This window comes from Nocardia sp. NPDC051463 (assembly GCF_040681975.1).
In the GTDB taxonomy this organism is placed as follows: Bacteria; Actinomycetota; Actinomycetes; order Mycobacteriales; family Mycobacteriaceae; genus Nocardia.
On the sequence record NZ_JBFBAB010000007.1, the window covers coordinates 1 to 55355 of the forward strand.

Consider the following 55355-nt stretch of genomic DNA (forward strand, 5'->3'; position numbering starts at 1 on the left):
GCAAAACGCTCGACTGGGATACCCCAGCCGAGCGCCTGCGTGATCTACTCACCGCCTAACACCAGGCAGTGTTGCGACGACCCCTTGAAACCGCCTCTTGCTCGTAGGGCCGTTCGGCCGTCGATCCGAGATGAGTATTGGGTCATGCCCTCGCGACACCACGGAGCGCCGAAACATGACACGAATTCTTGTGACGTGCGCCACTGCGCTCTGGGAGTGGGGATCCCGCGCGATCGCACCTCTACCCCAATCGTCAGAACACGAGCATTGATCGGCCGGCCGCGCCACCATACCGGCGGCGCAACGGCCGCGGGCGTGCTTCTGGCGCAACCGGACGGCTCGAACCCTTTGTTCGGTGGCTGTCTCGCGACGGATCCGCTACGCCGGTTGTCGCCATGGTTACGGGAGTCGGAGCGAGGCCCCGTTACTGGCTCAATGCCGAGACCGCCAGCATGACCGCGGCGCCTCCCACGGTGCAGGCGAGGGTCAGTCGGGAGGGGTGTTGCGCATGGGCTTCGGGGAGGATGTCGGCGGTGGCGAGATAGAGCAGAAAGCCCGCGAAGTAGCCGAGGTAGAGCCCGACTGCGGCGGCGGGCACGTGGATGAGGGTGCCGATTATCGCGCCGAATACGGGGGCGACGGCGTCCAGCGCGAGCAGGGTAAGGGCTCGTTTGCGGGCACTGCCGTAGAGGGTGGTGATGGTGAACGTATTGAAGCCATCGGCGAAGTCGTGACTGATCACCGCGATGGCGATGGCGATGCCGACGGTCGCTCCGGCCTGGAAACCGAGTCCGATCCCGAGACCGTCGAGCATGCTGTGGAAGATCAACCCGGCCGCCGCAAGCAGCCCCACGGACTCGAACCCGTGCTTGTGCGCACCGAATTCGTGTTCATGACCGGTGTGAACGGCGACCGCTCGCTCGATGACATGGATGGTGAGAAATCCGAACACCGTGGCGATCAGCGCGTCGGGCACCCCGAGCACGATATGCGCGGACTCCGCTAACGCCTCCGGCAGCAGATCGAAGAAAACCACCCCGAGCATCACCCCCGCCGCCACCCCGAGCACCAAATGTCTCCGGTCCCCGATCCGCACCGCTACCAGCCCCCCGACCAGCGTCGAACACATAGACGCCAATGCCAGCAGGATCGCCATCGATCCAGCATGTGTCACCGCTGCTCGTCGCGCTGACATATCTGCCCGGCGAGTTGGCCGCTGTGCTCCCGCCCGAACAATGAGGTGCGCGCGGGCGCAGCGGCAGACGCATGCGGCAGCCACTCGGCCCGCGGTGAGCGGGAGACGCAGTGATGTCCCGCTCGCCGGTCAGGCCAGCGTGGCCAGGGTGCGCAGGCCGGTGGCGATGTCGGCGGCGGTGGGGGCGTGGTCGGGGTCGACCAGCCATTGGATCAGCAGGCCGCCGATCATGGTTTGCAGGACCGCGCCCAGCTGGGGGTTCTTGCCGGTGATGGCGAACAACTCGCCGAGCTCGGTGCGGGCAAGGGCTTGGGCGTTGCCGAGTTCGGCACGGAGTTCGGGGGCGTGCAGGGCCTGGGCCAGACTTTCGACATTCGCCGACCAGAGGGCACGGTTTTCGGTGAACGAGCCGATCAGCTGCTCGAGAAAGATGTGCAGGCGGGCGGTGGGTTCGTCGGCGTCGCCGTCGGGCAGTGACGCGAGGATTTGCTGGACGGCCGTGGCACTGGACTCCACCATCGCCTGATTCAGGAGCTTGTCGCGGGTACCGAAGTGGTAGTTGATGGCCGCCAGATTGGTGCCGGAGACAGCCACGATGTCGCGCACAGTGGTGCGGGCGTAGCCGCGTTCGGCCAGGCATTGTTTCGCTGCGGCCAGCAGGTCTTCTCTGGTTCCCACTTCCGAACCATAGCAGTGGGGCATACGTCCGTTTGTGACATGCGTTTGAGACAACTGTCGGTGATCCATGTTCGACGTCTGTATGGAGGAGCCTCCGGTGCCAGGACTTCCTGCCGTCGAGCAGAGCGCGCATCCCGTCGAGTTGGCGCACGTGGTGCAGCCACATGCGGCGCGGTCGGCGATCAAGCCTTCGGCGCTCGTCGGCTCCCGCTGAACCGAATGGCCAACTGCCTGGTCCACTTCGGGCGATCCTTCCTCGGTGGCACCGGCAGGTCATCGTGGATATCGGACTCGACCTCGTACCGGCGGACATACGCGCCGGCGAAGGCTTGGACAGTAGCTGTCACCGGAATGGCAAGCAGCGCACCGGTTGGCCCGAGTATCGCCGCTCCGGCAAGCACCGCGCCGAAGGCGACGGCGGGATGCATGTCCAGGGTGGTCGCGGTGATTCTCGGTTGCAGCACATAGTTTTCGAACTGTTGGTACACGATGATGAAGCCCAGAATCCACAGCGCCGTGCTCGGGCCGTGTACCAGCCCGACGACCACCGGCAGCGCACCGGCGAGGTAAGTGCCGACCGTCGGAATGAACTGCGAGACAACACCGACCCACAGCGCGAGCGCGAAGGCCGATGGCACGTCGAGCACGCGCAGTGCCACATAGTGCGCAATGGTCGAGCAGAGTGCGAGCAGCCCACGCGAAAAGATGTAGCCGCCGGTCTTCTCGACGGCGATGTCCCAGGCGCGCAACACATGTCGCTGGTGGCGCGGTGGCAGCAGCGAACACACGGCGTGGCGGAAGCGTGGACCGTCGGCGGCGAAGTAGTAGGTGAACAACAGCACGCCGAGTGCTTGGAAGAGCACACCGACCGCGGTGGTACCGATGCCCCAGACATTGCCGGCCAAGCCGTCGAGGTAGCCCTCGATGGTTGCGCTGCGATCTTTGGCGATCTTCCCGATGTCGGTACCGGACAAATCGGTTTTGAAGGTGTGGTTGATCCAATCGACCGCCTGGTCCGCGTATTGGGGCGCGTTCTTGACCAGCGTGGTGACCTGCTCGACGAGCAGCGCACCGAGCGTCCACACGAAGGCGACACTGAGCACGGTCAAGGCGAGGAACACCAACCCGGTCGCCGGTCCACGGCGCAAGCCACGGGCCGCGAGCCAGTTCACCGCGGGTTCGATCGCGAAGGCGAGAAATAGCGAAATCAACAGGACCGTCAGCAGCCCTTGCAGCCGGGTCAACAGCCAGAAGCCGCCGACCAGACCGGCTACCGTCGCCGCGGCGAGCAGGAACGCACGCAACAGCCAGGGCGGTGGACCCGCCCTCAGCTCGTCGGTGACCATCGCATCGTCGGCGTTCGCCGAAGCATCGCCGCCGGCCGCCTCGTCGATCGCCAGGCTGTCTTCATCCGCAGGCACAACGCTCCTCCGCCTCTTTCAGCAGGCAATCGGGGTGCGCCGAGGCCACCTTCGAGCCCGCTGGCGAGCGGCCTCGGCTGCTGGGTGCACCGATGCGTCACCCGTGTGCATCCTAGATCTGTTGTTGCGTCGGCAATCCGACGAACTGCCGAGGGCTCCCGACCAGATGGTCGGGCCTGGACCGCTAGATTGTCGCGGCGTCGATGACGAACCGGTAGCGGACATCGCTGGCGACGACCCGGTCGTAGGCGCCATCGATCTCGTCGGCCGAGATCAGCTCGATCTCCGCGCCGATGCCGTGTGCCGCGCAGAAGTTCAGCATTTCCTGGGTCTGTGCGATGCCGCCGATCATCGAGCCCGACAGCGAGCGCCGGTAGGCGGAGAGGCTGAAAGTCTTGACACTCATCGGATTCTCGGGCACGCCGAGCTGTACCAAGGTTCCGTCCAACGCGAGCATGCGCAGGTAGCTGTCGATCGATAGGTCGGCCGAGACCGTATTGAGGATGAGGTCGAAGCGGTTGCGCAGTTCGCGGAAGGTCTGCTTATCGCTGGTCGCGTAATAGTGGTGAGCACCGAACCGCTTGCCGTCGTCCTGTTTGCCGAGCGAGTGACTGAGCACTGTGACCTCCGCGCCCAGCGCCGCCGCGATCTTCACCCCGACATGTCCGAGGCCGCCCATGCCGACGATCGCGACGTGCTTGCCCGGCCCCGCCTGCCAATGCCGCAGCGGGGAGAACAATGTGATGCCCGCGCACAGCAGCGGCGCGGCCACATCGAGCCCGATGCCCTCGGGGATGGCGAGCACGAAATGTTCGGTCACCACGACCTGCGTCGAGTAGCCACCCATCGTGTAGCCGCCGGGCTGGACAGCCGGATCGACCGGCGTGTTGTAGGTCAGGGTGGCGCCGGCCTCGCAGTACTGCTCCTCATCGGCGAGGCAGGGGCCGCAGACCCCGCAGGAGTCCACCATGCATCCGACTCCGACCCGGTCCCCGACGTGATACTTGGTCACCGCCGAGCCGACCGCGGCGACGATGCCCGCGATCTCGTGCCCCGGCACGCAGGGGTAGTTGGCGCCGCCCCACTCGTCGCGTGCGGTGTGGATATCGGAGTGACAGATACCGGCGTATTTGACATCGATCAATACATCGCGCGGCCCCAGTTCACGGCGCTCGATGGTGACCTTCTCGAAGGCGCCATCGGGCGCGGGCATGGCGTAAGCGGCAGCGGTGCTCATGACTGTGCCTCGCCGACACTCGGCTCCAGTACGCCCACAGGCGCTGTGCACATCATCGGCTTGCTGCGCTCGCTCATGCGTACATGCCTACCGCTGCATGAGCATGTTTGACAAACGTCTGTGCGGATATAACCGCGACGCGGGGGTGTTCCTGGAAACCGCCCGGCGCGATGATGATCTCCAGCCACAATGGAATTCATCAAGGGTTAGCCGAGGCGGTAGACGATGGACGACGACCGGCATCGCGTGCCCGAGCGGAATCGGGCGGTAGGTGGTGGGCGTGCGCTCGCGTTATTGGTCGCCGCGATGCTCGCGATTGCCGCTTTCCTGGGGTTCGGTGGCGAAATGCCGGGCTGGCAGACCCGCGGACCGGCCAGCTCGACGCCCGCTGTATCGGCGCCGATATCGCCGCTGGACCCGGTGGCGGTCGCGCGCGTCGTCCAACCGGCTCTGGTGAATATCAGCACCTCCAGCCGGCCCTTCGGACTCGGTGCGGCCGGGTCGGGAATCGTGCTCACGCCCGACGGGCAGGTGCTGACCAGCCATCATGTGGTGAAGGGTGCGGAGACCGTCACGGTCACCGATGTCGGCAACGGGCTGGTGTACGACGCGACAGTGCTCGGTTACGACTCGGGCGCGGACATCGCGCTGCTGGAACTCGGTAATGCGGCCGACCTGACGATCGCGACTATCGGAACTTCGTCGGACCTGCGAATACGTGACGCGGTGCTCGCGATCGGTAATGCGGGCGGCACGGGGGGCACCCCGACCGCGATCGCGGGCAGTATCACCAATCTGAACAGCACGATCGTCGCGCTCAATTCCGCCGACCTATCACGCAAGCCGTTGTCCAACATGCTCGAGGTCGCCGGAGCGGTCAGTTCGGGGCAGTCCGGCGGCGCGCTGGCGGATCGGAACGGCGCCGTGGTCGGTGTGATCACCGCGGCGTCGGGCGAGCCTGCACAGGAAATCGGGCGCACCCCGAACGGCTATGCGGTGCCGATCGATACCGCGATGCGGGTGGTGGGGCAGGTCCGATCCGGCACACCGACCGACACCGTGCACATCGGTCCGACCGCCACCCTCGGCATTGTCATCTCGAATGCGGAGCCCGCAGGCACGGGCGCTCGCGTCGACGTCGCAATCTACGGAATGCCCGCCTATGCGGCAGGCATCGTCACGGGTGACGTGATCACCGCGATCGACGGGCAGACCGTCACCACAGCCCAGTCCCTGCGTGCGGTGCTGAACATGCGCAGGCCCAACGACACTGTGGGACTGGCCGTCACCGGTTCGGACCACCTCCAGCGCACGGTCTCGGTGGTGCTGACGGTCGGGCCACCGAACTGAGCAACGCCCGAGAACGCCGACTCCCCGACGGCGTCGGGCACCGTCGGGGAGTCGAATCGACTTGCCGGACTATCGAATTCAGGCCAGCGACAGCCAGTAGTCCTGGAAGCGCAGGAACACCAGCAGCAGCACCACCGCGTAGAACACCGCCACGAATGTCCACCGCCACTCCGCGATGACGCCGAGCGGTCCGCGCGAGCGACCCCACAGTTGGTCGGTGGTCACCGCGAGCAGCGGTGTGATGATCGCCCACACCACCATGCAATACGGGCACAGCGCATTGATCCGATACAGGCTCTGGAAGATCAGCCAGCCGATGAAGGCGACACCGAGCACAGTGCCCAGCCACAGCCCGCCCCAGATCCAGCGCGGAAACCGCACCCCGGCGACCGCGAGGACGCCGAGGGTCACTACCACGGAGAACCCGACGATGCCGATGATCGGGTTCGGGAAGCCGAACGCGGCGGCCTGATCGGTCGCCATCACCGAGCCACAGGACAGGATGGGATTGATGCTGCAGGATGGCTTGTACTCGGGATCGGTGAACAGCTTGAAGCGCTCGACGGTCAGCGTGACCGAGGCGAGCCAACCGGCGAGCCCGCCGATCAGCAGCACCCACGCGGACCGAACCGCTGCTGTGTCGTTCACTGACCCGCGGCGGCGGCAATCGCGGGTGCGAGTCCGCCCGGTCCGAAGATCTCCTGGCTGGAGTCGATCTGCTTACCGTTGACGAACACCGACGGGGTGGACTTGATCCCGCTACTGAGCACGTCCTTGGTCTTGTCCTGGATGTACTTGTCGTACTTGCGATCGGTGATGCACTGGGCAACGGCCGGATCGGTGTAGCCGGCGTCCTTGGCGATCTGGATCAACTTGTCGTCGGGCAGGCCGGTGCCGCCCTCGGCGGGCTGCTGGGCGAACATAGCGGCCAGCCAGGGCAGGTACTTCGACGGATCGGACTCGGCGACGCAGTAGGACGCGTTCGCCGCACGCGAGGAGTACTGGGTGGTGGACGCCTTGTCCAAGAAGGCGATCACGTTGTATTCGACCACGGCCGTGCCATTGCCGACGGCCTCCTCGAGCACCTTGGAATTGGCGGCCTCGAAGCCCTTGCACGCCGGGCACTGCAGGTCGGCGACCACGCGGACGGTGACCTTGGCGTCCGGCTTGCCGATGCGAATCGCGCCGTTGTCGGTGATGGAGGCCTGGACCGCGCCGGAACTCTGCCCGGAGTTCGCGATGGCAGGGGTGGCGCCGGGCGCGTTCTTACGATTGTTCTTCACCGCGATGCCGATGCCGATGGCCGCGACGAGACCGATCAGCACGACTGCAACGCCGACCTGAATGAAGATCTTGCGGTTGCGGTCGGCGCGCTCCGCCGCCGCCAACGGATTCTTCTTGCCACCAGGGTTGTTGCTCACCGTGCGTTCACCACGCCTTTCGCTAGCCTGCCGGTTTCCTGCCGCCACGATGGTAGTTCCGAAGCTCTGCCCGGCGTGGTCCGGCACGGCCCACATCATCCTGGGTGAACCTGAGAGATTCCGAAATTTCGGGCAGGCGGGCCCGTTTCGAGCGGTTTGTCGGCAGCCGCCTGCCGTGCGGTGGTCAGGCCTGTTCGAGGCGGCGCTTCTGCTCCTCGACTTCGAACTTGGCGGTCGGCCAGTCCAGTTTCAGTCGGTCGAGCGCATTGATGAGCAGCTCGGTGACGGCGAGGCGGGAGAACCATTTGCGGTCGGCGGGAATCACGTGCCACGGTGCGAACTCGGTCGAGGTCCGATCCAGCATGACCTGGTAAGCCTCTTGGTAGGCGGGCCAGTAGGCGCGCTCGTCGATATCGGCGGGGTTGAACTTCCAGTATTTGTCCGGTCGCTCGAGACGTTCCATGAGCCGTTGCTTCTGTTCGTCCAGCGACACGAACATGGCCACTTTCACCAGTATGGTGCCCTGGTCGACCAACTCCTGTTCGAAGGCGTTGATCTCCTCGTAGCGCGGCTCCCATACCTCCGATGGCACCAGGTTGTGCACCCGAACCACGAGCACGTCCTCGTAATGCGAACGGTCGAACACGCCGAGTTGGCCGCCGCGCGGCAGCGCCTTGCGGATGCGCCACAGGTAGTGGTGCTGCTTCTCCTCCTCGGTCGGGACACCGAACGAGGCGTGATCGACACCCTGCGGGTCCACCGAGCCGATGACATGCCGGACGATGCCGCCCTTGCCCGCGGTATCCATCCCCTGCAGAACCAGCAAGACATTGCGGGAGTCGCCGGAACGGCCGTTGGCATACAGCTTTTCCTGCAGACCCGACAGGACTTCGGCGCGTTCGGCCTGCAATGCGGCGGCCGCTTTCTTGTCACCCTTGAATCCGGGCGTGCCGGAGGTGTCCAGATCGGCGATCCGCAGGCCATCGGCCCGCAGGGCGTCGGTGGGCGGAAGAGACCAGTGCTTCGCCATCGGTCCAGCTAACCACGGTGAGCGCCCGATGACGGGTCGTCGGCTCAGTTCGTGTCGGATCGGGACGCTGTGATCCAGCGACCTGCGAGCAGTAGCCACTGCGGTGTTGTTGCGAGCAATCTGTACGCGGTCGCTACGACTGTCAGCGGATCTGCGCGAGACGCAGGATCTGGTCGGCGAAATCCTCGTCGGAGACCGGGGTGAGCACCAGGTCATCGGAGGAAGCGAGCAGGTAGCGGCCATCGCCGGTGAAATCGAGCCAGCTGCGGTGGCGGGTCGGCGGGGACATGGGCCGGTCGGGCTCCACGGTCACGGTGATGAAGCCGCGGCCATCGACCGGTTTTCGGAGCGTTCGACGCAACCGTGCGGCGCCGCGATGGCCGTTGCTGACGTAGGGCTCGGTGTGATCCGGACTCAGCACCGCGCCCTGTGGCTCCCGCATCAGGCCGAGCCTGCCCGCTTGCGCCGGGCCGATGATCTGGACCAGGCGCTGGCCGAGAGTGCGGGCGTGGCACATCTGCACGATCACCTTGTCGGTTGTGGCGACCAGAATTCCTGCGTGATTGTGCACCACGGCGGCAAAAGCGAGGATCGGGCCGGCGTCGCAGGCGCCGCCGTTGCGCGGCGCCGCGGTGCGCTCGCCGGAGACGGTGATGGTTGTCGCGTCGGTGCGGGCGCACATCATGAGCGCGGCGGCGAGGTCCGGGTCGGCTTGGCGGGCGAAGCGCTGCGGCAATCGCAGTGCGGCGTATTCGCTTTCGGTGCGTGTGGTCGCCGCGGGCATCATATTGACGGGGTAGGGTCGCCGGTCCAGACTCGTTTCATTTTCCCAGACGTGGGTGAATTCGTCCGGCGTGAGAATCCATTTCACTGCGCGCCGCCCCCGCCGACTGGGGTGGGTCGGGCAGGGGGGCCGTCGGTCGAGCCCGTCGGCACCTCTGGCGGGAGTGTGAAGCGGGGGACACGGTCGCCGGATGCGGGCATGGTCGGGGTGTAGACGTAAGTCATCGTGTCCTGGACGTCGGCCTGGGTCGTGGCAGCCGCAATGTCGTGTTCCATTCTGCGCTGACCCCCGTGCACGGCCTCCGCGGCCGGGTCCTCCAGCGGACGGTACTCCTTCGGCGGTGGTATGGCAGCCCGAATGGTCTGCGCAGCTTCGCAATTCAGCTCCATCAGGCGCGCAACCGTCCGGCACACCTCGTGTGCTTCGGTGCCGACCTGTACGAACGCGCGGGTGGCCTGCACTGCGGCGTCGGCCGATCGGCCGGACCAGCGCGCGAATTCGCGGTTGGCGGCGTCGGAGAAGATCTGAAATGCCTCGGCGAGCGCGACGGCGTTGGACTCCCATCCGGCTGCGGCCTCGCCGAGTGCGGCCGGATTCAGGGTCTCGTGCACGAGATCCCAGATCTCGTGGTGGGTATAGGCGCCGAACCGCTCTCGCTCGGGAGCAAATGCGGGATCTGTTCCAGCACTTGCTGTTGCGGAGTCGCTCGTCAGCAGCTGCTGACGGGTGCGGATGTCGGCGGCGGCTGCTTTCGCCGCATCTCGCGGCGCGGTCACCGTGGCTCCAGATACTCGGTGACCAGGGCGAGGGCCGCTTTGTTCGCGGCGTCGGCGTCCTCGAACTTCTTGCCCGCTGCCAGGTATGCGGCCTTGTACAGCAGCGCTGTTTCCTGGAGGGCGGTCACCGTATCCAGGTATTGCCTACCCTTGTCGCCGAACCCACGCGTAAGGCCATGTCCTGTCGGTAGATTCGGGAAGCCGATGACCTCGGTGACGAGATACCCTGTGCCCATAGCCTTTTGCAGATCATCGACGAGTTTGTCGCAGGCCGCGGCGAGGTTCTCGGCGACATGTTCGGCCAGCACGAACGGCTCGCCGTCGCCACCGGTGGCCGCCGCATAGAGTTGCCTGGCCATCCGCTGTCCGGTATCCGGTACCGCCATCTGGGTCGCCCCCTTCTGTTCGGTCCACACCCACCGCACGTGTCGGTCCACACCCACCGCACGTACTGGTTTCGCACTCTACCGGTCGGTAAGTCGCGGGGTGACCTCCTTTCTGCGGTCGGCCGCGCAGCGCAGTGTGATGTGTGGCACGCCTGCCCGGCTACACTGGCCGATGGTCTAGGGAGGTTTCGAAGGGGAAGGCGTCCGGTGCCCGAAATCGAAGAAGTACTCCCGAAATATCTCCAGATCTCGGGGTACATCCGCAATCAGATCGAGCGCGGCGAACTGGCTCCCGGCGCCGAAGTGCCGTCGGAGCGGGAGCTCGCGGCGAGTTGGCGTGTCGCCCGTCCCACGGCGGCGCGGGCGCTGAATGAGTTGCGGCAGCAGCGGATTGTCGAGTCGCGGCGCGGATCCGGCACGTACGTGGTCGATCGCAGTGCGCGGCCCGCGGCGCGGGAGCGGGGAGATCGGGCGTGGCAATACGGTTCGGCGTACTCGGAGAACGCGTCGGTGACCGTGTTGGAAGCGGGGATGGTCGATGGGCCGGTGTGGGTGCGTGAAGGGCTTGCGGCGGCCGTCGGCGGCTCGGTACTCGTCCGGAAGCGGTTGGTGTCCAACGATTCCGGTGTGGCCGAGCTCGCGACCTCCTGGTTCTCGGCCGCACTCGCCGAGATCGCACCGGGGCTGCTCGACGCCGAGCGACTGGCAGGTGGCACCGTTGGGTACCTGGAGTCCGTCACCGACCATCGCGTGTCGTACGCCCGTGATCGGGTGAGCGCGCGTCTTGCCACGGCCGAGGAACGTCGCCACTTCGACCTGCCCCGTCCGGCCGCGGTACTCGTCTACCGGTTGGCGCTACACGAGGCCGATGGCACCGTCCTGCAGTTCGACGAAGTGGTCTACCCGCCCGATCGCTGGGAGTTCCAGCAGGAATATTCGACCCGCTCGTAGCCTGTTTTCTGCGTTGACAGCCAACCTGGGCGACTGGCATAGTCCACTTGTCGGGAGTGGCATGGGCCAATGGGTGGGAGCGTGCGATGTTCGATCATCTGACGATCGGTAGCTGGGTAGTCGTGGGGGAGCACTGCTCCGTCCGCCGTGCGCCCTTGCGTCGAGACGATTACCTCGGCTTCGTCTTCGAAAGCGGCGGAAGCGAATTCGAGCTCGCCCTGACGCCGGAGGTGCTCCGCCGCATGGTCGACCTCGGCGCCGCGCCGCTACCCGAGCCGAACGAGTCCGACTGAACTGCTGCTCCTTCTGAATGCCTTTGCGGTGATGATGAAATCGTGTCCCACAAATACTCGGCAATCTGCATTTTTCTGCCATGATCGGAGCGCCCGGAACTGCCTCGGCAAAACCGTTGGAGGACAACCGAAACCACGCACCGTGGATTAGAAAGGTTGAGCTCGCCTCTCTGGCAATATGTACCGGTCGAGCCCGGCGCGGCGTCGATCGGTACAGGATCGCCATACGCATATCGTTCTCGCTCGGCGGCGACTCGAATGTATTGACCCATGGCCTTGATGTGCCGAGAGGCATACACGCTACGCTGCCCAACCATGACGACGATCACACCTGTGATGGCGGAGGAATTAGACGGAACACCCGCACCGATGACCGGTGCTTCCATTGCGAACTGGCGGCGCCGGCTCAAGCCGCGTCCGGCGCATGCGTCGCTGGTTGTCACTGCTGTCGTGGCGGTCAAGGCATTTGAAATGTCCTTTGCCGCTTTGCATGGTCTGGCCATCACAAACCATGTCCTGCCAGATCTAGCCTCGAACGTGCCGATCGCGATCGACGGTTTGGTGATCGGTTCCATGATTGCCACTGCCTCATTCCGGAAAATGAGTGCAGGCTGGTGGTACGCGACAGGGCTGTTCGTGTTGTCGACGCTGGTATCGGTCGCGGGGAACATCGAGTACGCACGCGAGATCGGCGGTGGCTCAGTGTCGGTGGCCATTTACGCGGGCATGCCGCTTGCGCTGCTGTTCGCAGTGCATCTCACGCTGATGCTGTGGGAGCAGGGCCGCGCGGACGGACGCGCCGAACGCGCTGCCGCGCCGCAGGGCTGCGGCGCGACGGTGTCGACCCGGTCCGATACCGAAGCCGAAACGGCGCCGATGCGGCTCGACCCGATCGACATCGTCCCGACTACCGAACTGATCGCCGCGCCGTTTGCCACCGAACGGCCGGTGCAGGCTAAGATCACCTCGATCAAGGCGACCGAGGGCCGTCACCTGGTCCCGGCGTCAGTCCGTGCGTGATCGTACGAGTTCGAATACTTCAGTCATGCTCGAATTCTTCGATGGAGTAGCGATGCCTTTTATCATTTGGCAGGACCAGGGTATTGATCAGTTCCGGGAAATAGGAGGCCGATTGGCGGCGGTCATCCTCAGTACCGTCGACCGATCAACCGCTTTGAATCAGCTCACCGAAGCAGCGGATAGCGCGGAAGCGTTCACCGATCTGTTGATCGAATATTCCAGCCGATGGTTCCACGAGAGTGGTGGGCAATCGATTCTGATCGGACCCGAACTTTTCTGGATGCTGTCGGAGCCCAACCCGCGGCAGACGAACAACACGATGATTCGAAGCCACGAATCACACCCGGTGCTCGAGTACACGGTGAGCCAGCGTGGCCGCAAGTTGTTGGTGACCTGCGTTCTGGAGGCACTGGCACAAAGCCAGTGGCTACCGGGGAGCATCAGCGAGAACGGTGAGTTCAGTATGTCCGGATAGCGGACGACGGCACCGGGTTTCTGCATGCCCGACCCAGTGCGCGCAGTCCGACTACTCCGGGCGACCGGCGCTCACGTATTGCAGCAGTCGGTGCACCTGTTGGTCGATGTCTACTAATCCGTTCGCGGCGAACAACTTCGGGAAGATGTCGTTGTCGAAGACGCGCAGGCCACTCCAGCCGCCCACAATGCGGCTGGCGTGGCCGAACGGGTTGTCGGCTCGGTGGCTGGTGGTGATGGCTATCCGGCCGCCGGGTGCCAGGACGCGGATCATTTCACGGGTGGCGGCGATCGGGTCGGGAATGAGGTAGAGGGCGCCGAAGCAGCAGACGGCGTCGAAGGTGCCGTCGGCGAAGGGAAGTCGGCGGGCGTCGCCGCGAAGGTAGCCGACGCGGGGGCCCGCGTTGTCGGTGACGGCGCGGGCGAGCATCGGTGCGGAGTAGTCGAGGCCGATCGCGTAGCCGTCTCCGTCGAGAACGCTACTCAGATGTTTGGTGAAATTGCCTGGGCCGCAGGCGATGTCGAGGACCTTCTTGGCGCCTTCGAGGCGCAGGGCGGTGACGGCGTCGCGGCGGTCGGCGGCGGTGGTTCGGCCGCTGGCCAGATAGAAAAGGGTTGGCCGCCAGGCTCTTTCGTATACCGCCGCCAATGCGGGGGCGTTCATGGTGCGTCTGGCCAGATTCACGGGGTTGTCCTCGGTTCGGTCGCTATCGCTGCGATGTCTGATCGAGGACGGCCGCGCTGATCAGCGGGAAAATTCCATGGGCGCTCCTCGTCATGGGGAGTCGGAACGGGCGGTCAGGGCGGTGACCATGCCTTGATCACCGCCCGCCGCAAGGGAACTCAGGTTCGGTCGACCTCGATGGTGATCCCCGCCGCGCGCAGTCGTTCGGTGAGTGCGTCACCCATGGCCGCGGCGGGGGTGAGGATGCCTGCCAGTTCGGGTTGCTTGTCGCCGTCGAAGGCCAGGCAGAGGCCTGCTTCGCCGAGCATCACCGCGGTCGCCTGGTAGCCGGGGTCGCCGGTGCCTGCGAAGGTCGCAACGTACTTGGCCCCCGAAGAGGTGCGCGCGAAGGTCTTCATGGTGAACCAGCCACTGGTGCGGGCCTTTTCGCTCGGCCCGGTGCCGGGCTTCGGCAGCAGCCGGTCCAGCAGCTTGCGGCCCACCGCGACTCGCGACAGCACCGCGCCTGCGGCCATGGTGGCCACGATGCCGCCCGCCATGCCCGCCGCGACCAGCGGAGCGACCGGCGATTTGCCCGCGCTCATCACCTCGCGGTAGCGGAAGTTCTTGCCGTACACCCAGCCGAGCAGGCCGTTGGTGCGGCGGACGATCTTGGTGTTGTGCGAGCCCATGATGAAGGTCGCGACCCAGCCGTCCAGACTCGGGTCGATGTTGCTTGCCCGCTGCAGAGCCTGATCGGACTGGCGGCCCACATCGGGATCCATCGACTTGTCGGGGCTCAGTGAGTACGGGTGTGACAGCACTCGGCCCTTGGACGGGTCTTCGGCGATGGCTTCCATCATCGCGCGGCCGGAGTCGATGGTGCCACCGCTCGCGCCGCCCTTGAGCCAGGCAACGAGCGTGGTCTCCTCGAGTTCGCCGGTGTTGTCGGCGACCGTACGCTGGTAGAGCTGGTACACGCTGATGTCCGACGGAATCGAGTCGTAGCCGCAGGAATTCACGATCTTCGCACCGGTGGTTGCGGCCTGGTCGTGGAACTGGTCGATCGCATCCCTGATGAACAGCGGCTCGCCGGTGAGGTCGGCATAGTGGGTGCCTGCCTTCGCACAGGCGGCCACCAGCGGCAGGCCGTAGCGCAAGTACGGGCCGACAGTGGTGACCACGACGGTGGTCCGCGCGGCCAGCGCATCGAGCGCGGCTTGATCGGTGGAATCGGCCACGACCAGATCCCAGCCCGCGGCGGCCGGGCCGAGTTCGTCGCGGACCTTCGTCAGCTTGTCCAGCGATCGCCCGGCCAGCGCGATGCGTGCCGACTCGGGCGCGGCGCCTACCAGGTACTCCGCGGTGAGCTTGCCGACGAAACCTGTTGCGCCGAATAGCGTGAGGTCGAATTCTCGTGTGTCTGCCATCGTTACCTGCTCCCGATCAATGCTGTGCGTTATGCCTTGTCCCGTACGGGCTTCGTTGCCCGGGCCCGAGGCTTTTTCGGCGGAATCGGCGGGTGTTCGGCGAGCCAGTGGTGGTGAATCTGTCCTAGTTCGGTGACCGGTGGTTCGTCGTAGATCCACTCGCGGGAAATGCGGTGCCAGTTTGCGGTGCATTCGAGCTGCCCGAGCATGCCGAAGGTCAGGAAGTCGGCGCGGCGCGAGAACAGATGCTCGGGCGGTAGGTTCTGCTGTTTCATCCCGGCGAATTCGCTAGCCCTCGGGTCGACAGCTAGCAGGAACGCGCCGCTGGCCAGTTCGGGAGTGATCGTCAGCTCTTCGTCGAGCAGGCACCACTCCGAGGCGGCGAGCACATATTCCAGACATTCCTCCGCGCCGATCTCCTGGGGCGAGTCGATGACGCCGCGCTCGATCATCAACTGCCGAAGGTCTTCGGCGCGGTCCTCGGCCGCCGCGCGCAGGCAGATCGTCTCGAAGCGGACATGCTCCGGATCCATCCGATTGAACAGGCCGAAATCCAGGAATGCGACTTTGCCGTCGGCGGCGAGCAGCACGTTGCCCGGATGCGGATCGCCGCAGAACTCGTGGAAGGTGAACAGCGAGCCGACATAGAACCGGTAGATGATCTCACCGATCCGGTTGCGCTCGGCATCGGGCAGTCGGCGGATGGCGTCGAAACCGATGCCCTCCACGTATTCACTGACCAGGACCCGGGTGGTGCTGAGTTCGGGCATCGAGCGCGGCACCCGGATGAACGGATGGCCTGCGTAGACCTCGGCGATCTGCAGTTGGGTGTTGGCTTCGGCTTGGTAGTCGAGTTCGCTCTCCATGTTCAGCCGCAGTTCGTCGAGCACGGCCGGGGTCACCCACGGCATCGCCGATTGCAGCACCCGCCGGAACATGGCCAGGTTCTTCAGGTCCGCGCGCACCGCCGCGTCGATGCCGGGGTACTGCACTTTCACCGCGACTCGCCGACCGTCGTGCAGCATGCCGCGATACACCTGGCCGATGGAGGCCGCCGCGATCGGCGTCGATTCGAATTCGGCGAACACCCGATCGAGCGGTTGCCCGAAGTCTTCCTCGATTACCCGGCGCATCGATTCGAACGACACCGTCGGTGCCGCATCGCGCAGCACGGCCAGGCGCTTCTGGAAGCGCTCCCGGTGGTCTTCGGGCACCAGGTCGAGATCGAGCACAGACATCATCTGGCCCAGTTTCATGGCAACGCCCTTCATGGTCCCCAGGACCATGACCACTTGCTCGGTAGTGCGGATCATCGACTCTTCGGCCATTTTGGCCCGCACGGCGTCGGACCTTCCCCGCATCGATAGCCGCGTGCGCTGCGTCCGGATGACCGAGCCTGCTGCGACCGCACCCAGCTTGGTGCCACGAGCAAGCCGGGAAGTCGGCACTTGCTTCGCCATCGAGGTACCTCCATTGGTGCCAACGCGGGGCGGTGACGCAGCCCACTCGGCGCACCGCTCGGGTTCAGACTAGCCAACGAATCCGCAAAGTCGAGCACGACGGTGAACTTCAGCTAGCGGCCCAGCTAGCACCTGTGGAGGAACCCGAAGTCGGGCGGTTGATCAGTTCTCCGAGTCGGTATCGAAGGTCGGCAGCACATGTGGCTGCGCGTTGAAGACCTCGCGCGAGCCGTTGGCCCGTGCCATTCCCTCGATGGCGCTCCAGGCCATCATCGTCAGGTAGTCGATGACCTGTTCGCGGGACATGGACTTGTTGGTCGTCCACCAGTGGGTGGCCAGCTGGATGCCGCCGACCAGCACGTAGGACCACAGCAGGGCGCCTTCGGTGTCGATACCCTTCGCGCCGGCGCGGTCGGTGATGACCACGGAGACGACCTCGGCGAAGAGCTTCTCGAACTCCGCGAGCGAGGACTGGTCGGCCGAGCCGTTGCCCATGATGAAGCGGTAGACCTCGGGGTCCTCGTCGACGGTGCCGACGTAGGCCGAGAGGGCCGAGCGCACCAGCTGGTACTCGTCGGCGTCGAGGCTGATCGCCTCGTAGACCCGCGGCATCAGTGTGGTTTCGATGAACCGCTGCATGGTCGCGTGGACCAGGTCGTTTTTGTCGGAGAAATACCGGTAGAGCACAGTTTTGGAGACGCCGATCTCGGCGGCGATCTCGTCCATGCCCGCATTGCTGCCCCGGCTACGGATCGCCGCGAGGGTGCCGTCGACCAGCTCTTCGCGCCGGTCGATCTTGTGCTGCCGCCATCGGCGCTTGCGGCCGTCCGTCCGGCCGGTGCGCACCGCCGCCGGTCGCTCGGCGCGCTCGCCGACGTCGACAAGGTCTTCGGTGGACAGCGTGAGCTCCCTCGTTCGTAGGGGTTCGGGCTTCGAGCTGTTGGGCTCCTCGAACCACCAGCTTAGGTCCAGCCAACCGGTGAGATGTGCGTTTGGGTCGCTGATGCGGCAGGAACCACACATTTGCCGACCGGAACAGGGCGCGCCGCGGGTGTGTCGTCATACGCGACCGGTGCTGTGTCGAGTCGGGCCGCGTGCCGAGCACAGCAGAATGGAAGGCATGGAGAAAGCTCCCGGCAACATCGCGGTCCTCGACACGCGCACTCGGCCTGCCGCAGCGGCACCCAATACCTTCGCGGCCTTCGTGGACGAGGAAGGCAAGAAGCGCGACCTGTTCCGAATGAAAGCGCTGGCCACCGGGTTGCTGGCCTTTGCGACGGTGATCTATCTGCTCTGCCGTTGGCTGGAATCACGCGGCTCGGGCGGCGACTGGGTCGGCTATGTGCGCGCGGCCTCGGAGGCGGGCATGGTCGGCGCGCTCGCCGATTGGTTCGCTGTGACCGCGCTGTTCCGGCATCCGCTCGGCCTGCCGATTCCGCACACCGCGATCATCCGCAAGAAGAAGGACCAGCTCGGCGCGAGTCTGGGTTCCTTCGTCGGTTCGAACTTTCTTGCTCCGGATGTGGTGTCGGCGAAGGTGACCTCGGCGCAGATCTCCTGGCGGGTCGGGCGCTGGATGGCGGACTCGGGCCATGCCGCGCGGGTGGCCGAGGAGAGCTCGACGATCCTGCGTGCGGTGGTCGGCGTACTGCGTGACGAGGACGTCGAGCAGATCATCGACAACACGATCGTCAAGCGGATCGCCGAGCCGCTGTGGGGTCCGCCGATCGGCCGAGTGCTTGCCGAACTGCTGGCCGACAATAGGCAGCTTCCGCTGCTCGACATGCTTGCCGAGCGTGCCCATCAGTGGGCGCTGGGCAGCCAGGAGACGATCGATCGGATTGTTTTGCGCGATGCTCCGCAATGGGCGCCGAAATTCGTGAACATTCTGCTTTCAGAAAAGATCTACCGGGAACTGGTCGAGTTCACCTGGAAGGTCCGATCGAATCCCGAGCACGAGGTGCGCCTCGCGGCGAATCGGTTCCTCGAGGAATTCGCCGAGGACTTGCAGCACGACGACGCGATGATCAAGAAGGCCGAGCGGATCAAGGCGCAGGTGATGGGTCGCGAGGAGATCACCGGTATGGCTGAGGCGACTTGGCGCGCTGCCAAGCGGCTGATCCTGGAATCGGCGGATGATCCCAGCAGTACGCTGCGTAGGAAGGTGGCCGAGAACGTGCAGCAGATAGGTGAACGGCTGCGTGACGACCACGAGATGCGCGCGAAAGTCGACGGCTGGATCGACCGGGGGGCGCGCTATCTGGTGGGAAACTATGCAGGAGAGATCACAACCCTGGTCACCGACACGGTTGCCAGGTGGGATGCCGAGGAAGCGAGCAAGAAGATCGAATTGCAGGTTGGGCGCGATCTGCAGTTCATTCGCATCAACGGAACAGTGGTCGGATCGCTGGCAGGGCTTGCGATCTACACCATTTCGCAGCTGCTGTTCCACGGCTGAAACGTAGCGCGCCAGATGTTTGCTGAAAGAGTGCTAACAGGGTGCTTGCAATAGCTAGCACCCTCATTTAGAATCGACACCGTACGACCGCCAGAAGGTGAGTGATGGCAGACCAGCCCGAGGTTTCCGCCGAGTACACCGACAGTTCGGCCGAGCAATCGGCAGGCGTTGGAGAAAAGGCGGCTCGCGTCGTGAACGCGGCGCACGACATCGGAGGGTTCATCAGGGCACAGCGAGAGGCTGCGCAAGTCTCGCTGCGTCAGCTCGCCACCCTTGCGGGAGTGAGCAATCCATACCTCAGTCAGATCGAGCGCGGATTGCGCAATCCATCCGCCGAGGTACTCACGCAGATCGCCAAGGCACTGCGGGTGTCCTCGGAGGTGTTGTACGTACGGGCTGGCTATCTCGAGCAGCGGCCGCACAGTCCGGTCCGGGATGCCCTGCTTGCCGACACGTCGATCAGTGAACGGCAAAAGCAGGTCTTGCTGGACATCTATGAATCGTTTCGCCGCGAAAACGGAGGGAACGAGTCAGGGGGGGATCAATGGGACAGCGAAGTTCCGCTTACGACAACCGACACTCCGCCACGCCAGGAGAACGAAGAATGACCGAGAAGAACCAGACCACCAAGCCACTGTTCGCCACCGTCGGCGCAGGCGACGCGGTCTACACCGCGGTGCTCGACGCTGTCACTCAGGTGCGTGAGCGTGCTGCTACCGCCGATGTGACCGGCCGTGTCGAAGAGGCTCGTGAGCGCTTCGCCAACGTGCCCGCCGACGTGCAGGCCCAGTTCGAGACGCTGCGCGAGCGGTTGTCCGGGCTGCCTTCCGAACTCCCGGAGGACCTCGCCGAGCTCCGCGAGAAGTTCACCCCCGAGGAGCTGCGCACGCTCGCCGAGAAGTACTACGCCAAGGCGCTCGACCTGTACGCGGACCTGGCTGTTCGCGGCGAGGAGACCGTCGAGCGGCTGCGCGCCAACCACCTGGTCGAGGATCGGATCGAGCGCGTGGAATCCCTGTACACCGACGCGGTCAGCCGCGCGGAGGACGTGCTCGGCAAGGTCGGCGACCTGCTCGGCCGTCCGGTCAAGGACGAGGTCGAGGCTGAGGACGAGGTCGAGGTCGTCGCCGAACCGGTCGTCGAGGCCGAGGTGCTGACGGTGGTCACCGAGACCGCGCCCGCCGCGGCCGAGGAGCCCGTTGCCGCGAAGGCGCCGGCCAGGAAGGCTCCCGCCAAGAAGGCGCCGGCCAAGAAGGCTGCTCCCAAGAAGGTGTAATCACCTGACGCACAAACGACGACCCCGCGCACCGCTGGTGCGCGGGGTCGTTGCTTCTATGATGGGTGGGGTGAATGTGGCGCAGGATTTGACCGGCATGATCTTGTTCGTGCTGCGGCTGGTAGCACTCGGTGCGACAATCTTCGCGCTGATTCACGCCATTCGTCAGCGTCCGGACGCCTTCACCGCGGTGGACAAGCTGACCAAGCCGATCTGGATCGCGATCCTCGCCGCGGCGCTGTTGTTCCTGCTGCTTTCGCTGACGGTCACGAGTCTGCTTGCGCTCATCGCCATCGTCGCGACCGGCATCTACCTGGCCGATGTGCGGCCGAAGGTGGATGAGATTCAGCGCGGTCCGCGCTGGTAGGGCTGATTTCGGCAGTTGGCGGGTAGGGCGGGGTGATGCCCGTTCGAAGCCGGGCCGGGAGGCGGAAGGCGCAGCGGTCACATTTTCTTGGTGCTAGCTCTAGCTAGCAGCGCGAATCGGGGTTACTGTACCTAGCAGTAACACAAAGGAGTGTCCGATGCGTGCAATGCTGCCGTCTGCGTTGGTGAACCTCCCGGAACATGTCCGGGGCTTGCTCGACGTCCACCGCGCCAACCTGCGGAATCGTACCTATGCGACCGCGGCACTGAACCCGCCGACCATTGCGCATCAGATCGTCCCCGTGACCACCGCCGACGGCGCCAAGCTGCGCGTGCACGCATACGGACCGGCCGACAGACAGGTGATCGTGCTGGTGCATGGCTGGACCTGCGCCATCGAATACTGGAACGCGCAGATCAATGCGTTCGCGGGCGAGTACCGCGTGATCGCCTACGACCAGCGCGGGCATGGAGAGAGCGAACTCGGTTCCAGCCCGCTGACCACCGATCTGCTCGCCGACGATCTGGCCGCTGTCCTCGAGGCCACTCTGCGTCCCGGCCGCAAGGCCGTGCTGGTCGGGCACAGCCTCGGCGGAATGACGCTGCAGGCCTGGGCCGGACGGTATCCCGAACGGGTCGCCGAGCGGGCGCTCGCGGTGCTGTTGACCAACACCGCCCCGCACGGGCTGGTCGCGACGACCACGGTAGTGCCGTTGTTCAACCGACCGCTCCCGTTGCTGAAGTTCCGAATTCCCTTGCCTGCCTTCATCGGCCGTCTCGGACTCGGCGCCCCCATCCTCTTCCCGCCGCTCGCTCCGGTGCGCTGGCTCTTCGCCAGGCAGATCATGACTCTCGCCGCCACCGACGACGAGATCGACTTCAGCATGGCCATCGTGCGCTCCTGCCCAGCCCGCGTGCGCGCCGAGTTCGGCATCCTGCTCGCCGAAATGGACCTCGGCGAATCGGCACGAAACCTGGTGGTGCCCACAACCGTCCTCGCCGGCTCCCTCGACGACATGACACCGCCCGCACACTCCGAGCTGATCGCGGAGATGCTCAACGAAACCGGCACCCTGGCCAAGTACGAGGTACTGAACACCGGCCATCTCGGCAACACCGAGGCCCATCACCGCTTCAACGAGGAACTAACCCAGGTCCTCGAATCCACCCGCACACCAGCAGAAGCCGTGGGCTGACCCTCCCCACAGAAGATCGACGGTAGTGAGATGGCGGCTCAACCCCCAACCCTGTAGCCACCATTTGACTACCGTCGTTACTGGAACTGCTTGGCATGCAACAACAGGGGAAGGTGAGTTCACGTGTCGAGCCGGGCACGCTACCCAGCTTCGGCCGACCAGTTGTGTGGGGAGGTGAGGGCTTGTCGGACCCTCTGGTGTGCTATCGAGTTCGGGTTGCCCTACACGGTTTTCCCTGGGGCGGTGCTGAGCACGTCATGTGGTACCCGGCTGTGTCTTCCGCCGTGCGGACCGGCCGTGGTTGACGTTCTCGGACCTTCTCTGGCGAGGCAGAAGTATGTGGGTCGGGGAGAACCACACCCCTTGTCGGAATCTCATGCCCATCACGAGAGGTGCGAAGTTGCGACCGGGGTGGGCGGGCGACGGCGTTGTGTCGTGGGTGGGTTGTCAGTTGAAGACGACTGTGCGGCGGCCGTGGACCAGGACTCGGGCTTCCAGGTGCCAGCGGAGGCCGCGGGCGAGGACTACACGTTCGATGTCGCGGCCTTGGCGGACCATGTCGCGCACCTCGTCGGCATGGTCGATGCGAATGACGTCCTGTTCGATGATCGGGCCCGCGTCCAGTTCTGCTGTGACGTAGTGGCAGGTGGCACCGATCAGTTTGACGCCTCGGGCGAAAGCCTGGTGGTAGGGGCGGGCGCCGACGAACGACGGGAGGAAGCTGTGGTGGATATTGATCGCCCGGCCTGCCCAGTGTTCGGTGAGTTCAGGGGGGAGTACCTGCATGAATCTGGCGAGCACCACCGCGTGCGGGTCGTGTGCGTCGACGAGTGCTCGCACTTGCTCGAATGCGGGGCCGCGTTCGGCGGGGTCCTTCGGGAACGGCACATAGTGGAATTTCACGCCGTGTGCCTCGGTCATGCCTGCCAGGTCGGGATGGTTGCCGATGACCGCCTCGATGGTGGCGGGCAGCTCACCGCTGGCGGCGCGTCCGAGCAGGTCGTGCAGGCAGTGTCCGTCCTTGCTGACCAGCAGCACCGCCCGCCGCCGCTCTCGGGAATCGAGGAGCTGCCATTCCGTCTCCGGCCCCAGCTCCGCGGCCACTCCCGCGAACCGGTCCCGCAGTTCCGCGATCCCGAACGGCACCGTCGAAGCCTTGATCGCCTGCCGGGTGAAGAACCACCCACTGTCGACGTCGGAGTGGTAGCCGGCCTCCACGATCGACCCGCCGAACTCGGCGATGAACGAGGTGATTCGAGCAATGATGCCCGGGCGGTCCGGGCAGCCGAGGCTGAGCACAAAACGACGGTCGTCGAGAGCGGATGGAGCGGAACTCATCGACACATCCTCCCAGGTCGCTCCGCGCCCCATCCATCCGCCCGCCGCACGCACCGCGCGTACATCCACCACAGTCACCAATCACGACCGACGCCCCGAACCGGCAGCGATCCCGCCGGACGAGCAGCCACCACCAGCACAAGCCGACGGGTATCCACCATGGTCGCGACAATCCCTACCGACGCTCCCCCTTGGCACAATGACGCGTTTCGGGTGGGGCGAGTTCGAGTGCGAGGGTTTGTGGCATGTTCCGTCTCTGTGTGTGCTGGAGCGTGTTCATTGAGGTGGTGAGCTCGGCTACCGACGGTCCGAGCGCAGCGAGACCGAGCATTAGAGGAAGCGAGACCAAGGGGGTCGCGAACACGCGGCGCCGCAAATCAAACACAATAAAACGGTTCGGCGTAATGGAATTCGCCGACGATCTGCGATTCGTAGGCGGTCAGCTGGCGGACCTGGAAGTGGGAGACCCAGGCGGGTTCGTCCGGGGTGATGCCGAGGCGGGCGGCGGGGACGAAGCCGAATTGGGGGTAGTAGTCGACACTGCCGAGCAGGGCGACGAGGGGTTCGTCGAGAGCGTCCGCCGCGCCGAGGGCGGCGTGCACGAGGGCCGCGCCGACGCCGCTGCCCTGGTGTTCGGTGTCGACGCCGAGCGGGCCGAGGGCGAGGACCGGAAAGGGGCCGACACTCGCGCGGGTGAGGCAGACATGCCCGATGACTATGTCGTGCTCGATGGCGACGAAGGACAGCGTGGGGATCCAGCCTTCGTCGCTGCGGAGGCGGGCGACGAGATCGACCTCGGGCGGGTCGTCGGCGCTGTTGGGTTCGCCGGTCATCTCCACGATGTCGGCGTCGGCGAGGGTGTATCGCGCATCGCCGTCGGCGTACTGCGGTCCGAAGGCGCTGCGATGCACCGCCGCGATGGCAGTGACATCATCGGCGCGTTCGCGACGGATCAGCACGGTGTCGTCTCCTCCTGAACGAGTAGGGCCATCCGTACATGCTCCCGCGCTCGCGGCGGAGTCGTGCACGCGCTCGTGTCCGATGTACAAGTCCTCCACCGACAATAACGAGTGTGCGGGAAGCGCCGGAGGCACGCAATGGAATTCGCCGCGGGTATGCCAGACTCTCACCCCATGGCAAGCTCCACATCGCTGACCCGGGCCGAAGTGGCCGCCATGATCGATCACACCTTGCTCGCACCCGAGGCGACGACCGCCGATGTCGACGCGCTCATCGCCGAAGCGCGTGCGCTCGGCGTGTACGCGATCTGTGTATCGCCGTCCATGCTGCCGGTGCGTGCACCTGGTGTGGCGATCGCGACGGTCGCCGGATTCCCTTCCGGCAAACACCATTCGCTGGTGAAGGGCGCGGAGGCCCGACTCTCCGTCGAGCACGGCGCGGCCGAAGTGGACATGGTCATCGATGTCGGCGCGGCGCTTGCCGGTGACTACAACGCCGTCCTGGCCGATATCGTCACGGTCCGTGAGGCCATGGGCGAGCGGGCGGTGCTCAAGGTGATCATCGAGTCGGCCGCGTTGCCCGATGCCGCGATCGTGGCGGTCTGCCGCGTCGCCGAACGCGCGGGTGCGAACTTTGTGAAGACCTCCACCGGCTTTCACCCCGCGGGCGGTGCGAGCGTGCACGCGGTAGCGCTGATGGCGGAAACGGTCGGCGGGCGTCTCGGCGTGAAAGCGAGCGGTGGGATCCGGACCGCCGAAGCCGCGGCGGAACTGATCGCCGCTGGCGCGACCCGGCTCGGTCTGTCCAAATCCCGTGTGGTGCTTGACGGTTTCCCCGCCTGATTCGTTCGGGGTGCGAATTCCTCCGGCGAGGACACGATTTCGGTGGTGATCAGCAGCGGGCCTCGTTCGGGCCGGCCTCGAGCTCGGTGCGGCCGCCCTCCAGCTTCACCGCGATACCGTCGTCGGTCACTTTGATGTCGGTCGCCTTCAGGCCCATCGGATAGCTCTGCAGGCTCTGGGTGAAGACATCGACGATGCCCTGCACCAGATCGGTGGGCAAGCCCATGCCGAGCAGCTCCGCCGACATGGTGTCCACCTGCACCCCGCCGTTCGCCACCCGCGGCTGCACCTGCAGCTGGGCGAGCCCACCGAGCACGTCCAGCGTCAGCATCCCGGTGCTCGAGGAGGAGTGCACGCCACTGACCAGGCCGCCGAGCGTTTGCCGGATTCCGTCGTTGTTCCAGGTGACATCGGCCGACGAACTATCGATGGTGCCGCCGCTCTGTCCGCCGTTGCTGACATCGAGGTTCTTGAACTTGGCGTGCACCACCATGCCGACGGCCGGGCCGAACTTGGAGTCGGCGCTATCCACTGTCACCTTGGAGACTTTGCCGTCGATCAAAGTGAGCAGCATCGGCCGCCAGCCGAAGCCGACGTCGATCTTCGAGCCCATGTCCTTCTCGAATTGCGTGCTTATGCACCGCGAGATCTTGTGCCTGGCGTACGCCTCGCCGGCGACCAACGCACCGATGAGCAGCGTCACGACCACGACGAGGGCGATCACCAGGGTGCGCCGGGTGGAGGTCGCGGTGGTAGGAGGCTTCTGACTCATGAGCCCGATTCTTCCCGACATTTCTGTGTTCGCTCTGAGGGCGCGGTGAGGGGATCGATTGTGACATGGGACACAGATTTCGAGCGTAGCCTGGTGGCCATGGCTGGCGATGCTGCGGCCCGCGCACTCTCCGCGGAGCAGAGATGGCGGGTGCTGCGGCGCCTGGCCGGTCGGCACGCCGGATTCTTCACCACCAGGCAGGTGTTGCGCACCGGTTGTGAGGTGCGAGTGCGGGTGGCGCTCGGAGATGGCTCGGTGACGCGGGCGGGCGTGGGTTTACTTCGGCTGGCCGATTGGCCCCAGGGCCCGCTCGACGAGTACGCCATGTGGGCGGCCTGGTTCGACGGCGCCGCGGCGGTGTCGCATCAGAGCGCGGCCGAACTGCACGGGCTCGGTCGGCTACGGCCGCTATTCCTGCACCTGTCGGTCGGTGCTGGGCGCCCGCCGGTGACGCCGCGCCTCGTAGTCTTGCGTCGTCCGCTGGTCGCCACCGATGTCGAGTCGGCGGGCTCGTTCCTGGTGACGACGCCGGTGCGGACGGTGCTCGATCTGGCGGAGGCGGATATCGGGCAGACCGCCTTGGACGAGGTGGTCGGCGATGCGGTCGCCATCCATCGTTGTGCGCGCGATGAAATCCGTTCGGCCAGTGTCCGACTGCCCCCGCGTGCGGCCGCCCGGGTGCATCGGGCCCTCACCGGCGTATGAGCCGACCACCTCACGGGCTACGTGCGACCGTTGTTCGGCGCGACGGCCGACCACGGAACCGAGAGCACGCAGTCACGCATACGACGGCGGTAGGTTCGCACCGGAAAACCTTCCTGCCGCAACGACTCCGCTGTGGCTCGCCAGCGGACCCGCGGCCCGAACGGCGCGTGCGGTGCGGCGCGGGCCCAGGCGCGGTCGGCGGCCGTGAGCAGGGCATGGATCGGTTCGCCGGGAACGTTGCGGTGGATCAATGCCTTCGGAAGTCGCTCGGCGATGTCAGAGGGGCGCTCGACGGTGAACGGATCCCACGCCAGGGTCAACGACAGTGGCCCCGAGCGATCCAGCAGCACCCATGCGCAGCGGCGGCCTAGTTCATCGCAGGTTCCGTCGACCAGCAGGCCGTCGGGGGCGAGGCCGGAGAGAATGGTCGCCCACGCGTCGGGGACCGCTGATTCCGGATACTGCCGCAGCACATTGAACGCGCGCACCAAGACCGGCCGCAGCCCGGCCAACTCGAAGCCGCCGCGGGCGAATCCGACCCCGTCGCGGCCGGGCACCACCCGATCCGGGTCGATCTCCAAGCCGATCACGCGCACGTCGGCGCGGACGGTCCGCACCCGGGTCGCCAGCTCCAGCGTGGTCCACGGGCTCGCACCGTAACCGAGATCGACGACCAGCGGATCCGGCGCGTCCTGCAGGCGCGCCCGGACCAGTTCGTTGTTGATCAGCCAGCGGTCGCTGCGTCGTAGTCTGTTGACGCCGGTGGTGCCGCGGGTGATGGTGCCGACCGGTTTGGTCAGCTGGTCGGGTTTTGCTCTTCCAGCCACCGCACGGTCTCTTCGGCCTCGGCACGGAACAGGTCGACGAGGTTCACCAGCATCAGCTGCTCGAGTCGCGGACCAACCATGGGAATGAACACCTTTGCCTCCGAGGAGAACCGCGCGGTGCAGCCGGTGTCGGTGGGGAACACACGGATGGTGCCGCCGAGGCTGCCGGGGCCCGCGGGGATCGACGCAGAGTATTTGCCGACGACTTCGTCCTCGTTGAACGGGCCGTAGCTCTCTTTGCGGGTGATCACCATATCTTTGCGCATCACCGCCTGCGCCATCTCCGGCAGCATCTCTCGCGGCAGGATGTGGTGCAGCACGATCTCGATGCCGGAGTCGCTGACCTCATGGCTCACGACTTCGTTCTCCGAGTACTTTCGCATCTCGGTGACCCGCGCCTCCCAGTAGTCGCGGTTCGACAACGCTGCATACAGCTCTTTGGTGGTGTGCAGCGGGTAGCGGGCTGAATAGTCCAGTCGGCGAGCCATGAACGGTTACGTTACCGGGACCGATTGCCGCGCCATCGCTCGGCGGTGAATGTGGAGACCATCCGGACTGGCGAAGTGAACGCGGTCGGTGCGCTGCCGACGGGACTGCTGTCCCGGTACTGGTGGCAGCCTGCCGCGGCTGAGCACCGCGCGAACACCCCGGAACGAACGCACACCTCCTGGCATTCCAGAAGGTGTGCGGCGTCGGGTGCGGACTCAGCGCTGAGCGAGCCAGTTGTTGGTGAACTCCTCCTCGGAGGCGAGCAGTTCGGTGAGACGCTCGGCGATCGCGGCTTCGATCTTCCCGCCGAACAGCGGGATCTTCACCTCGATGTTGCCGGTCACCGTGGCCACCGAGCCGGTGCCATCGGCAACGAGGGCGATGGCACCGCGAACCTCGGCAGGTGCGCCCTCGACGCGGGCCTCGAAGGTCGCGGTATCGCCGGACCAGTTCTCGACGCGCGGGATGATCAGATCGCCGGGGCGGACCGCGGTGATGGCGGCGGGCAGCAGCTCTGCGGCGATGGCCTGGACCATCTCGATGCGGACCTGATCACCGTTGACGGCGATCGAATCGAGTCGAGCGTTGGGCCCACCCACCTCGGCGATGCGGTTCTTCCAATACTGCTCGTCAGCAATCACTGCGCGCACGGCCGCGACCGGATGCGAATAGCGGGCCGTGTACGCCAGGGGTGTAGCCATGTTCGAACACGCTACCGTCTGGCTGTGCGAACTTCACGGGTGGTGTCGTCGGATCGGTTGCGCGAGCTGCTGGCCGACACCGGTGCGCTGGTGCGCGAATCGGTGCGGCTTGCGGAACTGACCACGCTGCGGGTCGGCGGGCCCGCGACGGTGGCCGAGTGCGTGTCGACCGAGTCGTTGGTGGCGACCGTGCGCGCGCTGGACGCGGCCGGAATCCCGCTGTTGCTGCTCGCCGGCGGCTCCAATCTGCTGATCGGTGACGAGGGCTTCGACGGTGTCGTCGTTCTGGTGCGGACCGAGGGCGTCGAGATCGGCGCGGACGGTGTGATCGCCGAGGCGGGCGCGAACTGGGACACGGTGGTCGAGGCGACCGTGGCGGCCGGGTTGGGTGGACTGGAGTGCCTTTCCGGCATTCCGGGATCGGCGGGCGCGACCCCGGTGCAGAACGTCGGCGCGTACGGCGTCGAGGTGGAGCGCCTGCTGCGTCGGGCGCGATTGCTCGATCGCGCCACTGGCGAGATCCGTTGGGTCGAGCCGGGCGAGCTCGGTTTCGGATACCGGACCAGCGTGCTCAAACACCGCGATGACGCCGTTGTGCTCGCCGTCGATTACGCGCTCGATCCCAGCGGGGCCAGCGCACCGCTGCGCTACGGCGAGCTGGCGAACGCGCTCGGCGCGACCAACGGCGAATCCAGACCGGCGGCGCAGGTGCGGGCCGCGGTGCTCGGCTTGCGGGCGGGCAAAGGCATGGTGCTCGACCCTGCCGATCACGACACCTGGAGCGCCGGATCCTTCTTCACCAACCCGGTCGTTCCGGAAGCCGGGGTCGGCGCGGTGCGGGCCGCGATCGCCGCGCATGTGGGCGATGTCACGATCCCGACCTATCCGGCACCGGACGGGGTCAAATTCTCCGCGGGCTGGCTCATCGAACGGGCCGGTTTCGCCAAGGGTTTTCCCGGGCAGTCGGCCCCGGCTCGGCTGTCCACGAAACACACGTTGGCGCTGACCAACCGTGGTGACGCGACGGCAGCGGATTTAGTCGCGCTGGCCAGGACGGTCCGTGACGGTGTCACCGAGCGATTCGGGATCCGGCTCGAGCCGGAGCCGGTCACGGTGGGGGTCAGGCTCTAGCCGGATGCAAGGGACGCCACATTCTTCGCTGGCGGAGTGAACGATTTCTCGCGCGTAACTTCGAAGAAGTGAGTAACCGCCCAGTCATCCGAAGACCGGCCGCTGCCGTGTCAGCCGTGCTACTCGCCGTGGTTGCCCTGGTGGCAAGCTGCACGATCGACCGCGGCGGCAAGAGCGACTCCGCCGGCGATTCCCGTCCAGTCGCGAAAGTCAGTATGGCCCCGGCCGCCGATGCCGAGAACGTCAACCCGACGGCACCGGTCTCGGTCACCGTCGCCGACGGCACGATCGACCAGATCGCGCTGACCAATGCCAGCGGCAAGCACGTCAGCGGCGAGCTCGCACCGGACAAGCACAGCTACAAGATCACCGAGGCGCTCGGCTACGACGCCACCTACACCTGGTCGGGCACGGCGATCGGCACCGATCGCAAACCGGTTCCCATCGAGGGCACCTTCCGCACGCTCGCGCCGAAGAACGCGGTCCCCGCAACCGTCAATATCGCCGACAACCAGGAAGTCGGCATCGCCGCGCCGATCATCCTGCAATTCAAGGCTTCTGTGCAGAACAAGGCCGCGGTGGAGAAGGCACTGACCGTCACGACCAACCCGCCCACCGAGGGCGCGTGGGCCTGGTTCCCCGACGACAACGGTGGCTCGCGCCTGCATTGGCGGCCGAAGGATTACTGGGTGCCAGGCACTACCGTGCAGGTCACAGCCAAGCTCTACGGCCTCGACCTCGGCGGCGGCAATTACGGATACACCGATCTCACTTCGGATTTCCGCATCGGCCGCAGTCAGATCGTGCGGGCCAACGCGCCGAGCCACCGTATGCAGGTGGTGCGCGACGGACAGGTCGTCTTCGACTTCCCGGTCAGCTACGGCGAGGGCAATGAGCCACGCAATGTAACCCGCTCCGGTGTGCACGTGGTCACCGAAAAGTACGAAGACTTCATGATGTCGAATCCGCCGTTCTACACCAACGTTCGCGAACGCTGGGCGGTACGCATTTCCAATAATGGCGAATTCATCCATGCGAATCCGGAATCGCTGTCGGCGCAAGGGTCGTCGAATGTCACCAATGGCTGTATCAATCTTTCGCCGAGTGATGCGCAAGCGTTCTTCCCGACCGCGCTCTACGGCGATCCGGTCGAAGTGACCGGCACATCGATCCAGATGTCGGCCGCTGACGGCGATCTCTACGACTGGACCATCGGCTGGAGTACCTGGAAGGGCTTGTCCGCGTTGGACGACGCGCACGCTCCCGGCATTTCCGCGACACCGGTCGCGCCGGGGCCGCCGCGTTGATCCGCGACCAACGCAGACAGATCCGCCCCCGTTCGATGATCCGAACGGGGGCGGATTGGTCTCGGGCGCCAGGTGATTACCGGTTCGCTGTGGCCTTCTCGGGCGCGACGTTCGCCTTCTCGAGCGCGATGGCCTCCTCGACGGAGCCGAGGTTGCGCCGGGCGAGCAGATCGCGGATCTCGATGAGTAGTTCGGTCTCGGTCGGCTCGGCGGCCTTGGTGGTGCCGAAGCGGTTCTTGAGCGTCTTCATCGGCACCATCAGTACGAAGTACAGCACCGCGGCGACCATGACGAAATCGATGAGCGCGGTGAGGATCGGGCCGACCGCGATGAAGGTGGCGGGCTTGTCCGCCACCAATTGGACGCCGAGTCCCAGCTCGTTGGTCTTGCCCAGAACGGCGAGCAAGGGGTTGATGATGCCCTTGGTCACCGCCGTCACGACCGCGGTGAACGCGGTGCCCATGACCACCGCGACAGCAAGGTCGATAACGTTCCCGCGCATCAGGAAATCTTTGAAACCCTTGAGCATGAGCCGAGCAACTCCAATCTGGTGTATTCGAATTTCAAATCCCGGATGCCAACCGCCCGTACCCACTGGAGCGAATCTTCAGCAACCCCTATGTGGCACTCGGCCAGCCTTGGCTCCGGGCCACGATAGACGGGGGGAGCGTGGTGCTGCGACTCGAGCGCGGACCGGATGTCAGCCGCGGCGCGCGAAGCGACCCGGGACCACCTGGTCACGCGGCGCGACAATGATCTGGTCCAGGTTGACGTGGGACGGTCGAGACGCGACGAAGCCCACAATCTCCGCGATGTCCTGCGCGACCAGCGGGTCGATGCCCTCGTACACCTTGGCGGCGCGTTCGGCGTCACCGTCGAAGCGGACCAGGGAGAACTCGGTTTCGACGGCGCCGGGCGCTATCTCGGTGAGCCGGACCGGTTGGCCGAGCAGCTCGCCGCGCAGCGTGCGGTGCAGTACCGCCTGGGCGTGCTTGGCGGAGGTGTAGCCGGAGCCGTTGTCGTAGGCGTGGAAGGCGGCGACCGAAGTGATGGTGACGATGAGGCCGTCGCCCGAGGCGATCAGTTTCGGCAGCAGCGCTTTGGTGATGCGCAGCGTGCCGAGCACATTGGTCTCCCACATCCAGCGCCAGTCGTCGAGATCGGCCTCCGCCACCGGGGCGAGGCCCTTCGCGCCGCCCGCATTGTTGACGAGCACGTGGGCGCTGTCGATCGCATCGGTGAAGGCCTGCACCGAAGCATCGGAGGTCACATCGAGTTCCAACGCGGTACCGCCGATTTCGTCGGCGAGGGTCTGCAACCGATCGAGCCTGCGGGCGCCGACATAGACGTGGTAACCCTGCTTGGCGAGTTCCCTTGCGGTGGCTTCCCCGATTCCCGAGCTGGCTCCGGTGACGACGGCGGTGCGGATACTCATGATCACGATCCTAAGTGCAGGGAGTTTGCCAGGGGCCGGGGCTGTTGCCCGGATCACGGTCGGCGCGCACCACACCGTTAGCCTCGGTGGCATGGCTATTCGGGATGCGGTCAGTGCGGACGGAACCACCATCGCCTATCGGGTCAGTGGTCCTGCCGACGGGCGGCCGCTGGTGCTGCTGCACGGTTGGTCGGCGAATCTGCTGTGTTGGGGTGCGGCCGCCGACGAGTTGGCCGGGCGTTTCCGTGTCATCGCCATTGATCTGCGCGGGCACGGCTACTCCGATGCACCGGAGGTCGGGTACGACGATCCCGAGAACTGGGCCGCCGATATCGCCGCTGTCCTTGCGCGGGAGGGCATCGAGTCCGGCGCGGTGCTGCTGGGCTGGTCCTACGGCGGCATTGTGCTCAGCGACTACCTGACCGCCTACGGAACCGGCGCGATCGCCGGCGTTATCTACACCGGTTCGATGGCCAATATCGGCCGTGCACCCGGAGCGCAGACCGGTTCAGCCATGCGGGAAGCCATGCCCGGCGTCTTCGAGGAAAGTGCCGGGCGCGCGGTGCGTGCCTTCGGCGCCTTCGGCAATGCCAACACCGGCCAGGGCCAGGACAAGGGCGTCGATGCCCAGCGACTGTTCGGCGCGAGCCTGGCCACGCCGCCGCGGGTGCGCAAGGCGCTGTTCTATCGGACTGTCGACAACACCGAGATGCTGCGCGCCCTCGATGTCCCGGTGTTGGTTCTGCACGGCACCAGCGATCCGGTCGTCCCGATCGAGAACGGCCGCTACATTCTCGACACGGTGCCCGGTGCGCGCGCCTCGTTCTGGGAGGGCGCGCAGCACGGTCTGTTCATCGAGGACCGCACGCGGTTCGTGGCCGAGGTCGGTGCGTTCATCGACGGCCTGGCGGTCACGCCGAAGTAGCCGTCCGAAACCCGCCGGTGCGGGCTGTGCTCGTCACGCAGACTGGGTCCTGTTCGCCGAGCGCCGGTGGAGGGCGCCGATTCGTGACTGCCCTCACGATCGGTTTGTGATGGCCGTCACTTGCCGCGGTAGCGGCGTCTGACTTCGTTGATGCAACGTGCACTATGGATAGTGTGAGTCAACGCCCGGACCTACGGCCCAATCGGATTGCCGTGCTATCGGTGCACACCTCACCACTTGCTCAACCGGGCACTGGCGACGCGGGCGGCATGAACGTGTACGTGCTTCAAACTGCCATTCAGCTGGCCTGTCGCGGTACCGAGGTGGAGATCTTCACCAGGGCCACCTCCTCGAATGCCCCGCCTGTGCAGGAGGCGGCGCCCGGGGTGCTCGTGCGCAATGTGGTGGCGGGTCCGTTCGAGGGGTTGGACAAACACGACCTGCCGACTCAGCTGTGTCCGTTCACCGCCGAAGTGCTGCGGCAGGAAGCCAGGCATCAACCCGGCTACTACGACCTCGTGCACTCGCACTACTGGCTGTCCGGGCAGGTCGGGTGGCTGGCCAGAGACCGCTGGCGGGTACCGCTCGTGCACACCGCGCACACCCTGGCCGCGGTGAAGAACGCCGCACTCGCAGAGGGCGACTGCCCCGAACCCGTCACCCGTGAGATCGGTGAGAAGCAGGTGATCGCCGAAGCGGATCGGATGGTTGCCAACACCGCCGACGAGGCACGCCAGCTCATCGAGCTCTACGGCGCCGCGCCCGAACGCATCGACGTGGTGCCGCCCGGCGCCGATCTGACCCGCTACCGCCCCGGCGACAAGGCTGCGGCTCGCGCGGAATTGGGGCTGGCCACCGACGAGCAGATCGTCGCCTTCGTCGGCCGGATCCAGCCGCTGAAGGCCCCCGACGTACTGGTGCGGGCCGCGGCCGAGGTGCTGCGGACCCAGCCCGCGCGTCAGCTGCGAGTACTCATCGTCGGCGGCCCGTCCGGAACGGGACTCGAGCGCCCCGACGCACTGATCGAGCTGGCGGCCGGCCTGGGCATCGCCGACCGCGTGACCTTCCTGCCGCCGCAGCCGCCAGACCGCCTCGTCCAGGTGTACCGCGCCGCCGATCTGGTCGCGGTGCCCAGTTATAACGAATCGTTCGGACTTGTCGCCATCGAAGCGCAGGCCAGCGGCACGCCGGTGCTGGCAGCAGACGTGGGCGGGCTCGGCACCGCCGTGCGCCACGGCGAGACCGGTCTACTGCTTCCCGGCCACGCCACCGCCGATTGGGCGAGCGCCCTGGGCTGTCTACTGGACGACCCGCGACGGCTGGCTCGGATGAGCGCCTGCGCCGTCGGACATGCCGCCAACTTCTCCTGGGAACACACCGCGGAAGGACTGCTCGCCAGCTACTCCGCGGCGCTGACCGATTTCCGTGCGGCGCGCAGCCGGCTCGGTGGCGGGCGCGGCGTGGCGTCCGATCGCGCACAGCCGCTCGACGACGGCACCGAGTTCGACGCGGCACGTCCCTCGGCACCCGGTGAGCTCGCCGGCCTCGCCATGGAACGCACGGCCGCACTCCTCAACGAGAGCAGCCAGGCCCGATCGCGGGCGCTGTGGCGGCGCCGGATGGGAGCACGCCGGTGAGCAGCGGGGCGCACGTGACCGCGCAGCTGATCGATGCGACGCTGCGTGACAGGGAGATCGAATACACCCGGCCGAGTGCGGATGTCTTCGTCGTCATCCTGCCCGGTGAGCGCAAGCTGAAGACCACCGTCATGCTCACTGTCGGCAAGCACGGCGTGCGGATCGAATCGTTCGTCTGTCGCAAGCCCGACGAAAACTTCGAGGGCGTCTACAAATTTCTGCTGCGGCGCAACCGCAGGCTCTACGGTGTGGCCTACACCCTCGACCGCGTCGGCGATATCTACCTGGTCGGCCGTATCGCCACCCACGCCGTCACCGCCGATGAACTGGACCGGGTATTCGGCCAGATCCTCGAGGCCGCCGACGCCGACTTCAACACCCTGCTCGAGCTCGGCTTCGCCGAATCCATTCGGAGAGAGTGGAAGTGGCGTGTCTCGCGCGGCGAATCGTTGAAGAATCTGCGCGCCTTCGAGCATTTGGTGGACACCGCCGAGCAGCCCTGAGTGAGTCCGGCTTCGTTGCCGAACCGCTCAGGACGGCGATGTCGGATCGGCCGGGCGCCGGGAAGTCGCTCCGGACAACACTATTCGGGCCGCGCAGGCTCGTGATGTCGCGCAGCCGTGTGAGGCCTGCGCGCAGAATGCGGTCGCGGCCCGCTCCGACGGATTGAGCAAGCACAGCGGCTTGCGGCCCGCCACCCGCGCACCGAGCGCGTCGACCAGGCTCTGCTGCTTATCGATGATGACCGCGGTGACCTCTTCGGTGATCAGCAGCCCGAACAGGTACCTGAGGTACGGCTCGGCGATCGGGGCCGTGCGGGGATGTCGGACGGGCGGGCCGAGGTGCCGCAGTTGCACGCTCGGGTGCCGGCGCGCAGCAGCACGCTGCCGCGGATTGCGCAGCGGAGGTCGGCGAGATTGTGCAGGGTACGGCTTCCTCGGTGTAAGTGGCTCGAAATATGTTGCGATCAAGTCGAATTGCGCCCGCTGCGGATCTTTCGACCTTCGAGGTAGTGGAACGAGGCCGTGTCGCGGGTGATCGAACGGATGCTCGGCACTCGATAGCCGGCGTCGAACAGAACGTAACGGAACGTTCTGGCCAAAATATTCAGCTCCGCCGGCGAGATGGTGATGCGCGATAATCGCGCGGGGGACTCGGTGAGCGTGGAGGCGGCCCGGCGATGACAGTTCTTGCTCTTGATATCGGTGCGACGAAGTTCGCGGCGGGACGGGTGCACGGTGGCCGCAAGGTGGGTGAGGTGCGGCAGGTCGACGTGCCGCGCGAGGCGGTGTGGGAGGCGTGCCGCACGCTGTTGGCGGAGGTCGCGGGCGAGGACACCATCACCGCCATCGGGATCGGCTCGGCCGGTCCTGTCGATACCCGATCCGGTGTGACGAGCCCCCTGAACATCCCCGAGTGGAAGTCCGGATTCCCGATCGTCGCCGAGGTGCAGAAGCTCTTTCCCGGCGCCGCAATACGATTCGCCATCGACGGTGCCTGCTTGGCGCTGGCCGAACATCATGTCGGCGCCTTGCGCGGCGTCGCGAACGGGCTGGCGATGACGGTGTCGTCGGGGATCGGCGGCGGGATCATCGCGGATGGCCGGGTGCTGCTCGGCCGGACCGGCAACGCGGGGCATATCGGTCACATCGTGGTGCCTGGGTGGGATGTGCCCTGTGAATGCGGCGGAGTCGGCTGCGTCGAGGCGATTGCCAGCGGCATGTCGTCGGTGCGCTGGGCCCGCGCGCAGGGCTGGTCCGGTGCGACCGGTGCCGCGCTGGCGAAAGCGGCGCATGCCGGCGACGACATCGCGCTCGCGGCGCTGCATCGATCCGGGACCGCGCTCGGGCAGGCCATCGCCTCGGCCGCCGCGTTGCAGGATATCGATCTGGTGGTGATCGGCGGCGGTTTCGCGCAGTCGGGTGCACCACTCTGGGAGCCGTTACGCGCGGCGGTCGCCCGGCACGCGCGATTGGGGTTTCTCGGTGGACTCCAGGTCGTGCTGTCGCGAATCACCAACGGCGCCACCCTGGTAGGCGCGGGGGTGCTCGCCGCGGGCCATGCGACGGCCGACACCGTTGCCTGACCGGGCCGAGCTCGGACAGGCCGATGCCCTGTTCGGCCACCGGGAACGGATGCAAGGCAGGTTTGCGCACATGCCAGAATGGCCTGCATGACGTACACCCTCGTGCTGCTGCGCCACGGCGAGAGCGAATGGAATGCCCTGAATCTGTTCACCGGCTGGGTGGATGTGCACCTGACCGACAAGGGCATCGCCGAGGGCAAGCGGGCAGGCGAGCTGCTGGCCGAGCACGGCATCCTGCCGGACATCGTCTACACCTCGCTGCTGCGCCGCGCGATCAGCACCGCGAACATCGCGCTGGACGCCGCCGACCGGCACTGGGTCCCGGTGGTTCGCGACTGGCGGCTCAACGAGCGGCACTACGGCGAGCTGCAGGGGAAGAACAAGGCGCAGATCCGTGACAAGTACGGCGACGAGCAGTTCATGCTGTGGCGTCGCAGTTACGACACCCCGCCGCCGCCGATCGACCCGGCCAACGTGTACAGCCAGGAGGGCGACCCGCGCTACGCGGGCATCGAGGTGCCGAAGACGGAGTGCCTGCTCGACGTGGTGAACCGGATGGTCCCGTACTGGGAGTCGACCATCTCCAAGGAGCTCGTCGCTGGCAAGACCGTCCTGGTCGCCGCGCATGGCAATTCGCTGCGCGCCCTGGTGAAGCACCTCGATCAGATCTCCGACGACGACATCTCGGAGCTCAACATCCCCACCGGCATCCCGCTGCGCTACGAGCTCGACGAGAACCTGCGCCCGGTCCGCCCACGCGAGTACCTGGATCCGGACGCCGCTGCCGCGGGCGCTGCCGCGGTGGCAAGCCAGGGCGGCAAGTAGCCCTGAGGCGGCAAACCCCGCACGCGGATGCGCTGCTGTCGAGCAATCGGCCGCAGCGCATCGCTGTTTTGGTGAGTGATAATTCTGATCTTCGAGCGCGGCTTCAGCCCTGATATGCAGCCGATATGGCATGCTATCCGCTGTATGTGAATCGATATTCGGCTCAAATTCACGCGACCGGGAGTTCGAACTTACTCGTCGGTATGTAAACTTCCGCTCGTTCGATCAGTCCGAGAGGTGGATCACGTCCGATGAAGCACGCGTTGCGGGTCACGGTGGCGGCAGTTGCCACCGCGGTGCTCTGTCCCTTCCTCACTTCCGGCGCGAGCGCCGACCCGGTCGCCGCTGGTCCCGACGGCGGCGCGGCGGGCGCGACCTGGACGGCGGCCGAGGACGGCCCCCAGCAGTTCCCGAACGTGAACATCCAATGGGATGTGCCGATCACCATGAGCGACGGCACCGTCCTCGAGGGCAACGTGTACCGTCCCGCGGACGCGGCGGGCAGGCCGATAGACACCCCGACGCCGACCGTCGTCAACATGACGCCCTACACCAAGCTGGTGTCGAACCTCGCCGACAGCGCGATGTCCATCCCCGGTCTCTCCGACGCGCTGATCGAGCTGTTGCGTCAGATCGACATGAGCGGTACGCCGCTGTCGGGCGTCACCGACCTCACCAAGGCATTCGGCGGCGGCGAGCTGCGAAACTTCGCGGTCGACCGCCAGCTCATCAAGAGCGGTTACACCCAGGTCGTCGTCGATGTACGCGGCACCGGTTTCTCACAGGGCGTGTGGGACATGCTGCGCGGGCGCGAGCAGCAGGACACCGTCGAGGTGATCGACTGGGCATCCCGTCAGCCCTGGTCGAACGGCCGTATCGGCATGAACGGCATCTCGTATTCCGGCATCAACCAGGTGCAGGTCGCCGAGAAGCAGCCGCCCGCGCTGAAGGCGATCTTCCCGGTGGTACCCGGCAGCGACCTCGTCAACGACGTGCTCGCGCCCGGCGGCGGCTTCGGCTTCAACTTCATTCCGCTGTGGCTGACCGCCATCAACGGCCTCAAGCTGCTTCCGGATCTGGCGTCGGTGGTCAACGGCCAGTTCGATACGCAGTGGCTCGCCGATCGGGCGAAGGATCCGCTGACCTTCATGGACGTGCTGCTCAACGTCTACACCACCGCCCGTATCGAGGATCTCGATCCGCGCGCGAAAGAACTGCTGACCGCCACCTCGACAGCGCGGGAAGCCTGGCTGGGTGATCCGAGCAAGATTCAGGTGCCGACCTTCGTGACCGGCGGTTGGCACGACCTGTTCACCTATTCGGAATCCAAGATCTACAACGAGATTCCGCTGCCCGCAGGCCAGAAACAGCTGTTGATGGGCAACACCTATCACATCAATTCCGGCAACGAATACGGCAAGCCCGGCCTGCCGCCGCGGCTGGACGTGTTGCAGCGGGCCTGGTTCGATAAGTGGCTCAAGGGCATCGACAACGGCATCGACACCTACGGTCCGATCACGCTGCGTCAGCAGGGCGGCGGCTGGATCACCACCGATTCGTTCGCCGATCCGGATGCCGCGGCGACGTCGCAGGATGCGGTGCACCGCAGGATGTATCTGTCCGCCGACCGCAGTGGCACCGCCAACAGCCTGTACGACGGATCGCTGCTGTCGCAGGCAAGCCCCGACTCGGCGCGGCTGACGGTCGCGCCCGGCCTGACTACCCTGTGCTCCAACGACGCAGCGCAGGGTAGCGCGGGCGCGCTGTCGATCATCGACGGCTGCGCCAAGGACTCGCGGATCGCGGAGACCAACGGACTGACATTCACCAGTGCGCCTGTCCTCGACACCACCACGATCTCCGGCCGGATCGCGGTGCGGCTCAACACCGTTCAGGATGGCACGGACGGCTACTGGGTGGCCACCGTGAACGATGTCGCGCCGGACGGGCAGTCGACGGTGCTCTCTTCCGGGCAGATCATGGCCTCGCTGCGCGAGGTCGATGTGGCCAACAGCAGCAAGTCCGCCAACGGCGACTACACCGACCCGCGCGCCTACACCTCGCTGGACCGCCGTCAGCCGACGGTGCCCGGCCAGGAGACCACCCTCGACATCGCGCTGCCCGCCACCGAGGCGATCCTGAAGCCGGGGCACCGCCTGCGCGTCGATGTGTTCGCGGGCAACTTCCCGAAGGGTCTGCCAGTGCTGCCGATGCTGCTCGACACGGGTTCGAAACCGCAGCATGTGCAGCTGGATCCGAACCGTCCCAGCTTCGTCAATATCCCGGTCCGTGGTAATTCCGGCTGGTGATACCGGCATCGGAGCACTGAAAGGAAGCCTTCCTTCGAATCATTCGAGGAAGGCGTCCCCGCGCGGGTAGTCGGGCCCGGCTCAGTCCTCGACTGCGAAGGCGGCATCCAGCGGCGGGAAGATCGCCCTGGCGTCCTGCCCGCTGAACCAGAGGCCGACGGTGAATACCGATGTCGCCTCCAGATATTTCGCACGGTGCAGGCCGCCGGAGGAAACCGGTTGCAGCTTCAGGTCTTCGGCCAGGGCGCAGACCTGCCGCACGGCGGCCGGGTCGTCACCACAGATCGGGACACCCAGCCTGCGGCCCTCGAATTCTCGTGCGTCCGAAGCCCATACCTCGGCGGCGCAGACATTGAACGCCTTCACCACGTGCGCGCCGGGGGCGGTTGCCGCAATGCGCTCGGCCACCGCGTCTTCGGAGAGCACGAATGCGGTCGCGCCCGCGGGTGCGGCCACGTCCGGCATGAACGCATTGGTGCAATCGATCACCGTGCGGCCCACCAGTTTTGCGCTGACTTCGCCCAATACCGTGTCAAGGGCGCTTACCGGCAGCGCGAGCAGGACGGCCGCACCGAACTCGGCGGCGTCCATCATGCTGCCCGCTCGTGCGCCGTGTCCGATCGTGGCGACCAGCTGGTCTGCTGCCGCTCGGGAGCGCGCGCCGATGACAAGGTCGTGCCCGGCCGATGCCCAACCCCGGCCGAGCGCCTGTGCCATCTGCCCGGCGCCGATGATTCCGATTCGCATCTCAACTCCTATGTGTCTGGATGTCTTCGGAAATGACGCTAGGAAAGTCGATAGGCACCTCCGGGTGCGCAACGGCGGTGGCAGGCTTGATTCATGACAGTCGAACCTGCCGAGCCGATCGTCGCGCAACCCGCGCAGTTCACGCCGTACGGCGATTTCGAAGCCGACTGCCCGGCCAGGATGGCGGTGGACCTCTTCGGCAACTCGTGGCTACCGGTGATCGTGTACATGCTGCGCGAGGGTCCGATGCGGCCGGGCGACCTGCGCACCGCCATCGGTGGCATCAGCCAGAAAATGCTCACTCAGACGCTGCGTCGGATGGAGCAGATGACCCTGATCGAACGCCGCCGCTACGCCGAGGCCCCGCCGCGGGTCGAGTACGAGTTGACAGCGGCGGGACGTGATCTGCTGAATCCGATCTACGCCCTCGGCGAGTGGGTCGACCGACACGGGAGCGCGGTCCGCGCCGCGATGTCGGGCGCCGACGACGAGGACTGAGCGCGGCGAGGATCGGCCGCCGTACGAGCCATGTTCGCTGGACATGACCGAATTCCGCTTGTGCCGCGCGCCCGCCCTTTGTAGGCCGAACAACGCGTAAACGCGCGGCTAACACGGCAGGAAGTGCCCATGACCTGCGCGAAACTTCTCCTACCCAGAGTTGGGTTGCCGGTCGGCGACCGTACGATTCAAGGGTGAGTGTTCCGCAGGCCGTACTGTTGGCAGTCCTCGCGGCTGTCGTCGGACTGGCAGTCGGCGGGCTACTGATCCCGTTCATGAATGCCAGGCAAGCCGCGCGCAGGCAGGCCGACTCGGGGCTCACGATGTCGCAGGTGCTCGACCTCATCGTTCTTGCCTCCGAGAGCGGCATCGCAGTGGTCGACGAGTATCGCGACGTGGTGCTGGTCAACCCGCGCGCCGAGGAACTCGGCCTCGTCCGTAACCGGCTGCTCGACGAACGCGCGTGGGCCGCGGTGGAGAAGGTGCTGGCCACCGGTGAGTCCGCCGAATTCGACCTCACCGCGAAGAACCCGATGCCCGGCCGCAGCAGGATCGCGGTACGCGGCGTGGCCAGGCAGCTGTCGCGCGAGGAGACCAGCTTCACCGTGCTGTTCGCCGACGACGACTCCGAGCAGGCCAGGATGGAAGCCACGCGCCGCGACTTCGTCGCCAATGTCAGCCACGAGCTCAAGACCCCGGTCGGCGCGATGAGCCTGCTCGCCGAGGCCATGTTGGAATCCGCCGACGACCCCGAGGCGGTGCGCCACTTCGGCCAGCGGGTGCTCGGCGAATCCAGGCGCCTCGGCAAAATGGTGACCGAACTGATCGCGCTGTCGCGGCTGCAGGGCGCCGAAAAGCTGCCCGAGCTCGAAGTAGTCGATGTGGACACGGTGGTGATGCAGGCGGTGGACCGCTCACGCACCGCGGCAGAGGCGGCGGGCATCACCGTCAGTACCGACCGTCCCAGTGGCCTCGAGGTGCTCGGCGACGAAACTCTGCTGGTCACGGCGCTGTCCAACCTGGTGGAGAACGCGATCGCGTATTCACTGGCCGGCTCACACGTGTCGGTCAGCCGATCGCTGCGCGGCGATCACGTCGCGATGGCCGTGACCGATCGCGGCATCGGCATCGCCAAGGAAGACCAGGAACGGGTCTTCGAACGCTTCTTCCGGTCCGACAAGGCGCGCTCGCGCGCCACCGGCGGTACCGGGCTTGGGCTGGCTATCGTCAAGCACGTAGCCGCCAACCACAACGGTGAGATCACCCTGTGGAGCAAGCTGGGCACCGGTTCGACGTTCACCTTGCGAATACCCGCCCATCTCGAGGCCGATAGCGACGACGAGGTCGACGGCTCCGTGGTGAGCATGAGAGAAATCAGCCCGCGCCCCTCGGGGCCGAGCAGACCCAACGGTGTGGAGGCACGCAGATGACGAGTGTTCTGATCGTCGAGGATGAGGAGTCGCTGGCCGATCCGCTCGCGTTCCTGCTGCGCAAGGAGGGTTTCGAGGTGACCGTCGTCGGTGACGGACCGTCCGCGCTCGCCGAATTCGATCGCTCCGGCGCCGACATCGTGCTGCTGGACCTCATGCTGCCCGGCATGAGCGGTACCGATGTGTGCAAGCAACTGCGCACCCGCAGCGGCGTTCCGGTCATCATGGTGACCGCGCGCGACAGCGAGATCGACAAGGTGGTCGGGCTCGAGCTCGGCGCCGACGACTATGTGACCAAGCCGTACTCGGCACGCGAACTCATCGCACGCATTCGGGCTGTCCTGCGGCGCGGCGCGGGCGACGAACTCGACGGCGGCAACGAGAGCGGCGTGCTGGAAGCCGGTCCGGTCCGGATGGATGTCGACCGGCACACCGTGCACGTGAACGGCAAGCAAGTCACCCTGCCGCTGAAGGAATTCGACCTGCTCGAGTATCTGCTGCGTAATTCCGGCAGGGTGCTGACCCGTGGCCAGCTGATCGACCGGGTGTGGGGCGCCGATTACGTCGGTGACACCAAGACCCTCGATGTCCACGTCAAGCGCCTGCGCTCGAAGATCGAGGGCGATCCGGCCAAGCCGGAACATCTGGTGACCGTGCGCGGCCTCGGCTACAAGCTCGAGGCGTGAGCGCCGAGCGCTGAGGCGAATCCGCCGAGGCCCCCGACAACCTCGGCTTCGCCGCGATCTCAGGGCAGGTAGAGCCAGGTGGGGCCGACGGGGGTGTCGGTCTTGCGCAGGCTGATCCAGCCGAGGGCGTCTTCCTGCATGCAGTCGTAGACGTCCGCGGCGTTGGTGCCGCGGCAAGCGATGGTGTGGGTAACGCCGTACGGGCTCATGATCAGGTTCTTGCCCGCCTTCGTAGCATTGAGCGCCTCAGGGGTGTTCGCGGGCAGGAAGTCGGCGGTGAAATCGGCATATTTGGCAGGATCGCCATTGGGTTCCGCGTGTGCGGCGCCGCTCATGGCGAGGGCGGCTCCGGCGGCGATTGTTGTCAGGATGACGGCTTTCTTCAACATAACCGCACATCAAACCCCATACCGGTAAAGCTCGCATGGCGCGCAGGTGAACCACCCGCTAGGAAAACCTCACTCCGACTGGTCGGAAACCGGTGCTTCCGCCTTTATTCGATCGGCGTTCACGGTCGCCGGATGAATTGCGATCAGGCCGAGTCCTTCTCTGCGCTTGCAGTGCCTCGCCAGCGCCTCGTAGGCGGGTTCGCCGAGTAGTTCTTTGAGTTCGGCCGCATAGGACTGCCACACCGGGCGCGCGGCGACATGGGCGTCAGGGGAGCTGGTGCAGTACCACCCCAGGTCCAAACCTCCCGCGCCCCAGCCGCGCCGATCGAATTCGGTGATGGTGGTGCGCAGGATCTGGACGTCGTCGGGGCGGTCGACCCACTCCATGGTGCGCCGGATAGGCAACTGCCAGCACACGTCCGGCTTCACCTCCAGCGGCTCGATACCCTTGCGCAGCGCCATCGTGTGCAGGGCGCAGCCGGGGCCGCCCTCGAAATCAGGGCGGTTGAGGAAGATGCACGCACCGTCGAATCGGCGGGTGCGAAGCGCGGGCTCCTCTTCCAGCTCATCGACCTCGAGATAGCCCCGCTTGGTGATCTTGCCGTCGACATTCTTGGCTTTATCCATCAGCTGCCAATCCTCTGATGTGAGCATTTTCACAGAGGACTCCAGCCGCTTGCGGTCTTCCTTGCCGGACATGAAAGCGCCGTGCGAGCAGCAGCCGTCGTCGGGGCGATCGCTGAGGATTCCCTGGCACGCCGGCGTGCCGAAGACGCAAGTCCAGCGCGACAGCAACCACGTCAGGTCCGCGGCGATCAGATGCTCGCTGTTTGCTGGATCGACGAACTCGATCCACTCCCGCGGGAAATCGAGACCCACCTCAGGAGTCGGCTGGATCTTCTCTGCTGGTCGGGGTCTGGCTGGACCGTTCGCGGATGCGCCTACCGTCACACCTCGAGACGCTAACAGTTCGGTCGCCTCGCCTAAACCCCCGGTTCACCCAGTACCGTGTTCATGTGCGGCTTGGGGTACTCGATGTCGGAAGCAATACCGTCCATCTGCTCGTGGTGGACGCTCATCGTGGTGGCCACCCGATGCCGATGAGCTCGACAAAGGCGACGTTACGGCTGTCGGAGAATATGGACGGCGCAGGTCGGATCACTGTCCAGGGAGCCGAACGTCTGATTGCGACCGTCGCCGAATTCGCCAGCATCGCCGAGACCTCCAAGTGCGTCGAGCTGATGCCCTTCGCGACCTCGGCGCTGCGCGAGGCCACCAACTCCGAAGAGGTGCTCGCCAGGGTGCTGGCCGAGGCCGGCGTCGAGCTGCGGGTGCTCTCCGGTGTCGACGAGGCCAGATCGACCTTCCTCGCCGTGCGCCGCTGGTACGGCTGGAGCGCGGGCCGCATCCTCAATCTCGACATCGGTGGCGGCTCGCTGGAAATGACCAATGGCGGCGATGAGGAACCCGATGTCGCGCTATCGCTGCAACTCGGTGCCGGTCGGCTGACCCGCGAGTGGCTACGTGAGGATCCACCGGGCAAGCGTCGTATCGCTGTGCTGCGCGACTGGCTCGACGCCGAGCTGGTGCTGCCCACGAAACAGCTGTTGGACGTGGGTAAGCCGGATCTTGCCGTCGGCACGTCGAAGACTTTCCGCTCGCTGGCTCGGCTGACCGGAGCGGCACCCTCTTCCTCGGGACTGCGGGTGCGCCGTACACTCACCAGCTCAGGTCTGCGCCAACTGATTGCTTTCATCTCACGAATGACAGCGTCGGACCGTGCAGAATTGGAAGGCGTAAGTTCCGATCGGTCACAGCAATTGGTGGCTGGCGCATTGGTCGCGGAGGCGAGTATGCGGGCACTATCGCTGGATACCCTCGAGATTTGTCCGTGGGCACTGCGTGAGGGGCTGATCCTGCGCAAACTGGATACCGACATGAACGGCGGACCCCGAGCGACGAGCTCACCGGGACCGGCTGTCGAGACCGGCAGGCCCGCACCCGGTGGTGGCGCCGCGCTGTCGGGCCCGATCGAAACGGTGTCGCCATGAGTGATGACTCCAAACAGCTATCGGTCGCCGAACTGCTGGCCCGCAATGGTCAACAGGGTTCGGCGTCCTCCGGTGGCGGTGGCAGGCGTAGGCGCAGCGGCCGGGGGATCTCGGTCGCGGAGCTGACGGGCGATCTGCCGGTCATCCCGGCCAACGGCGGTCGCTCCTCACATGCCGCGCCCGACGAACCGGCGCTCGACGCGCCGTCGTATGAGCAGCCTGCCGCCTACGAACCGTCGGCCTACCAGCCATCGCCGCGGGAGCCCGCACCGTACGAACCCGCGGCATATCAGCCATCGGCGTTCGAATTGCCTGCGCCGGAACCGGTTTCGTACGCACCCCCGCTGCCCGAGCCGGAGCTGCCGAGCTATTCGCCGATGTCGGGGCCGATCACGCGCTACGACCCGCTGTCGGATTACGCTGCGCCCGAGCCGGATCCGTTGCCAGGCCGCTCGAGCCGGGTCATGCCGGGGCGGGACATGCCCGTTTCGCGACATGCTGCGCCCGCCGACCCGCTGTCGTCGCACGCTGCGCCCGATCCCTATGCCCCCATCGATCCCTATGCGCCTGCCGATCCCTATGGGGGCGACCCGCTGTCGGGTGACAGCGTGCCGCCGCTCGGTTCCGGGCGGACCGGTCGCAGGCGGAGGCACGATCCCGACGAGTCGGCCACCGAGGTACGACCGATGCGCGAGGCGGGTCGAGCCGACCCGCTCGCGGACCGTGGACCGCTCGACGGACCTGCGGGAAACAACAGAGCCAGAACCGGCAGGGCCGCTCGTCGCCGCGCGGAGGAGGCACGCGCGGAAGAGGTACTCGAGGTCGGGCCGTCGACCGCACCGTGGTCGTCCGCGCCCAACGGGTTCGCACCCGAATCGGCGCCGCTGCCGCTTTCGCCGCTGCCGGAGGCCCCGCCCCGCGGCAACCGGTCCCCGAGTCCGGAGCCACCTCCCGAGCCGCCGCGACGATCATCCCGCCGCGCTGCCGATGGCGGCCTGCCCGCATGGTCGGCGCGAAGACATCACGCGCCGACCCCGCAGAACAACGATCTCGCGCCCGAATCCGGTGCGATTCCGACTGCGGCATGGTCGCTGGCCAGCCAGGATCAGCAGCTGGTTTCCGGTCAGACGGTGGCGGGTGACCTGCTGCGTGACGAGGTCGAGCGGGCCGAACGCGAGGGCGCCGAGCGCGCGAGCAGACGCGAGGGCGGTCGAGGCAAGCGTGGCCGTGGGAAACGTGACGCGGGCCGCGACCTCGACATCATCGACCTGGACGATGTGCAGGGCCGCACCGATGTGCACCCGGCGTTCGAGGTGGATCCCGACCCGCTGGAGGACGAGGACGACTTCGACGAGCATCCGGATTCGGAGCGGTCGGGGATCATGTCGCCGCGCCGTTCGAGGGTCGGGCGCAAGGTCGAGTACGACGCCAATCGTCGGCAGTGGATGATCCTCGGTGGGCAGAGCACCGGCGCCGCGGTCGCCGGCATGTTGCTGTTCAAGGGGTTCGAGCGGATGTGGGAGATGCTGCCCTGGGTGGCGCTGGCCCTGGCAATGATCGTGATTCTCGGTCTGGTGGCGTTGGTGCGGATTCTGCGCAGGACCGACGACATCCTCAGCACGGTGATTGCCGTCGTCGTTGGCATCTTTGTCACACTCGGACCGCTAGCCTTTCTTCTCAGTACGAACTGAGTAGGAGCTGCTGTGGGGAACATCGGGCAGGCAGACGACACACGGGTGGGAAGTGTGGGCGGCGCGGACGTACTGGGTACGGGCGAGCGCACCGAACCCCACTCGCCCGGCGAACCCGCGTGCGTCGGCGGAGGGCGGCCGATAGTGGTCGGCCTTTCGACGGCGTCGGTGTATCCACAGAACACCGAAGCTGCCTTCCGCTACGCGGCCGAACTCGGTTACGACGGCATCGAGTTGATGGTCTGGGCCGAGCCGGCCAGTCAGAGCATCGCCACTGTGCAGGCCTACGCCCGCAAGTACTCCATGCCCGTGATCGCGGTGCACGCGCCGTGTCTGCTCATCTCGCAGCGGGTGTGGGGCTCGGATCCGGTCGCCAAGCTGGAGCGCAGTGTGCATACCGCCGAGGCGCTCGGCGCAGGCACCGTGGTCGTGCATCCACCGTTCCGGTGGCAGCGTCGTTATGCGGAGGGCTTCGCCGACCAGGTCGCTGAGCTCGAGGAGCACAGCACCGTCATCGTCGCGGTCGAGAACATGTTCCCGATGCGTGCGGACACTCTGTTCGGTCGTGGCGCCGGTTCGGTGAAGCGGCTGGAGCGGCGCGGCGGACCGGGGCTCGGCGTGACCGCCTTCAGTCAGTCCTACGATCCGACCGACGTCGGATACCGGCACTACACTCTCGACCTCTCGCACACCGCGACCGCGGGCGCCGATCCGCTGGCGCTGGCCGGGCGGATGGGGCATGGCCTCGCGCACCTGCATCTCGCCGACGGCCGCGGCGCCGCACACGACGAGCATCTGGTGCCCGGCGAGGGCACCCAGCCCTGTGTGGAGCTGTGCGCTGCCCTGGTGCGCACCGGCTTCTCCGGGCATGCGGTCGCCGAGATCAATACCCAGAGCGCACGCACCACCCAGGACCGCGCGGCGATGCTGCACCGCACGCTCGCGTTCGCCAGAGAGCATCTCAATGGCATGGCGCCTGCTCCCGCTCCCGCGCCGAGCCACGCCGGCCAGGTGTGACGAGGTCGTTCGCCCACCACTCGTCGGAGGGGAATGCGAACGCTGAATCCGATCGTTCTACGCTGTATGAACGCCAGGTATCGGATAAGTGTGGTGTCTCGGCGATCGCCGTGGACCGCCGATGCGGCACAGGAACGACAGGAGTGACGATGCCGGAGCTGATCGTGGACCTCGAGCCGGACACCGAGACCGATGCGCCTTTCAGCCGGGTATGCGCGCTGACCGAACTTCTCGCAGACACCCCTGACACCGGCCGCTATCTCGGTGTCATCGACAAGATCTGGACGATCGGCAACAAGGTGCACGGCGGCACCATGGTCGCGGCCAGCGCCGCGGCGGCCACCAACTGGCTGCGCGCCTCCGATCCGGCACTGACCGCGATGGCGCCCATCGCGGCGAGCTCCGACTTCCTCGGCGCGCCGGAGCCGGGGGTGGTCGAGTACGAGGTGCGCATCCGCAAGGTGGGCCGTCAGATCTGTCTGGCGGACACGACCCTGATCCAGGACGGGCGCAGCCTGGTGCGCACCGCGTTCACCTTCGGCCACCTCGACGACGCTGATCCGCTCTACGCGCCGCAGCACGACGATATGCCCGCCGCGCCGCCCGCCGACGCCGCCGGCTACGAATCCGGCTCACCGATGGGCAGCATCGTCCACGTGGGCCAGGGCGCGGAGCTCTACATCGACCGCAAGTGGGCCCGGTTCCTGGATGGCGAGCAGGCCGAGCCGCGGCTGCGGCTGTGGATGCGCCCACGCGCGGGCGATCAGCAGGATCCCGATGTTTCGATGTACTTCGCGATGATGTCGGCCGACATGAGCCCGCCGGTCCCGATGAACCTCGGCCACTTCGGCTGGGCTCCGACCGTTCAGATGACCACCTACCTGCGCCGCAGGCCGGCCCCCGGCTGGCTGCGGATCATCGCGACCACCCACGAGGTCGGCGGCCGCATGTTCGACGAGGATCAGCTCATTCTCGATTCCACCGGTGCGGTCGTCGCGCAAAGCCGCCAGCTGGCGCTGATTCCGCAGCGTTGAGCGCGGTCTAACCTTTACCCCCATGACGAGAATTGCGGTGATCGGTGGAGGTCGCATCGGGGAGGCGTTGGTCGCCGGGTTGCTCGAGTCGGGTCGAGCGGGCAAGGACCTGGTCATCGTCGAGACGCACACCGATCGCGCCGTGCTGATCGCTGATCGGTTCGGCATCCGGGTCACCGAGTCGGTGGCCGATGCGGTCATCGGCGCGGATCTGCTGGTGATCGCGGTCAAGCCGGGTGATGTCGACACCGTCCTGACCCAGCTGGGCAAGGCCGAACTCGATGCGGATCGGGATCAGGTGCTCGTCTCGCTCGCGGCAGGCGTGCCGACCGCTCGGCTCGAGGCGAAGCTGCCCGCGGGCTTCCCTGTGGTGCGGGTGATGCCTAATACCCCGATGCTGGTCGGTCAGGGCATGATCGTGCTCGCACCGGGGCGCTACGCCAGGCCGGAGCAGCTGGCCGAGGTGACCGATCTGCTTTCCGCGGTCGGCAAGGTGGTGACCGTCGCCGAGTCGCAGATGGACGCGGTCACCGCGGTGTCGGGTTCCGGACCCGCGTATTTCTTCCTTGTCGTCGAGGCGATGGTGGACGCGGCCGTCGGCCTCGGCCTCACCAGGGATATCGCGACCCAGCTCGTGGTGCAGACCATGGTCGGGTCCGCCGCGCTGCTCGACGATGCCGAGCAGAGTGCCGTGGAACTGCGCGCCGCGGTCACCTCGCCCGCGGGCACCACGGCCGCGGCGCTGCGCGAGTTGGAGCGGGGTGGGGTCCGGTCCGCGATCCTGGAGGCACTGCACGCGGCCAAGCAACGGTCTGCGGAACAGGGCAGGTCTACCGAATGACCGGTCGGTTCCCTGCAAGCGAAGCTTATTTCTCACACCCGTCGCAGTAATCCCACTGGTCCCGCTAAGCTTCAAGGAGCACGTGCGTGTCTGTTCCGCCGGTGGGGAAGCCGGCGGCGCGGACGTGCCGGAGGTCAATGGTGCAATGATGTCTAACAAGATGTCTGCAAATAGCTCAGGGACGTCGCCTGGCGGCTCCGGACCATCTACCAGCCGGGCAGGTTCCCGGTCGCAAGGCAGTTCGGTATCTCCAGCGCAACCCGTGCTCGGTGGCGGCACTCAGTTCCTCACCGTCGCCGAGGTGGCAAATTTGATGCGGGTATCCAAAATGACGGTCTATCGGCTCGTGCACTCGGGTGAGTTGCCCGCCGTGCGAGTCGGTCGGTCGTTCCGGGTGCATGCCAAGGCGGTCCACGACTATCTGGAGACGTCGTACTTCGACGCTGGATGAGGCGGTTTCGTTCGCCTCGGGGTGTCCCGGTAGGATGAGCGGTCGGTTCGTGTTCGCCTGCTGGTGGCACCGTTTCGTGGTGTCCGGTGGCCGTCGGCGGCGCGGATGCCGAGTACGGCGTACGTGATTGACGTGCGCGCCGAGTAGAGAGAACGCGAGGAACAACCCTATGGGTTCTGTGATCAAGAAGCGTCGCAAGCGCATGTCGAAGAAGAAGCACCGCAAGCTGCTTCGCCGCACCCGCGTTCAGCGGCGCAAACTCGGCAAGTAAGCCGCTGCGCGTTAGCTGGGGAGCCCGTCACCGATCCGGTGGCGGGCTCTTCGTTTTGAAACACTCAAGTTTGAAAGCGGTTTGTGTTTCAGGTGACTGAAGTCATCGTTAGATCCTGGTTAATAATCTCGGCGCGTCGTATGGCAGCGGTTACGCTTGAACCGCATTAAATGAAATGGGGGCTGTCGAGTTGGGATCCGGTGCTGTGGGATCTGAGATAAGAGACGGACACACACCCAAGGTTGCGCTGGTCACCGGCGCCAGCCGGTTCTTCGGCGGCAATGTCGTGGCCGGACTCGCCCAGGACCCCGGCATCGAGCGCATTATCGCGGTCGACACCATGACCCCGAGCCGAGAGCTATCCCGTCGCATGGGCCGCGCGGAATTCATTCGCGCAGACATTCGAAATCCGTTGATCCGCAAGGTAATCGATGGTGGCCAAGTGGACACCGTCGTGCATGCCGCGCTGCTGGCGCGGCCACCCGCTGGTTTCAGCAGGGCGGTGATGAAGGACCTCAACGTCCTGGGCGCCATGCAGCTGCTCGCGGTCTGTCAGAAGTCGCCCTCGGTGCGGCGAGTGGTGGTGCGCTCGACGTCGGCGGTGTATGGATGCAGTGCGAAGGACCCGGCGAAATTCACCGAAGAAATGAGTGCGCGCATACCGCCGAGGGGCGGATTCGCGCGCGACATGATCGAAATCGAAGGATTCGTCCGCGGGCTTGCCCGGCGCAGGCCCGATATGGCCACCGCGGTTCTGCGTTTCGCACCGATCGTCGGTCCACGGCTGGCCGGGCGCGGTGTCCAATATCTGCGTTCGCCGGTCGCACCGACCGTGTTCGGCCGCGATGCCAGGATGCAGCTGGTGCACGAGCAGGACGCGATCGCCGCTTTGACGCATGCTGCCAAAGTTTCGGCCGTCGGCGCATACAATATTGCGGGTGACGGCGCCCTTGCCCTATCGCAAGCGGTGCGGCGGGCGGGCCGCATCGAGCTTCCGATCCCGTTCCTGGTGTTCCGCACGGCGGGACGCGCGTTGATGGGTCCGTTGATGCGCGAATTCAGCAGCGAACAACTCGATTATTTCCATTTCGGCTGTGGCCTGGACACCACGCGCATGCGTACCGAACTCGGGTTCGTGCCGCGCTGGACGACGGTGCAGGCGTTCGACGACTTTATCGGGGGCGCAGCGTTGCGGCCCGTCATCGATCCCGCATGGATCGATGCCGCAGAAAAGAAACTGCTCGGCCTGCTCGGGGCCGGTACGGGAGCACAACAATGAACGATGTCGCGAAAGTCATCCAACTCCACGACGTGAATATCGAGGCGCGCCCGCGCCCGACCACGCGTCGCTGGCCGGAGCCCACGGTCGGCGAGCCGTCGTCGGGCCAGGTGACCTCGCTGACCGAACGGCTGGCTGCCACCGAACCGCCGGTGCCGCAATCACTATCGGACATCCTGCGCGGCGTCCTCGGCAAGCAGATCGGCAAGACCGCCGAATTCGCGCGGCGCAGGCTCACCGGCGACTACCAGGTCGACGAGTTCGGCTTCGACGAGCACCTGCTCGAATCGCTGATCCTGCCGATGCTGCGTCCCATGTCGGATTTCTGGTTCCGGGTACAGGTCAGCGGGATGGAGAACATTCCAGAGGTGGGTGGCGCGTTGGTCGTCGCCAACCATGCGGGCACCGTGCCGCTGGATGGGTTGATGCTGCAGCTGGCAGTGCACGACAAGCATCCCAAGCAGCGGGCGCTGCGCCTGCTGGCCGCCGACCTCATCTTCGAGACGCCGGTGCTCGGCTCGCTGGCCCGCAAGGCGGGCCACACCCTGGCCTGCCGTCCGGACGCCGAACGACTGCTGCGCTCGGGTGAGCTGACCGGCGTATTTCCCGAGGGCTTCAAGGGCGTCGGCAAGCAGTACACCGATCGCTACAAGCTGCAGCGCTTCGGCCGGGGCGGATTCGTTGCCGCCGCGGTCCGCACCGGCACCCCGATCATTCCGTGCTCGATCGTCGGTTCCGAGGAGATCTACCCGAAGCTGGCCGATATCAAGCCACTGGCCAGGTTGCTCAACCTGCCGTACTTTCCGGTGACCCCGCTGTTCCCGCACTTCGGTCCGCTCGGCGCGGTCCCGCTGCCGTCCAAGTGGTACATCGAGTTCGGCGCGCCGATTCCGACGAGCGCCTACGAGGCCGAGGCCGCGGACGACCCGATGACCATGTTCGAGGTCACCGACCAGGTCCGCGAAACCATCCAGCAGACCCTCTACAAACTGTTGACCAAGCGCCGCAACGCTTTCAGCGGATAGTCAGTGCTCGCGGCGGCGAGTGACCGCCGCCGCCACCGCGCCACCGGCGGCGCCCAGAGCCAGTGCGGTCGGCACGCCGATCTTGGCGGCCTTGCGGCCGGTACGGAAGTCGCGGATTTCCCACCCGCGATTCTTGGCGACCTCCCGCAGATCCGAATCCGGGTTGATCGCCACCGCTGTGCCGACCAGCGACAGCATCGGCACATCGTTGTGGCTGTCGGAATAGGCGGTGCACCGCTTGAGGTTCAAGCCTTCTCGAACGGCGAGGGTGCGCACCGCGTGCGCCTTGCCGAGGCCGTGCAGGATGTCGCCGACCAGCCTGCCGGTGAACTTTCCGTCCACACTCTCGGCGACGGTGCCGAGAGCACCGGTCAGTCCGAGCCGCTTCGCGATCACCTGCGCCAGCTCGACCGGCGTCGCGGTAACCAACCACACCTGTTGTCCGGCATCGAGGTGCATCTGCGCGAGAGCCCTTGTCCCCGGCCAGATCTTGTCGGCGATGATTTCGTCGTAGATCTCCTCGCCGAGTGCGGCGAGCTCCGCGGTCGGTCGACCCGCGATGAATGCCAGCGCTTTTTCCCGGCCGCTGGCCATATCGGTGCTGTTCTCTTTGCCGGTGACGCGGAACTTGACCTGTTTCCACGCGACATCGACCAGGTCGGAGGTCTTGAAGTATTTACGTGCGGCCAGACCACGAGCGAAATGCACGATCGACGCGCCCTGCACCATGGTGTTGTCCACATCGAAGAACGCGGCCGCGGTGAGATCGCGCGGCACCTCCGGTCCGGTCGTCTCCTGTTGGGCGGCCGCCAGGTCGGCGTCGTGCAGCGTCAGCGCGGCATCCGCGCTCGCCTCGCCTGCCAGATTGGCCCGCAGCTCTTCCTCGCTCGGACCGAAGGGGCTGCGGGAGATCCGCGCGAGCTGGTCCTGGAGGCTCTGGCCGAGCCTGCCCTGGTTCCATCGCACGGGAAACTCGCCGAATCGTCCGGCGATGAATCCGGCCTTCGTCCCTGAACTGTGGGCCACCTTCGATTGTTCCGGCACCAGTACCTCCGCCCGTCGCGCGAACCACGTCCACACTAGCCGGAAGCGGTGACAGTGACGGGCTTACCGCGCGCACCGAACCGGGCGTGGCGAGGCGATTTAATATCCGTCATGACCAATCCCACACATTCGGTGACTTTGCTGACGAGATCCGGCTGCGGGCTGTGTGTCACCGCACTGGAACAGCTGCGGGTGATCTGCGCCGACTTCGGGATCGAGCCCGCGACGGTGGATGTCGACGCGGCCGCCGTTACCGACCCTGGCCTGCGCGCGGAGTACGGTGACCGGCTGCCCGTCGTGCTGCTCGACGGCCGTGAGCACAGCTATTTCGATGTCGACGAGCCCCGATTGCGGTCCGATTTGACCCACTGAGGGAAAGCTGATCCTGTCCGTTTCCGTCGCGCTGCTGGTCGCGGCGGAAAATGAGGCCAAATTCACCGACTTTGTGCAGGGCTTCACAAGCGGTTACGGTGGTGGCACGCGACCCGCATGCCGAGGCTGCGACCCACCGCGTAATGACACCAGCATTCCGATAATTCGATCATGGCACCGGACCGCCCCGGGCAAGAGGTCGAACAGCGAACCGGACCTGAGCAGTCCGGAACGAGGAGCCGACGACGTGACAGAGCAGCATGAGACGCCAGGCGGCGTCTCCGGCAGGGCTCTGCAGAAGGACATCCCGCAGGCCACTGTTGCGCGGCTTGCGACCTATCTCCGGGTCCTCGCCATGTTGGCCGACGACAGTG

Annotated in this window: 61 protein-coding genes (1 of these 61 running past the window's edge); 34 read left to right on the forward strand and 27 right to left on the reverse strand. The window is 66.1% G+C overall.

The annotated features are described in order from the left end of the window. Window positions 1–424: 424 nt before the first annotated feature. The 4 genes from AB0M74_RS12225 to AB0M74_RS12240 all read right to left on the reverse strand — a co-directional run bounded on the left by AB0M74_RS12225 (window position 425) and on the right by AB0M74_RS12240 (window position 4531). The gene (locus AB0M74_RS12225; RefSeq protein ID WP_364905389.1) at window positions 425–1156 is read right to left on the reverse strand and encodes a ZIP family metal transporter; all 732 of its coding nucleotides are present in this window, start codon (window positions 1154–1156) and stop codon (window positions 425–427) included. Between the two features lie 168 nt (window positions 1157–1324). Then, complete coding sequence (locus tag AB0M74_RS12230) at window positions 1325–1873, reverse strand: TetR/AcrR family transcriptional regulator (RefSeq protein ID WP_364905391.1); 549 nt, start codon at window positions 1871–1873, stop codon at window positions 1325–1327. A 182-nt stretch (window positions 1874–2055) separates the two neighbouring features. After that, window positions 2056–3294, reverse strand: coding sequence for an AI-2E family transporter (locus tag AB0M74_RS12235; RefSeq protein WP_364905394.1), 1239 nt, complete (start codon window positions 3292–3294; stop codon window positions 2056–2058). A 184-nt stretch (window positions 3295–3478) separates the two neighbouring features. Beyond that, window positions 3479–4531 carry an NAD(P)-dependent alcohol dehydrogenase gene (locus AB0M74_RS12240; RefSeq protein ID WP_364905397.1) on the reverse strand — a complete coding sequence of 351 codons (1053 nt, stop codon included), beginning with the start codon at window positions 4529–4531 and terminating at the stop codon, window positions 3479–3481. A 225-nt stretch (window positions 4532–4756) separates the two neighbouring features. On the opposite strand from AB0M74_RS12240, the gene AB0M74_RS12245 reads away from it, so the two are divergent. Beyond that, window positions 4757–5881: a S1C family serine protease gene (locus tag AB0M74_RS12245; RefSeq protein WP_364905400.1), complete on the forward strand. Its 1125-nt coding sequence runs from the start codon at window positions 4757–4759 to the stop codon at window positions 5879–5881. Between the two features lie 78 nt (window positions 5882–5959). On the opposite strand, the gene AB0M74_RS12250 is transcribed toward AB0M74_RS12245, so the two are convergent. From AB0M74_RS12250 to AB0M74_RS12275, 6 genes are all read right to left on the reverse strand, one after another. After that, window positions 5960–6529 (reverse strand): vitamin K epoxide reductase family protein, encoded by a 570-nt coding sequence (locus AB0M74_RS12250; RefSeq protein WP_364905402.1) that lies wholly within the window; start codon window positions 6527–6529, stop codon window positions 5960–5962. Next, window positions 6526–7302 carry a thioredoxin domain-containing protein gene (locus AB0M74_RS12255; protein ID WP_364905405.1) on the reverse strand — a complete coding sequence of 259 codons (777 nt, stop codon included), beginning with the start codon at window positions 7300–7302 and terminating at the stop codon, window positions 6526–6528. The genes AB0M74_RS12250 and AB0M74_RS12255 overlap by 4 nt, the downstream gene beginning before the upstream one ends. Before the next feature lie 184 nt (window positions 7303–7486). Further along, window positions 7487–8332: a polyphosphate kinase 2 family protein gene (locus AB0M74_RS12260; protein ID WP_364905406.1), complete on the reverse strand. Its 846-nt coding sequence runs from the start codon at window positions 8330–8332 to the stop codon at window positions 7487–7489. A 142-nt stretch (window positions 8333–8474) separates the two neighbouring features. Further along, complete coding sequence (locus tag AB0M74_RS12265) at window positions 8475–9203, reverse strand: ESX secretion-associated protein EspG (protein ID WP_364905409.1); 729 nt, start codon at window positions 9201–9203, stop codon at window positions 8475–8477. After that, window positions 9200–9892, reverse strand: coding sequence for a hypothetical protein (locus tag AB0M74_RS12270; protein WP_364905412.1), 693 nt, complete (start codon window positions 9890–9892; stop codon window positions 9200–9202). Before AB0M74_RS12270 ends, AB0M74_RS12265 begins: the two co-directional genes overlap by 4 nt. Then, entirely contained in the window at window positions 9889–10278 is a 390-nt protein-coding gene (locus AB0M74_RS12275) for a hypothetical protein (RefSeq protein WP_364905415.1), read from the reverse strand. The genes AB0M74_RS12270 and AB0M74_RS12275 overlap by 4 nt, the downstream gene beginning before the upstream one ends. A 207-nt stretch (window positions 10279–10485) precedes the next feature. Here AB0M74_RS12275 and AB0M74_RS12280 point away from each other — a divergent pair, with 207 nt between their 5' ends. From AB0M74_RS12280 to AB0M74_RS12295, 4 genes are all read left to right on the forward strand, one after another. Beyond that, the gene (locus AB0M74_RS12280; protein WP_364905417.1) at window positions 10486–11229 is read left to right on the forward strand and encodes a GntR family transcriptional regulator; all 744 of its coding nucleotides are present in this window, start codon (window positions 10486–10488) and stop codon (window positions 11227–11229) included. An 86-nt stretch (window positions 11230–11315) separates the two neighbouring features. Then, on the forward strand, window positions 11316–11522 hold the full coding sequence (locus tag AB0M74_RS12285; RefSeq protein ID WP_364905419.1) for a hypothetical protein: 207 nt from the start codon (window positions 11316–11318) through the stop codon (window positions 11520–11522). A gap of 315 nt (window positions 11523–11837) precedes the next feature. Then, window positions 11838–12542 carry a DUF2637 domain-containing protein gene (locus AB0M74_RS12290; protein ID WP_364905422.1) on the forward strand — a complete coding sequence of 235 codons (705 nt, stop codon included), beginning with the start codon at window positions 11838–11840 and terminating at the stop codon, window positions 12540–12542. A gap of 25 nt (window positions 12543–12567) precedes the next feature. Further along, on the forward strand, window positions 12568–13017 hold the full coding sequence (locus AB0M74_RS12295) for a hypothetical protein (RefSeq protein WP_364905425.1): 450 nt from the start codon (window positions 12568–12570) through the stop codon (window positions 13015–13017). Between the two features lie 51 nt (window positions 13018–13068). On the opposite strand, the gene AB0M74_RS12300 is transcribed toward AB0M74_RS12295, so the two are convergent. The 4 genes from AB0M74_RS12300 to AB0M74_RS12315 form a co-directional block, all read right to left on the reverse strand. After that, complete coding sequence (locus AB0M74_RS12300; RefSeq protein ID WP_364905428.1) at window positions 13069–13701, reverse strand: class I SAM-dependent methyltransferase; 633 nt, start codon at window positions 13699–13701, stop codon at window positions 13069–13071. A 158-nt stretch (window positions 13702–13859) separates the two neighbouring features. Then, window positions 13860–15110 carry a saccharopine dehydrogenase NADP-binding domain-containing protein gene (locus AB0M74_RS12305; RefSeq protein ID WP_364905430.1) on the reverse strand — a complete coding sequence of 417 codons (1251 nt, stop codon included), beginning with the start codon at window positions 15108–15110 and terminating at the stop codon, window positions 13860–13862. Window positions 15111–15139: 29 nt separating this feature from the next. Then, the gene (locus AB0M74_RS12310) at window positions 15140–16570 is read right to left on the reverse strand and encodes an AarF/ABC1/UbiB kinase family protein (RefSeq protein ID WP_364905432.1); all 1431 of its coding nucleotides are present in this window, start codon (window positions 16568–16570) and stop codon (window positions 15140–15142) included. Window positions 16571–16732: 162 nt separating this feature from the next. Beyond that, window positions 16733–17593, reverse strand: coding sequence for a TetR/AcrR family transcriptional regulator (locus AB0M74_RS12315; RefSeq protein WP_364905434.1), 861 nt, complete (start codon window positions 17591–17593; stop codon window positions 16733–16735). 217 nt (window positions 17594–17810) lie between these two features. Between AB0M74_RS12315 and AB0M74_RS12320 the strand changes: the two genes are divergently transcribed. From AB0M74_RS12320 to AB0M74_RS12340, 5 genes are all read left to right on the forward strand, one after another. Next, entirely contained in the window at window positions 17811–19028 is a 1218-nt protein-coding gene (locus AB0M74_RS12320) for a DUF445 family protein (RefSeq protein ID WP_364905905.1), read from the forward strand. Between the two features lie 104 nt (window positions 19029–19132). Then, the gene (locus AB0M74_RS12325; RefSeq protein ID WP_364905437.1) at window positions 19133–19636 is read left to right on the forward strand and encodes a helix-turn-helix transcriptional regulator; all 504 of its coding nucleotides are present in this window, start codon (window positions 19133–19135) and stop codon (window positions 19634–19636) included. After that, complete coding sequence (locus AB0M74_RS12330) at window positions 19633–20304, forward strand: heparin-binding hemagglutinin (protein WP_364905439.1); 672 nt, start codon at window positions 19633–19635, stop codon at window positions 20302–20304. Before AB0M74_RS12325 ends, AB0M74_RS12330 begins: the two co-directional genes overlap by 4 nt. Before the next feature lie 61 nt (window positions 20305–20365). Then, the gene (locus AB0M74_RS12335; protein ID WP_364905908.1) at window positions 20366–20671 is read left to right on the forward strand and encodes a DUF2516 family protein; all 306 of its coding nucleotides are present in this window, start codon (window positions 20366–20368) and stop codon (window positions 20669–20671) included. Between the two features lie 157 nt (window positions 20672–20828). Beyond that, entirely contained in the window at window positions 20829–21866 is a 1038-nt protein-coding gene (locus AB0M74_RS12340; RefSeq protein WP_364905440.1) for an alpha/beta hydrolase, read from the forward strand. A 447-nt stretch (window positions 21867–22313) separates the two neighbouring features. Here AB0M74_RS12340 and purU read toward each other — a convergent pair whose 3' ends face one another. Together purU and AB0M74_RS12350 are read right to left on the reverse strand one after the other, a co-directional pair. After that, window positions 22314–23204: a formyltetrahydrofolate deformylase gene (gene purU / locus AB0M74_RS12345; protein WP_364905443.1), complete on the reverse strand. Its 891-nt coding sequence runs from the start codon at window positions 23202–23204 to the stop codon at window positions 22314–22316. Between the two features lie 377 nt (window positions 23205–23581). Further along, the gene (locus tag AB0M74_RS12350; protein WP_364905446.1) at window positions 23582–24163 is read right to left on the reverse strand and encodes an N-acetyltransferase; all 582 of its coding nucleotides are present in this window, start codon (window positions 24161–24163) and stop codon (window positions 23582–23584) included. Between the two features lie 174 nt (window positions 24164–24337). On the opposite strand from AB0M74_RS12350, the gene deoC reads away from it, so the two are divergent. Further along, window positions 24338–25006 carry a deoxyribose-phosphate aldolase gene (deoC, locus tag AB0M74_RS12355; RefSeq protein WP_364905449.1) on the forward strand — a complete coding sequence of 223 codons (669 nt, stop codon included), beginning with the start codon at window positions 24338–24340 and terminating at the stop codon, window positions 25004–25006. 49 nt (window positions 25007–25055) lie between these two features. Here deoC and AB0M74_RS12360 read toward each other — a convergent pair whose 3' ends face one another. Further along, complete coding sequence (locus tag AB0M74_RS12360) at window positions 25056–25778, reverse strand: DUF2993 domain-containing protein (protein ID WP_364905452.1); 723 nt, start codon at window positions 25776–25778, stop codon at window positions 25056–25058. 99 nt (window positions 25779–25877) lie between these two features. Between AB0M74_RS12360 and AB0M74_RS12365 the strand changes: the two genes are divergently transcribed. Further along, window positions 25878–26483, forward strand: coding sequence for a hypothetical protein (locus tag AB0M74_RS12365; RefSeq protein ID WP_364905454.1), 606 nt, complete (start codon window positions 25878–25880; stop codon window positions 26481–26483). Window positions 26484–26500: 17 nt separating this feature from the next. Here the strand turns inward: AB0M74_RS12365 and AB0M74_RS12370 are convergent, their stop codons facing one another. The 3 genes from AB0M74_RS12370 to AB0M74_RS12380 all read right to left on the reverse strand — a co-directional run bounded on the left by AB0M74_RS12370 (window position 26501) and on the right by AB0M74_RS12380 (window position 28500). Further along, window positions 26501–27310 (reverse strand): class I SAM-dependent methyltransferase, encoded by an 810-nt coding sequence (locus AB0M74_RS12370; protein ID WP_364905456.1) that lies wholly within the window; start codon window positions 27308–27310, stop codon window positions 26501–26503. Then, entirely contained in the window at window positions 27280–27798 is a 519-nt protein-coding gene (locus AB0M74_RS12375) for a DUF2505 domain-containing protein (RefSeq protein WP_364905459.1), read from the reverse strand. The genes AB0M74_RS12370 and AB0M74_RS12375 overlap by 31 nt, the downstream gene beginning before the upstream one ends. Window positions 27799–28014: 216 nt before the next feature. After that, window positions 28015–28500 (reverse strand): DUF2505 domain-containing protein, encoded by a 486-nt coding sequence (locus AB0M74_RS12380; RefSeq protein ID WP_364905462.1) that lies wholly within the window; start codon window positions 28498–28500, stop codon window positions 28015–28017. A 39-nt stretch (window positions 28501–28539) separates the two neighbouring features. On the opposite strand from AB0M74_RS12380, the gene AB0M74_RS12385 reads away from it, so the two are divergent. Continuing rightward, on the forward strand, window positions 28540–29631 hold the full coding sequence (locus tag AB0M74_RS12385) for a UDP-N-acetylmuramate dehydrogenase (protein WP_364905910.1): 1092 nt from the start codon (window positions 28540–28542) through the stop codon (window positions 29629–29631). A gap of 68 nt (window positions 29632–29699) precedes the next feature. Then, on the forward strand, window positions 29700–30938 hold the full coding sequence (locus AB0M74_RS12390; RefSeq protein ID WP_364905465.1) for an Ig-like domain-containing protein: 1239 nt from the start codon (window positions 29700–29702) through the stop codon (window positions 30936–30938). Window positions 30939–31014: 76 nt separating this feature from the next. Here the strand turns inward: AB0M74_RS12390 and mscL are convergent, their stop codons facing one another. Both mscL and AB0M74_RS12400 read right to left on the reverse strand, forming a co-directional pair. After that, on the reverse strand, window positions 31015–31467 hold the full coding sequence (gene mscL, locus AB0M74_RS12395; protein ID WP_364905468.1) for a large conductance mechanosensitive channel protein MscL: 453 nt from the start codon (window positions 31465–31467) through the stop codon (window positions 31015–31017). 171 nt (window positions 31468–31638) lie between these two features. Next, window positions 31639–32373: an SDR family oxidoreductase gene (locus tag AB0M74_RS12400; RefSeq protein ID WP_364905471.1), complete on the reverse strand. Its 735-nt coding sequence runs from the start codon at window positions 32371–32373 to the stop codon at window positions 31639–31641. 91 nt (window positions 32374–32464) lie between these two features. Between AB0M74_RS12400 and AB0M74_RS12405 the strand changes: the two genes are divergently transcribed. The 3 genes from AB0M74_RS12405 (at window position 32465) to AB0M74_RS12415 (ending at window position 35438) form a co-directional block, all read left to right on the forward strand. Next, complete coding sequence (locus AB0M74_RS12405) at window positions 32465–33298, forward strand: alpha/beta hydrolase (protein ID WP_364905473.1); 834 nt, start codon at window positions 32465–32467, stop codon at window positions 33296–33298. Between the two features lie 164 nt (window positions 33299–33462). After that, window positions 33463–34935: a D-inositol-3-phosphate glycosyltransferase gene (gene mshA / locus AB0M74_RS12410; protein ID WP_364905475.1), complete on the forward strand. Its 1473-nt coding sequence runs from the start codon at window positions 33463–33465 to the stop codon at window positions 34933–34935. Then, the gene (locus AB0M74_RS12415; protein WP_364905478.1) at window positions 34932–35438 is read left to right on the forward strand and encodes a YbjN domain-containing protein; all 507 of its coding nucleotides are present in this window, start codon (window positions 34932–34934) and stop codon (window positions 35436–35438) included. Before mshA ends, AB0M74_RS12415 begins: the two co-directional genes overlap by 4 nt. Before the next feature lie 27 nt (window positions 35439–35465). On the opposite strand, the gene AB0M74_RS12420 is transcribed toward AB0M74_RS12415, so the two are convergent. After that, on the reverse strand, window positions 35466–35792 hold the full coding sequence (locus AB0M74_RS12420; RefSeq protein ID WP_364905481.1) for a hypothetical protein: 327 nt from the start codon (window positions 35790–35792) through the stop codon (window positions 35466–35468). A gap of 323 nt (window positions 35793–36115) precedes the next feature. On the opposite strand from AB0M74_RS12420, the gene AB0M74_RS12425 reads away from it, so the two are divergent. From AB0M74_RS12425 to AB0M74_RS12435, 3 genes are all read left to right on the forward strand, one after another. After that, on the forward strand, window positions 36116–37021 hold the full coding sequence (locus tag AB0M74_RS12425; RefSeq protein WP_364905484.1) for an ROK family protein: 906 nt from the start codon (window positions 36116–36118) through the stop codon (window positions 37019–37021). Window positions 37022–37108: 87 nt separating this feature from the next. Then, window positions 37109–37846: a phosphoglyceromutase gene (locus tag AB0M74_RS12430; RefSeq protein ID WP_364905486.1), complete on the forward strand. Its 738-nt coding sequence runs from the start codon at window positions 37109–37111 to the stop codon at window positions 37844–37846. A 251-nt stretch (window positions 37847–38097) separates the two neighbouring features. Next, a complete protein-coding gene (locus tag AB0M74_RS12435) occupies window positions 38098–40155 on the forward strand; it encodes a CocE/NonD family hydrolase (RefSeq protein ID WP_364905489.1) in 2058 nt (685 codons plus the stop codon). Between the two features lie 81 nt (window positions 40156–40236). Here AB0M74_RS12435 and AB0M74_RS12440 read toward each other — a convergent pair whose 3' ends face one another. Next, the gene (locus AB0M74_RS12440) at window positions 40237–40902 is read right to left on the reverse strand and encodes an NAD(P)-binding domain-containing protein (RefSeq protein WP_364905492.1); all 666 of its coding nucleotides are present in this window, start codon (window positions 40900–40902) and stop codon (window positions 40237–40239) included. 93 nt (window positions 40903–40995) lie between these two features. Here AB0M74_RS12440 and AB0M74_RS12445 point away from each other — a divergent pair, with 93 nt between their 5' ends. From AB0M74_RS12445 to AB0M74_RS12455, 3 genes are all read left to right on the forward strand, one after another. Further along, window positions 40996–41400 carry a helix-turn-helix domain-containing protein gene (locus AB0M74_RS12445; protein ID WP_364905495.1) on the forward strand — a complete coding sequence of 135 codons (405 nt, stop codon included), beginning with the start codon at window positions 40996–40998 and terminating at the stop codon, window positions 41398–41400. Between the two features lie 194 nt (window positions 41401–41594). Continuing rightward, on the forward strand, window positions 41595–42830 hold the full coding sequence (locus AB0M74_RS12450) for an ATP-binding protein (protein WP_328406644.1): 1236 nt from the start codon (window positions 41595–41597) through the stop codon (window positions 42828–42830). Beyond that, entirely contained in the window at window positions 42827–43516 is a 690-nt protein-coding gene (locus AB0M74_RS12455; RefSeq protein ID WP_328406643.1) for a response regulator transcription factor, read from the forward strand. Before AB0M74_RS12450 ends, AB0M74_RS12455 begins: the two co-directional genes overlap by 4 nt. Before the next feature lie 59 nt (window positions 43517–43575). On the opposite strand, the gene AB0M74_RS12460 is transcribed toward AB0M74_RS12455, so the two are convergent. Together AB0M74_RS12460 and AB0M74_RS12465 are read right to left on the reverse strand one after the other, a co-directional pair. Continuing rightward, window positions 43576–43905, reverse strand: a complete 330-nt coding sequence (locus AB0M74_RS12460) for a hypothetical protein (protein ID WP_364905500.1) — start codon at window positions 43903–43905, stop codon at window positions 43576–43578. Window positions 43906–43974: 69 nt separating this feature from the next. After that, the gene (locus tag AB0M74_RS12465; RefSeq protein WP_364905913.1) at window positions 43975–44802 is read right to left on the reverse strand and encodes a hypothetical protein; all 828 of its coding nucleotides are present in this window, start codon (window positions 44800–44802) and stop codon (window positions 43975–43977) included. A 119-nt stretch (window positions 44803–44921) separates the two neighbouring features. Here AB0M74_RS12465 and AB0M74_RS12470 point away from each other — a divergent pair, with 119 nt between their 5' ends. From AB0M74_RS12470 to AB0M74_RS12510, 9 genes are all read left to right on the forward strand, one after another. After that, on the forward strand, window positions 44922–45956 hold the full coding sequence (locus AB0M74_RS12470; protein WP_364905503.1) for a Ppx/GppA phosphatase family protein: 1035 nt from the start codon (window positions 44922–44924) through the stop codon (window positions 45954–45956). After that, window positions 45953–47647 (forward strand): hypothetical protein, encoded by a 1695-nt coding sequence (locus AB0M74_RS12475; RefSeq protein WP_364905505.1) that lies wholly within the window; start codon window positions 45953–45955, stop codon window positions 47645–47647. Before AB0M74_RS12470 ends, AB0M74_RS12475 begins: the two co-directional genes overlap by 4 nt. 141 nt (window positions 47648–47788) lie before the next feature. Continuing rightward, a complete protein-coding gene (locus tag AB0M74_RS12480) occupies window positions 47789–48664 on the forward strand; it encodes a sugar phosphate isomerase/epimerase (protein WP_364905916.1) in 876 nt (291 codons plus the stop codon). Window positions 48665–48813: 149 nt separating this feature from the next. Further along, the gene (locus AB0M74_RS12485) at window positions 48814–49698 is read left to right on the forward strand and encodes a thioesterase family protein (RefSeq protein ID WP_364905507.1); all 885 of its coding nucleotides are present in this window, start codon (window positions 48814–48816) and stop codon (window positions 49696–49698) included. A gap of 22 nt (window positions 49699–49720) precedes the next feature. After that, window positions 49721–50539, forward strand: a complete 819-nt coding sequence (gene proC, locus AB0M74_RS12490) for a pyrroline-5-carboxylate reductase (RefSeq protein WP_364905510.1) — start codon at window positions 49721–49723, stop codon at window positions 50537–50539. Between the two features lie 160 nt (window positions 50540–50699). Further along, window positions 50700–50990 (forward strand): helix-turn-helix domain-containing protein, encoded by a 291-nt coding sequence (locus tag AB0M74_RS12495; protein WP_364905513.1) that lies wholly within the window; start codon window positions 50700–50702, stop codon window positions 50988–50990. A gap of 169 nt (window positions 50991–51159) precedes the next feature. After that, window positions 51160–51261, forward strand: coding sequence for an AURKAIP1/COX24 domain-containing protein (locus AB0M74_RS12500; protein ID WP_003402602.1), 102 nt, complete (start codon window positions 51160–51162; stop codon window positions 51259–51261). Window positions 51262–51436: 175 nt separating this feature from the next. Beyond that, on the forward strand, window positions 51437–52540 hold the full coding sequence (locus AB0M74_RS12505; RefSeq protein WP_364905515.1) for an NAD-dependent epimerase/dehydratase family protein: 1104 nt from the start codon (window positions 51437–51439) through the stop codon (window positions 52538–52540). Next, window positions 52537–53565, forward strand: coding sequence for a lysophospholipid acyltransferase family protein (locus AB0M74_RS12510; protein ID WP_364905518.1), 1029 nt, complete (start codon window positions 52537–52539; stop codon window positions 53563–53565). The genes AB0M74_RS12505 and AB0M74_RS12510 overlap by 4 nt, the downstream gene beginning before the upstream one ends. Here AB0M74_RS12510 and AB0M74_RS12515 read toward each other — a convergent pair whose 3' ends face one another. Continuing rightward, entirely contained in the window at window positions 53566–54531 is a 966-nt protein-coding gene (locus AB0M74_RS12515) for an HAD-IB family hydrolase (RefSeq protein WP_364905919.1), read from the reverse strand. It abuts the gene before it with no gap. Between the two features lie 189 nt (window positions 54532–54720). On the opposite strand from AB0M74_RS12515, the gene AB0M74_RS12520 reads away from it, so the two are divergent. Together AB0M74_RS12520 and AB0M74_RS12525 are read left to right on the forward strand one after the other, a co-directional pair. Beyond that, the gene (locus tag AB0M74_RS12520; RefSeq protein WP_364905519.1) at window positions 54721–54981 is read left to right on the forward strand and encodes a glutaredoxin family protein; all 261 of its coding nucleotides are present in this window, start codon (window positions 54721–54723) and stop codon (window positions 54979–54981) included. A gap of 247 nt (window positions 54982–55228) precedes the next feature. Then, a protein-coding gene (locus AB0M74_RS12525; RefSeq protein ID WP_364905522.1) for a redox-sensing transcriptional repressor Rex crosses the window boundary here: on the forward strand, window positions 55229–55355 show its start. The gene runs 671 nt beyond the window's last position; the window shows 127 of its 798 coding nt (coding positions 1–127); its start codon is at window positions 55229–55231; its stop codon lies off the right edge, out of view.

Excerpts from the sequence above, each read along its gene's own strand:
- AB0M74_RS12320 (WP_364905905.1), top strand. The coding sequence starts at position 17,811 with ATGAAAGCGCTGGCCACCGGGTTGCTGGCCTTTGCGACGGTGATCTAT.
- AB0M74_RS12310 (WP_364905432.1), bottom strand. The coding sequence starts at position 16,570 with ATGGCGAAGCAAGTGCCGACTTCCCGGCTTGCTCGTGGCACCAAGCTG.
- proC (WP_364905510.1), top strand. The coding sequence starts at position 49,721 with ATGACGAGAATTGCGGTGATCGGTGGAGGTCGCATCGGGGAGGCGTTG.
- AB0M74_RS12325 (WP_364905437.1), top strand. The coding sequence starts at position 19,133 with ATGGCAGACCAGCCCGAGGTTTCCGCCGAGTACACCGACAGTTCGGCC.
- AB0M74_RS12315 (WP_364905434.1), bottom strand. The coding sequence starts at position 17,593 with ATGTGTGGTTCCTGCCGCATCAGCGACCCAAACGCACATCTCACCGGT.
- purU (WP_364905443.1), bottom strand. The coding sequence starts at position 23,204 with ATGAGTTCCGCTCCATCCGCTCTCGACGACCGTCGTTTTGTGCTCAGC.
- AB0M74_RS12275 (WP_364905415.1), bottom strand. The coding sequence starts at position 10,278 with ATGGCGGTACCGGATACCGGACAGCGGATGGCCAGGCAACTCTATGCG.
- AB0M74_RS12440 (WP_364905492.1), bottom strand. The coding sequence starts at position 40,902 with ATGCGAATCGGAATCATCGGCGCCGGGCAGATGGCACAGGCGCTCGGC.
- AB0M74_RS12400 (WP_364905471.1), bottom strand. The coding sequence starts at position 32,373 with ATGAGTATCCGCACCGCCGTCGTCACCGGAGCCAGCTCGGGAATCGGG.
- AB0M74_RS12305 (WP_364905430.1), bottom strand. The coding sequence starts at position 15,110 with ATGGCAGACACACGAGAATTCGACCTCACGCTATTCGGCGCAACAGGT.
- AB0M74_RS12295 (WP_364905425.1), top strand. The coding sequence starts at position 12,568 with ATGCTCGAATTCTTCGATGGAGTAGCGATGCCTTTTATCATTTGGCAG.
- AB0M74_RS12455 (WP_328406643.1), top strand. The coding sequence starts at position 42,827 with ATGACGAGTGTTCTGATCGTCGAGGATGAGGAGTCGCTGGCCGATCCG.
- AB0M74_RS12425 (WP_364905484.1), top strand. The coding sequence starts at position 36,116 with ATGACAGTTCTTGCTCTTGATATCGGTGCGACGAAGTTCGCGGCGGGA.
- mshA (WP_364905475.1), top strand. The coding sequence starts at position 33,463 with ATGGATAGTGTGAGTCAACGCCCGGACCTACGGCCCAATCGGATTGCC.
- AB0M74_RS12485 (WP_364905507.1), top strand. The coding sequence starts at position 48,814 with ATGCCGGAGCTGATCGTGGACCTCGAGCCGGACACCGAGACCGATGCG.
- AB0M74_RS12475 (WP_364905505.1), top strand. The coding sequence starts at position 45,953 with ATGAGTGATGACTCCAAACAGCTATCGGTCGCCGAACTGCTGGCCCGC.
- AB0M74_RS12510 (WP_364905518.1), top strand. The coding sequence starts at position 52,537 with ATGAACGATGTCGCGAAAGTCATCCAACTCCACGACGTGAATATCGAG.
- mscL (WP_364905468.1), bottom strand. The coding sequence starts at position 31,467 with ATGCTCAAGGGTTTCAAAGATTTCCTGATGCGCGGGAACGTTATCGAC.
- AB0M74_RS12435 (WP_364905489.1), top strand. The coding sequence starts at position 38,098 with ATGAAGCACGCGTTGCGGGTCACGGTGGCGGCAGTTGCCACCGCGGTG.
- AB0M74_RS12330 (WP_364905439.1), top strand. The coding sequence starts at position 19,633 with ATGACCGAGAAGAACCAGACCACCAAGCCACTGTTCGCCACCGTCGGC.
- AB0M74_RS12285 (WP_364905419.1), top strand. The coding sequence starts at position 11,316 with ATGTTCGATCATCTGACGATCGGTAGCTGGGTAGTCGTGGGGGAGCAC.
- AB0M74_RS12260 (WP_364905406.1), bottom strand. The coding sequence starts at position 8,332 with ATGGCGAAGCACTGGTCTCTTCCGCCCACCGACGCCCTGCGGGCCGAT.
- AB0M74_RS12335 (WP_364905908.1), top strand. The coding sequence starts at position 20,366 with ATGGGTGGGGTGAATGTGGCGCAGGATTTGACCGGCATGATCTTGTTC.
- AB0M74_RS12495 (WP_364905513.1), top strand. The coding sequence starts at position 50,700 with ATGTCTGCAAATAGCTCAGGGACGTCGCCTGGCGGCTCCGGACCATCT.
- AB0M74_RS12340 (WP_364905440.1), top strand. The coding sequence starts at position 20,829 with ATGCGTGCAATGCTGCCGTCTGCGTTGGTGAACCTCCCGGAACATGTC.
- AB0M74_RS12245 (WP_364905400.1), top strand. The coding sequence starts at position 4,757 with ATGGACGACGACCGGCATCGCGTGCCCGAGCGGAATCGGGCGGTAGGT.
- AB0M74_RS12360 (WP_364905452.1), bottom strand. The coding sequence starts at position 25,778 with ATGAGTCAGAAGCCTCCTACCACCGCGACCTCCACCCGGCGCACCCTG.
- AB0M74_RS12290 (WP_364905422.1), top strand. The coding sequence starts at position 11,838 with ATGACGACGATCACACCTGTGATGGCGGAGGAATTAGACGGAACACCC.
- AB0M74_RS12240 (WP_364905397.1), bottom strand. The coding sequence starts at position 4,531 with ATGAGCACCGCTGCCGCTTACGCCATGCCCGCGCCCGATGGCGCCTTC.
- AB0M74_RS12405 (WP_364905473.1), top strand. The coding sequence starts at position 32,465 with ATGGCTATTCGGGATGCGGTCAGTGCGGACGGAACCACCATCGCCTAT.
- AB0M74_RS12445 (WP_364905495.1), top strand. The coding sequence starts at position 40,996 with ATGACAGTCGAACCTGCCGAGCCGATCGTCGCGCAACCCGCGCAGTTC.
- AB0M74_RS12460 (WP_364905500.1), bottom strand. The coding sequence starts at position 43,905 with ATGTTGAAGAAAGCCGTCATCCTGACAACAATCGCCGCCGGAGCCGCC.
- AB0M74_RS12365 (WP_364905454.1), top strand. The coding sequence starts at position 25,878 with ATGGCTGGCGATGCTGCGGCCCGCGCACTCTCCGCGGAGCAGAGATGG.
- AB0M74_RS12500 (WP_003402602.1), top strand. The coding sequence starts at position 51,160 with ATGGGTTCTGTGATCAAGAAGCGTCGCAAGCGCATGTCGAAGAAGAAG.
- deoC (WP_364905449.1), top strand. The coding sequence starts at position 24,338 with ATGGCAAGCTCCACATCGCTGACCCGGGCCGAAGTGGCCGCCATGATC.
- AB0M74_RS12225 (WP_364905389.1), bottom strand. The coding sequence starts at position 1,156 with ATGGCGATCCTGCTGGCATTGGCGTCTATGTGTTCGACGCTGGTCGGG.
- AB0M74_RS12520 (WP_364905519.1), top strand. The coding sequence starts at position 54,721 with ATGACCAATCCCACACATTCGGTGACTTTGCTGACGAGATCCGGCTGC.
- AB0M74_RS12430 (WP_364905486.1), top strand. The coding sequence starts at position 37,109 with ATGACGTACACCCTCGTGCTGCTGCGCCACGGCGAGAGCGAATGGAAT.
- AB0M74_RS12380 (WP_364905462.1), bottom strand. The coding sequence starts at position 28,500 with ATGGCTACACCCCTGGCGTACACGGCCCGCTATTCGCATCCGGTCGCG.
- AB0M74_RS12375 (WP_364905459.1), bottom strand. The coding sequence starts at position 27,798 with ATGGCTCGCCGACTGGACTATTCAGCCCGCTACCCGCTGCACACCACC.
- AB0M74_RS12505 (WP_364905515.1), top strand. The coding sequence starts at position 51,437 with ATGGGGGCTGTCGAGTTGGGATCCGGTGCTGTGGGATCTGAGATAAGA.